General features: G+C 37.2%; 35 protein-coding genes, 1 tRNA gene and 1 other RNA gene. 18 read left to right on the top strand and 19 right to left on the bottom strand.

Features of this window, described 5'->3' with window-relative positions; all coding sequences use genetic code 11:
• Positions 1 to 62 precede the first annotated feature (62 nt).
• The 6 genes from ggt to ACWIW0_RS07925 form a co-directional block, all read right to left on the bottom strand.
• A complete protein-coding gene (gene ggt, locus ACWIW0_RS07950; protein ID WP_454452888.1) occupies positions 63 to 1,829 on the bottom strand; it encodes a gamma-glutamyltransferase in 1,767 nt (588 codons plus the stop codon).
• A gap of 437 nt (positions 1,830 to 2,266) precedes the next feature.
• Positions 2,267 to 3,709 carry an alanine/glycine:cation symporter family protein gene (locus ACWIW0_RS07945; RefSeq protein WP_454452887.1) on the bottom strand — a complete coding sequence of 481 codons (1,443 nt, stop codon included), beginning with the start codon at positions 3,707 to 3,709 and terminating at the stop codon, positions 2,267 to 2,269.
• A gap of 102 nt (positions 3,710 to 3,811) precedes the next feature.
• Positions 3,812 to 4,795: a nickel/cobalt transporter gene (locus ACWIW0_RS07940; RefSeq protein ID WP_454452886.1), complete on the bottom strand. Its 984-nt coding sequence runs from the start codon at positions 4,793 to 4,795 to the stop codon at positions 3,812 to 3,814.
• Positions 4,786 to 5,346, bottom strand: a complete 561-nt coding sequence (locus ACWIW0_RS07935) for a DUF1007 family protein (RefSeq protein ID WP_454452885.1) — start codon at positions 5,344 to 5,346, stop codon at positions 4,786 to 4,788. Before ACWIW0_RS07935 ends, ACWIW0_RS07940 begins: the two co-directional genes overlap by 10 nt.
• Positions 5,347 to 5,504: 158 nt before the next feature.
• An RNA gene (gene rnpB, locus ACWIW0_RS07930) (RNase P RNA component class A) lies at positions 5,505 to 5,884 on the bottom strand.
• Positions 5,885 to 6,012: 128 nt separating this feature from the next.
• Positions 6,013 to 8,187, bottom strand: coding sequence for a TonB-dependent hemoglobin/transferrin/lactoferrin family receptor (locus tag ACWIW0_RS07925; protein WP_454452884.1), 2,175 nt, complete (start codon positions 8,185 to 8,187; stop codon positions 6,013 to 6,015).
• 159 nt (positions 8,188 to 8,346) lie between these two features.
• Here ACWIW0_RS07925 and apaH point away from each other — a divergent pair, with 159 nt between their 5' ends.
• Positions 8,347 to 9,162 (top strand): bis(5'-nucleosyl)-tetraphosphatase (symmetrical) ApaH, encoded by an 816-nt coding sequence (gene apaH, locus ACWIW0_RS07920; RefSeq protein WP_454452883.1) that lies wholly within the window; start codon positions 8,347 to 8,349, stop codon positions 9,160 to 9,162.
• Positions 9,163 to 9,252: 90 nt separating this feature from the next.
• A tRNA-Val gene (locus tag ACWIW0_RS07915) sits at positions 9,253 to 9,329 on the top strand.
• Positions 9,330 to 9,449: 120 nt separating this feature from the next.
• Here the strand turns inward: ACWIW0_RS07915 and ACWIW0_RS07910 are convergent.
• Both ACWIW0_RS07910 and purR read right to left on the bottom strand, forming a co-directional pair.
• Positions 9,450 to 10,085 (bottom strand): DedA family protein, encoded by a 636-nt coding sequence (locus tag ACWIW0_RS07910; protein ID WP_454452882.1) that lies wholly within the window; start codon positions 10,083 to 10,085, stop codon positions 9,450 to 9,452.
• An 11-nt stretch (positions 10,086 to 10,096) separates the two neighbouring features.
• Positions 10,097 to 11,107, bottom strand: coding sequence for an HTH-type transcriptional repressor PurR (gene purR / locus ACWIW0_RS07905; RefSeq protein WP_454452881.1), 1,011 nt, complete (start codon positions 11,105 to 11,107; stop codon positions 10,097 to 10,099).
• Between the two features lie 283 nt (positions 11,108 to 11,390).
• Between purR and mnmC the strand changes: the two genes are divergently transcribed.
• Positions 11,391 to 13,394: a bifunctional tRNA (5-methylaminomethyl-2-thiouridine)(34)-methyltransferase MnmD/FAD-dependent 5-carboxymethylaminomethyl-2-thiouridine(34) oxidoreductase MnmC gene (gene mnmC / locus ACWIW0_RS07900; RefSeq protein ID WP_454452880.1), complete on the top strand. Its 2,004-nt coding sequence runs from the start codon at positions 11,391 to 11,393 to the stop codon at positions 13,392 to 13,394.
• 200 nt (positions 13,395 to 13,594) lie between these two features.
• Here mnmC and ACWIW0_RS07895 read toward each other — a convergent pair whose 3' ends face one another.
• From ACWIW0_RS07895 to pheS, 4 genes are all read right to left on the bottom strand, one after another.
• Complete coding sequence (locus ACWIW0_RS07895; RefSeq protein WP_454452879.1) at positions 13,595 to 14,110, bottom strand: NlpC/P60 family protein; 516 nt, start codon at positions 14,108 to 14,110, stop codon at positions 13,595 to 13,597.
• Between the two features lie 54 nt (positions 14,111 to 14,164).
• A complete protein-coding gene (locus ACWIW0_RS07890; RefSeq protein WP_454447253.1) occupies positions 14,165 to 14,461 on the bottom strand; it encodes an integration host factor subunit alpha in 297 nt (98 codons plus the stop codon).
• Positions 14,462 to 14,477: 16 nt separating this feature from the next.
• Positions 14,478 to 16,865 carry a phenylalanine--tRNA ligase subunit beta gene (gene pheT / locus ACWIW0_RS07885; protein ID WP_454452878.1) on the bottom strand — a complete coding sequence of 796 codons (2,388 nt, stop codon included), beginning with the start codon at positions 16,863 to 16,865 and terminating at the stop codon, positions 14,478 to 14,480.
• Between the two features lie 86 nt (positions 16,866 to 16,951).
• Positions 16,952 to 17,935 carry a phenylalanine--tRNA ligase subunit alpha gene (pheS, locus tag ACWIW0_RS07880; protein WP_454452877.1) on the bottom strand — a complete coding sequence of 328 codons (984 nt, stop codon included), beginning with the start codon at positions 17,933 to 17,935 and terminating at the stop codon, positions 16,952 to 16,954.
• 344 nt (positions 17,936 to 18,279) lie between these two features.
• On the opposite strand from pheS, the gene ACWIW0_RS07875 reads away from it, so the two are divergent.
• The 6 genes from ACWIW0_RS07875 (at position 18,280) to ACWIW0_RS07850 (ending at position 25,316) form a co-directional block, all read left to right on the top strand.
• Entirely contained in the window at positions 18,280 to 18,960 is a 681-nt protein-coding gene (locus ACWIW0_RS07875; RefSeq protein WP_454452876.1) for a TIGR00153 family protein, read from the top strand.
• Between the two features lie 17 nt (positions 18,961 to 18,977).
• Entirely contained in the window at positions 18,978 to 20,237 is a 1,260-nt protein-coding gene (locus ACWIW0_RS07870) for an inorganic phosphate transporter (protein ID WP_454452875.1), read from the top strand.
• A gap of 68 nt (positions 20,238 to 20,305) precedes the next feature.
• On the top strand, positions 20,306 to 20,914 hold the full coding sequence (locus ACWIW0_RS07865) for a TIGR04211 family SH3 domain-containing protein (RefSeq protein ID WP_454452874.1): 609 nt from the start codon (positions 20,306 to 20,308) through the stop codon (positions 20,912 to 20,914).
• Between the two features lie 126 nt (positions 20,915 to 21,040).
• The gene (locus ACWIW0_RS07860) at positions 21,041 to 21,904 is read left to right on the top strand and encodes an EamA/RhaT family transporter (RefSeq protein ID WP_454446541.1); all 864 of its coding nucleotides are present in this window, start codon (positions 21,041 to 21,043) and stop codon (positions 21,902 to 21,904) included.
• 30 nt (positions 21,905 to 21,934) lie between these two features.
• Positions 21,935 to 24,163: an ATP-binding protein gene (locus ACWIW0_RS07855; RefSeq protein WP_454452873.1), complete on the top strand. Its 2,229-nt coding sequence runs from the start codon at positions 21,935 to 21,937 to the stop codon at positions 24,161 to 24,163.
• Between the two features lie 25 nt (positions 24,164 to 24,188).
• Positions 24,189 to 25,316, top strand: coding sequence for an anhydro-N-acetylmuramic acid kinase (locus tag ACWIW0_RS07850; protein ID WP_454452872.1), 1,128 nt, complete (start codon positions 24,189 to 24,191; stop codon positions 25,314 to 25,316).
• Here the strand turns inward: ACWIW0_RS07850 and trmJ are convergent.
• Positions 25,313 to 26,062, bottom strand: a complete 750-nt coding sequence (gene trmJ / locus ACWIW0_RS07845; protein ID WP_454452871.1) for a tRNA (cytosine(32)/uridine(32)-2'-O)-methyltransferase TrmJ — start codon at positions 26,060 to 26,062, stop codon at positions 25,313 to 25,315. The genes ACWIW0_RS07850 and trmJ overlap by 4 nt on opposite strands.
• A gap of 125 nt (positions 26,063 to 26,187) precedes the next feature.
• Here trmJ and ACWIW0_RS07840 point away from each other — a divergent pair, with 125 nt between their 5' ends.
• Positions 26,188 to 27,222: an ABC transporter substrate-binding protein gene (locus tag ACWIW0_RS07840; RefSeq protein WP_454452870.1), complete on the top strand. Its 1,035-nt coding sequence runs from the start codon at positions 26,188 to 26,190 to the stop codon at positions 27,220 to 27,222.
• A gap of 74 nt (positions 27,223 to 27,296) precedes the next feature.
• On the opposite strand, the gene msrB is transcribed toward ACWIW0_RS07840, so the two are convergent.
• Positions 27,297 to 27,692, bottom strand: a complete 396-nt coding sequence (msrB, locus tag ACWIW0_RS07835) for a peptide-methionine (R)-S-oxide reductase MsrB (RefSeq protein ID WP_454452869.1) — start codon at positions 27,690 to 27,692, stop codon at positions 27,297 to 27,299.
• A gap of 194 nt (positions 27,693 to 27,886) precedes the next feature.
• Here msrB and gyrA point away from each other — a divergent pair, with 194 nt between their 5' ends.
• Entirely contained in the window at positions 27,887 to 30,556 is a 2,670-nt protein-coding gene (gyrA, locus tag ACWIW0_RS07830; protein ID WP_454452868.1) for a DNA topoisomerase (ATP-hydrolyzing) subunit A, read from the top strand.
• Between the two features lie 62 nt (positions 30,557 to 30,618).
• Here gyrA and ACWIW0_RS07825 read toward each other — a convergent pair whose 3' ends face one another.
• A complete protein-coding gene (locus tag ACWIW0_RS07825) occupies positions 30,619 to 31,077 on the bottom strand; it encodes a YjiG family protein (protein ID WP_454444285.1) in 459 nt (152 codons plus the stop codon).
• Complete coding sequence (locus tag ACWIW0_RS07820) at positions 31,074 to 31,712, bottom strand: nucleoside recognition domain-containing protein (RefSeq protein ID WP_157394679.1); 639 nt, start codon at positions 31,710 to 31,712, stop codon at positions 31,074 to 31,076. Before ACWIW0_RS07820 ends, ACWIW0_RS07825 begins: the two co-directional genes overlap by 4 nt.
• A gap of 152 nt (positions 31,713 to 31,864) precedes the next feature.
• Here ACWIW0_RS07820 and ACWIW0_RS07815 point away from each other — a divergent pair, with 152 nt between their 5' ends.
• Positions 31,865 to 32,617, top strand: a complete 753-nt coding sequence (locus ACWIW0_RS07815) for a TatD family hydrolase (protein WP_454452867.1) — start codon at positions 31,865 to 31,867, stop codon at positions 32,615 to 32,617.
• 4 nt (positions 32,618 to 32,621) lie between these two features.
• Here ACWIW0_RS07815 and brnA read toward each other — a convergent pair whose 3' ends face one another.
• Both brnA and ACWIW0_RS07805 read right to left on the bottom strand, forming a co-directional pair.
• Positions 32,622 to 32,867 (bottom strand): type II toxin-antitoxin system BrnA family antitoxin, encoded by a 246-nt coding sequence (brnA, locus tag ACWIW0_RS07810; RefSeq protein WP_454452866.1) that lies wholly within the window; start codon positions 32,865 to 32,867, stop codon positions 32,622 to 32,624.
• Positions 32,851 to 33,147 (bottom strand): BrnT family toxin, encoded by a 297-nt coding sequence (locus tag ACWIW0_RS07805; protein ID WP_454452865.1) that lies wholly within the window; start codon positions 33,145 to 33,147, stop codon positions 32,851 to 32,853. The genes brnA and ACWIW0_RS07805 overlap by 17 nt, the downstream gene beginning before the upstream one ends.
• Positions 33,148 to 33,393: 246 nt before the next feature.
• On the opposite strand from ACWIW0_RS07805, the gene clpB reads away from it, so the two are divergent.
• The 3 genes from clpB (at position 33,394) to ACWIW0_RS07790 (ending at position 38,283) form a co-directional block, all read left to right on the top strand.
• Complete coding sequence (gene clpB, locus ACWIW0_RS07800) at positions 33,394 to 35,967, top strand: ATP-dependent chaperone ClpB (protein ID WP_454452864.1); 2,574 nt, start codon at positions 33,394 to 33,396, stop codon at positions 35,965 to 35,967.
• Between the two features lie 354 nt (positions 35,968 to 36,321).
• Entirely contained in the window at positions 36,322 to 37,134 is an 813-nt protein-coding gene (gene dapB, locus ACWIW0_RS07795) for a 4-hydroxy-tetrahydrodipicolinate reductase (protein ID WP_454452863.1), read from the top strand.
• Between the two features lie 42 nt (positions 37,135 to 37,176).
• Positions 37,177 to 38,283 (top strand): methionine biosynthesis PLP-dependent protein, encoded by a 1,107-nt coding sequence (locus ACWIW0_RS07790; RefSeq protein WP_454452862.1) that lies wholly within the window; start codon positions 37,177 to 37,179, stop codon positions 38,281 to 38,283.
• A 62-nt stretch (positions 38,284 to 38,345) separates the two neighbouring features.
• On the opposite strand, the gene ACWIW0_RS07785 is transcribed toward ACWIW0_RS07790, so the two are convergent.
• Positions 38,346 to 39,896 (bottom strand): phosphoethanolamine transferase, encoded by a 1,551-nt coding sequence (locus ACWIW0_RS07785; protein ID WP_454452861.1) that lies wholly within the window; start codon positions 39,894 to 39,896, stop codon positions 38,346 to 38,348.
• A gap of 143 nt (positions 39,897 to 40,039) precedes the next feature.
• Here ACWIW0_RS07785 and pyrH point away from each other — a divergent pair, with 143 nt between their 5' ends.
• From pyrH to ACWIW0_RS07770, 3 genes are all read left to right on the top strand, one after another.
• A complete protein-coding gene (pyrH, locus tag ACWIW0_RS07780; protein WP_454444080.1) occupies positions 40,040 to 40,753 on the top strand; it encodes a UMP kinase in 714 nt (237 codons plus the stop codon).
• A 147-nt stretch (positions 40,754 to 40,900) separates the two neighbouring features.
• Positions 40,901 to 42,403 (top strand): lysine--tRNA ligase, encoded by a 1,503-nt coding sequence (gene lysS, locus ACWIW0_RS07775; RefSeq protein WP_454452860.1) that lies wholly within the window; start codon positions 40,901 to 40,903, stop codon positions 42,401 to 42,403.
• A gap of 417 nt (positions 42,404 to 42,820) precedes the next feature.
• A partial coding sequence (locus ACWIW0_RS07770; protein ID WP_454452859.1) for a hypothetical protein occupies positions 42,821 to 43,606 on the top strand: 786 nt, incomplete at its 3' end.

Here is a 43,606-nt window from a genome sequence, read left to right as displayed (position 1 = left end):
TATTAGTAAAAATCAGAACATAAATAGCGTATTAAATAATATCCAATTTTTATAACTAGATATTAGAAACCAATAGTTTTACCATCTGGATTACGAGGGTCTGAATAACCATAAAATCCGTCTTCTTTTGCTTGAATAATTTGGATTCGTCCCATAGGTGATTTTACGCTAATTTTATGACCTTTTTGTTCCAATAGTTTGAGAGTATCTGGGCTTAATCCTTCCTCAATACGTAATTCATCGGGTAACCATTGGTGGTGTACTCGGTGTGTAACAATAGCTTCAGCAGGATTCATACCATGATCTACTGTATTTAAAATACTTTGTAATACAGTAGTAATGATTCGAGCACCACCAGGGCTACCAGTCACTAGCCAAGGTTTATCTTTTTTCAGTACTAAGGTTGGTGTCATAGAAGATAGAGGGCGTTTTTTTCCTTCAATAGCGTTAGCATTCCCTCCAATTAAACCAAATGCATTTGCAACACCTGGTTTTGAAGAGAAGTCATCCATTTCATTATTCAGGAGAATGCCTGTACCTTCTGCAACAATGCCACTACCAAAATTAAGATTTAATGTATAAGTTACCGCAACTGCATTACCTTCTTTATCCATTACGGAATAATGGGTTGTTTGATCACTTTCATAAGACTGTGGTTTACCAGGTTTGATGTCAGCAGCTACGCGGGCTTTTTCTTCATCAATGTCTTGGATGAGTGATTTTGCATATTCTTTAGATGTTAGCCCTTTGGCTGGTACTTTAACAAAATCAGGATCACCTAAATATTCAGAGCGATCTGCATAAGCTAGTTTCATTGTTTCGGCGAGATAGTGAATAGTTTTCGCACTATTGGAACCAAATTCATTTAATGGATAGTTTTCTAACATATTGAGAATTTGTACTAAGTGAATTCCACCAGAACTTGGTGGTGGCATTGTTACAATTTTGTATCCACGATAGTCGCCTATAATAGGTTCTCGTTCAATAGCTTGATAGCCTTTCATATCTTCCAATGTGATTAGACCATTATGTTTTTCCATTTCGGCAACAATTTTTTTAGCAATATCTCCTTCATAAAATGCTTTGGAACCTTCCTTTGCAATTTGACGTAATGTATTTGCCAGATCCTTTTGAACTAATAGCTCTCCAGCTATTAAAGGTCTTCCATCTTTGAAAAAGATTTTTTTACTACTTTCCCATTTACCCAATGTTTCTGTTTCGCTTTTTAAGGTATTTGCTAGTGTATTACTCACAACAAAGCCGTCTTCTGCGAGCTTAATAGATGGTTCTAGAATTTTTTCTAGTGGTAAACTTCCCCATTTGTTCAAGGCATATTCCATCCCTGCAACAGTTCCTGGAACACCAACAGAAAAATGGGTATAAAGCGACTTACCATCTATAATATTGCCATTGTTATCAAGATACATATCTCGAGTTGCCTTGTTTGGTGCCATTTCACGAAAATCAACGGTAAAGTTGTTATTACTTTTAGCATCATGTAGAACCATAAAGCCACCACCACCGATATTTCCTGCATTAGGTAATACGACTGCCAAAGCGAATCCCACTGCAATGGCAGCATCAATAGCATTCCCACCTTGTTTTAAAATATCTACGCCTATTTGTGTTGCAAGTTCTTGTTCAGAAGCAACCATGCCATGTTTGCCATAGACAGGATGGAAAATATCTTTACTACTATCATAACGTTGTGCTGCAATTTGTGTCATAGATAATTGAGTATTAGCAGGTGACTCAATGGATAGAGGCAAGGCTAATGCAGCAATCAAACTGTTGAGTAAAAAGTGTTTTTTTATGATTATTTTAAACATAACTATGCTCCTTATTAGTCAATAGAATAACTTTTATTATGCATAAATAATATAAAATTGAAACATTTTTTTAACAAATTTAACTTTTTAAGTGAGTTTTAGAAAAATAAACTAATAGATATGTTATTGAATGGGAAAATAAATTGTGGCTGAAAAGAATTTAAGTTCAACATTAATAAAGTGGATACGAGATATTAAATGGGGGATTTTAATGTCTAAGTTCCAATAGGCTATGCAATGAAATTTGTCTTACTGTTTTGTTGTCTGTGTATTTTCTTATTCCTAGCAAAACTGCTTAAGTAAAGGATCTAAATAATTAAACTTCCATAATTTAGTGTCATTGGATTTTATTTGCAAATTAGAGATTATCTTTACTTTGATATGGGGATATTCCAATCCCCCATATTATTTGTAAATTTTATGATAGATCTAACCGCTTAGTTTTGTTTCCAAACTGTTGGATCTACACCACGTTTGATTAACTCAGGGTGGTCTTCAATGTTAAAGACAGGTTCTTTACCTGCTTTAATCTGTTTTTGGTAGTCTTTTAAGACGAGCCACACAATCGGTGCAAGCAATACGATTGCAATTAAGTTAATCATCGCCATTGATGCCATTACTGTATCTGCAAATGCCCATACAATACCGCCATCTCTCACTGCACCAAAGTACACAAAGAATAATACTAATAGGCGGAATGCCAATACAAAACCTGGTTTATTACGAATATAGCGGATATTGCTTTCTGCATAAGCGTAGTTACCAATAATCGAAGTGTAGCAGAAGAGTAATAAAATAAAGGCAAGGAAGTGTAAACCAAATTCACCAACGTGGAATTCTAATGCTTTTTGCGTTAAAGATACGCCACGCAATGTTTCGCTACCATAATCATTTGACATTAAAATAATGATCGCAGTACAAGTACATACAACGATAGTATCAACAAAAACCCCTAACATTTGAATTAAGCCTTGGCTTGCAGGGTGTTTTGCATCAGATGTTGCTGCCGAGTTTGGCGCAGATCCCATACCTGCTTCATTTGAGAATAGACCACGTTTAATTCCCATTAGCATTGCTTGAGAGAATAATGCACCAAACATACCGCCTGCCATCGCAGAAAAATCAAAGGCACTACTAATGATGTTAGATAATACCGCAGGGACTTTTTCAATATTCATTCCAAGAATGATAACCGCCATAATTAGATAGAATAACGCCATCATAGGCACAACTCGTGCAGACACTTGACCGATACGTTTTACGCCACCAAAGATAATCGCAGCGGTAACAATTACTAAGACAATCCCAACGTAATTTGCATCCCATTTCCACGCATTTTTTGTTGCTTCAACAATGGAGTTCGCTTGTACAGCATTGAATGCGAAGCCAAAAGTAAATATTAATGTGATGGCAAAAGCAACAGCCAACCAAGGTGCTTTTAAACCACGAGAAATATAGTAAGAAGGGCCACCACGAAACATTCCATTTGGATCACGAATTTTATATACCTGTGCGAGAGAAGATTCTGCAAAGGCACTACTCATACCAATTAAGGCAGTGATCCACATCCAAAATACTGCACCAGGACCACCTAATGCGATAGCAGTTGCAACACCACCGATGTTACCAACCCCTACACGGCTTGCTAAGCCAGTGGCAAACGCTTGAAAGGGAGTTAAAGAATCACCACTTGATGCACGCCCAAACCACATTTCACGCAAACTTTGTGGAAGTAAACGTAGTTGAACTAGACCCGTAGAAATTGTGAAAAACAAACCCGTACCTAAAAGTGTAAGAACGGTAATATCCCAAAGTGGACCATCAATATTCTCAACGATCCACTTTAATGTATTTTCAAAGATAGCAACAATGCTTTCCATAAATTAAAGACCTTCTATAAGTTAAGAAAAAGAAAGGCGGTATTTTAATCTTTTTATAGCATTTGAAAAGTTTTTTTATGCGAGTAATTAAAACGATTTATGCTACCTCTTAAATAAGATAGTACTTGTTTCAATAAAACTACTGTGAAAGAGCATTACACCTAACCCAATAAGTAGTAATCCCATTAGTAATTTTAAGGTAAGAACTAACTGTTTACTCTGCTGTACTGAAAGATACCAACGGCTTGTTTGTACTGCCTTATTTCGAGCAAATAACACTAAGCAAGCAAAACAGCTAAGGGTTAGGGCAGTGCCGACAGCCATCATCATTGCAGAGGCAACGCCCCAAAGATACAAGTCTAAAGTGTAGGCTAAGAAAAGCACTAGAATTGCACCAGAGCAGGGGCGTAATCCAATACTAAATACAACAAGCCACATTGATCTCCAATCTTGAATATTATCCATTTCTTTGGCTGAAGGGAGATGTTTATGTCCGCAACCACAGTTTTCAGAATGCTGATGTATTGAGGCTAGACGTGAATTAGAAGAAGGTAAAGGCTGAAGTTTACGAATAATAAGCGGTTTTTTTGGTTGTTTTTTTTGCAAAATAGGGCGTAGGCTTTGCCACAACCAATAGCTACCAAATAAGATCATCAACAGAAAGCTACCCCGTTCCACCCATTTTAACGTGACATTAAAATAGCTACGAGAAAGGGTAAATATAACCACTAAAATAGTCACCAACACGACTGCGACTAAACCTTGTACAAGAGCAGAGAGTAAGGTCACTCGCATAGTTTGTGGGAGCTTAGTTTTTTCTAATGAGAGATAACTGGTTAAAATAAATTTACCGTGTCCAGGGCCAACAGCGTGAAATATTCCGTATAAAAAACTAATTAGCATTAAACTCAAACCCGCTTGTTGTGGAGCTTGCTGAATAGTTTTTAAGGCATTGGATAATTCAAGATTAAAGATTTTTTGCCATTCAGCCACTTCCCAAAGTAGGTAAGGGTAAGCGAAGTAAGTTGCAAAAATCAGTGATAAACCGACCGCTATCCAGCCCCAATGTTGCATTTTTACTGACATACAATACTCACTTTTTGTGCAAATTGTGCCCCAAGAGATAAACTCCGATCTGATGGCATATCTGGTGTTTCGGTTTTATCCAATTTAGAGGCATAAAGTCTAAGTGATTGATTTACTGTCGGTTCTACCATTGATACTTGGCATAAATGCTGTTCTGTGGCGGTAACATCACTCGCTTTTTCATACCCCATATAGAGGTAATAGCTTGGCTCAAAGGTAAAGAGTTTAAATGATTTTCCTTTTACGGTTTGAGGTTGTGCCAGTGCTAATTCAAAATGGTAAACTAAGCGATTATCTTTAATTTCAGCACGAGGATTTACGGGTTTAGCTTTAAATTTGATCGGCTCATTGTTCTCAGTATAAAGTTCACTAAAATAGTGAGATTGAATCGCTGAAATATTGAGTTCTTCGGTAATTTTATTCAGTGCAGCTTTCGGATCTTCGGCAGATTTGACTTCGTAGATAAGTTCAGCAGAGGTAATTTCATCTAATATCCAGCTCATTTCAAAACCTGTTAATTTATCTCCTTTAATCAAAACCTTGTTTTTCATATCTAAAAAAGAGTGAGGGTGTGCAAGAGTAGAAATGCTGAACAAGCTAAAAAGTAGTCCGATAATAAATTTATTCATTAAATAACAGCCCATTTATAAAACTAGATAAGTTATATACAAAAAAGCGAGCAGAAAGTTCTGCTCGCTTCTCAAAAAATTAGATGAGTTGGTCGATAAGCCGAGTTCTGTCGTGGACAATCATTCCTCTAGGCGTATATTCGCATATACGCTCAAGCAACCTACCCGAATCCCAAGCGGGCAACTCGTTGGATTCCTATTTGGTCTTGCTACGAGTGGAGTTTACCTTGCCGTAAGCTGTTGCCAGTTACGCGGTGCGCTCTTACCGCACCCTTTCACCCTTACCAGCCGAAACTGGCGGTCTGCTCTCTGTTGCACTTGTCGTAGGCTCACGCCTCCCAGACGTTATCTGGCACTCTGCCCTGTGTAGCTCGGACTTTCCTCTCGTTTACTTGTCCCCTAGTTTACGCATTCACGAATTTGAGGGCTTCAATAAACCAGCGATTGTCTAACCAACTCAGGGGGGAGAGTATAGCGGATTTGCAAAACATTGCCAAGAAATCACCGCTTATAAATGAAAAAAGCGGATGAAATGTCCGCTTTAAATTTAAAAACACTTTAGTATTTTATACTCAACATTTTGTCTACTTAAAATTCATAACGTACACCAATGTTAAAATTACGACCTAGTGCTGAATAAGTATCCGCATTTTGTCTATTTAAAGTTGCTGTACGATCTGCTGATTCAGAAGAACTTTGAACTGCAAAATATGAAATATCAGACCAATTCCAGTATTTTTTATTGAAAACGTTATTCACATTCGCAGAGAAAGTTAAATTTTTAACTGGTTTCCAGTAAGCACCTAGATCAACAAGATTAACCGAACGGGTTGGATTATAAATACTACCATTAATATCTTTATCCGATTTCGCTCTAATATGAGTGAGTTGAATATCGGCACCAAATTGTTCAGCTTCATAACCCAAACCTGTTTTTAATTTTAAAGGCTGAATGGTATTGATTGGTGATTTTTTCTCTTGCTGTTCCGATTTACCTTTCGCATAAGCAACTCCACCTGAAATAAAGAAGTTATTCCAAGACCATTTAGCATCTGCGGTAATCCCATAAATACGAGCTTTATCTAAATTATGATATTGGATAAATGGGTTAAAGTTACCAGCCTTACTAGATACCCAATCAATAAAGTTACGATATTTATTGTAGTAGCCCACAATGTGATATTGAATATTGTCTGATTTACCTTTCACACCTAAACTAAAGTTATCTGCTGTTTCAGGACGTAAATTTCCATTACCGACCACCGCATATTGATGAACAACACGTCCACCAACTGCAACAGTATTACCAAAAGATGAGGTTAATTGTTGGGCAGATGGTGTTTTAACGCCTCGTGAATATTGGAAATATGGTTGGAATGTATCGTTCATTTTCCAAGCCAGAGTGAGTTTTGGCAAGAATACAGTATGTTTCTGTGCTTTTACCTCCGTATGTTCTGTTGCTGCTTGAATATAGCCTGATTTAGACGGGCTTACACGATAATGTAATACGCCTAAATGTGGAGTGATTGTGAAGTTATTTAATGCAATTTCATCTTCAATATATAGATGTGTTTTAGATTGTTTTGTGTCTGCAGCAGGATCAAAAGTTAATGCTCTTGAACAACTTGAACAAACTAAATCACTTTTTATATGAGAATAGTGATAAGCAAATCCATAACGAATTGCATTTGGAATAGTTGCATCAACTAAACTGGTGAAATTAGAACTTATTCCAAGGTTTTTATTGCTATATTTGCCATTTTCAATACGAGAAGAGCGAATAGAACTACGTTCACGATAATTTTGCGTAATAGCATTTTGATAATAAATATTATTATCTATGCTGTTAATAAAACCTTTATCGTTTTGATATTGATGTCCGAGAGATATTCTAGAACGGCGAGTTTTATCTTCAGTGAAACCTGAAATTTGCTCACCTGTCGATCTATCAATAGAAGAACCATTATTAGATAATAGGGAAGTATCTTTGATTTTTTGTTGATGTTCAAAAGTGAGTTTTAATTGATTTTCATCATTCAAACGGTAAGCGTTTTTAACTAGAACATAACTATTTTTGTAATCTGCAGGATTAGGCTTGGTACGATCACCACCTTCTCCACCTACTTCACCTCGATTACCTTTTTCATTTCCCCACCGAGCAGTGGTTAATACAAGTCCTTGATAATTTTCATTTTTAGCAGCACCTGCAACAGTGCCATAAATAGATTTGTCTGAACTATCGTAACCTGTCGCTACGAAGCCACCAACATTACCCGACTGAATAACATCAGTAGGCTCTAATGTTGCAAAACTGACACTGCCTGACAATGATTGGAAAGAACCACTATGTTGTACTGTTGCAGAACGTAGTGATGTTGGTTCAACACTATTCCCTGCTCCAAAATCTTGTCCGAGTGAAACAAATAATTTGTTCTCTTGAGTTTCAGGAAGTGGAACACCATCAATGTTCATTGCAACGCGATTACCTTGTAATCCTCTAATATTCACACCATCATTACCAGAGCGGCTATTTTGTAAATCATTGACTTGAGAATCAAGTTGGTTGGCAAATAAAGCTTTAAGATCATTTGGCTGTTTACGCTGAATATCTTTTTTGTTGATCAGGGTATTAGTGATTCCTGTATCTACAATACTCTCAGTAACTTTGATTTCAGGTAATACTGCTGTTTGCTCTGCAACAACATTATTTACAGCGAAAGCCGAAGCGATAAAAATAGCAATTTGTTTTTTTCTTAACATCATTTTGAACTCTTCCTTTTAAAACAAATAAACGATAACTATTCTTATTTAAATTCAGGTAAATTGCAATGTTATCTTTATAAATTTTTCAAATTTTTCTATCTATCTTGCCGCTTGTTGCCTACAATATCCCACACTATTCTCTATTTTCGATTTAACACTATGGCAACTTATCTTATTGGTGATCTACACGGTTGTTTTGATGAATTTCAAGCGTTACTAAAAAAAGTTGATTTTAATCCCACTCACGATGAATTATGGCTAACAGGCGATCTGGTTGCTCGTGGTGAAAATTCTCTTGCTTGTTTGCGATTTGTGAAAGATTTGGGTGAAAAAGCAACAGTAGTATTAGGCAACCACGATCTGCATTTACTGGCGACTTTACAAGGTATTAAAAAAGTAAAACCTAAAGATAAAGTCGATGCCATTTTTATGGCTGAAGATCGTGAAGAATTGCAAAATTGGTTGCGTAACCGACCGCTTGTCGCTCAACACTCAACTCATCAATTTATTCTTGCTCACGCAGGGATTAGTCCTGAATGGGATCTTAAAACTACTTTTGCTTGTGCTAATGAAGTCGAAAATATATTAAAGAGTAAAGATTATATTGAGCTTCTCACTCAAATGTATGACAGCCAACCAGATAGCTGGAACGATGATTTAACAGGGATAGCGCGCTGGCGTTATATTATCAATGCTTTTACTCGAATGCGTTTTTGTTATCCAGATAAGCGGTTAGATTTTGAATGTAAATTACCTGTTGAGCAAGCACCTAGCGAATTAAAACCTTGGTTCGAGCTAGATAATCCGCTTTATCAGCAATATCCTATCATTTTCGGACATTGGGCAAGTTTAATTGGTTATCCAACGCCACCAAACATTTATGCCCTAGATACAGGCTGTGTTTGGGGAAATCATCTCACTATCTTACGTTGGGAAGATAAAGCTATCTATACACAACCACGTCTAACTCGCTAAATATGGATTAAAAACAAGCAAATAAAAAGGTAAGCTATTGCCTAAATTTACTTTTTTCATTAGAATTAACCCTGTTTTTACTTACCGAATGCGACTATAGCTCAGTTGGTTAGAGCACCACCTTGACATGGTGGGGGTCACTGGTTCGAGTCCAGCTAGTCGCACCATCTTTTTTAAACACATACTCTCCTAATATAATTAAAATTTCTAGAATATCTTTATAAAATCAAATTAATAGGTGTAATGGATAAAATGGTTGCCGATTTACCAATTACACCCAAATATAGCTAGGAGTGATTATCTGTATGTTGAGTTTGATTATCTACTGATTTGGCTTTACGACTTTTTTTCCACTTCCAAAATACAAAAATTCCACCAACGATTAAAATAACCCAAATTGCCATTTGCCCTTTCTGAATTTGGCGATGTAACCAATCTAAATTTTTTGCTCCGAAGTCGCCCAAATAGACCCAAATTGGCACAGAAATAATTGCAGCAAAGAAATCGACCAAGACAAAACGAGTAAAAGTAACTTTACGAGTAATGCCCGATACTAAATAAACCACTGCTCGAAGCCCTGGTAAAAAACGGGCTACAAATAAGAGTTTCCAGCCTTCCTTTTCAAAGCGATCCTGTACTGTTGCAAAACGTTCAGGGGTTGCAATGTTACGAATAAGCGGGAATTTTAAGATCTTTTCACCGTAAATTCGCCCAAGCCAATACATTGTGCTATCGCCAACTAATACACCAATCATACTAACAACAAGCATCCAGTGTACGTTTGTATAGCCTAAGCCAGAGATGACACCGCCTGATACGAGTGTAATATCTTCAGGAATAGGTACACCAAATCCACAAATTAACAGTACAAAAAATACCGCAAAGTAGCCGTAGCTACTAAAAAATTCAATTAGTAATTCCATTACAATTCCTCTTATTGATTTAAGTTTCGGACAGAACTACGCACAACGAGTTCAGGATAAAATTCTAAGACCTTAGGTTCGTGGCTTTGTTCATTATGTTGAATACGTTCAAGCAGTAAATCTAATGCCATCTGTCCTAAACGTGTTTTAGATTGATGAATGGTGGTAAGTGGCGGAGCATAGAATCGTGAGTTATGAATATTATCGTAACCAATAATAGAAATATCTTGCGGTACAGATAGCCCTTTTTCTGTAATGGCAGAAATTGCCCCTAAAGCAACGACATCACAAGCACAAACAACAGCCGTAGGTAGTTTTTCTTGTTTAAGTAAATTATTCATACTTTCATAGCCTGCTTCGGGTTCAAAATCATTTTCACAAATCCACTCGTCTCGAATAAGCAAACCTGCATCTGTCATCGCTTTAACAAAACCATCAAAGCGAGCCTTAGCCGTTGTTTTAAATAGATCGCCAGTGATAATCGCAATATCTCGATGTCCATTTTCAATTAAATGGCGAGTTGCCATATAACCACCATCAAAACTATGGTCTTGAATGCGATCACTTTGCTCATCGTTTGGTCCCCAATCCATTACCACCATTGGTACATTTGTACCATTAAAGAGTGCAAATGAATTTTCAGTATATTCCGAACACATTACTAAAATACCATCAACCCGTTTTTTAACTAACATATCTAAATGGTTTTGGATTTTTTCAGGCTGGTTTTGTGTATTACAGAGGAATAATGAATAGCCTTTCTGATAACAATATTCTTCCACAGCTAATACAATTTCAGCGAAATACGGGGCTTCACTGGTTGTGATGATCATTCCGATTGATTTAGTGGTGTTCACCTTTAAACTACGGGCAACGGCACTTGGGGAATAATTTAATTCAGCAACAGCTTGCCAAACAATTTTTGTGGTATCTTCCGATACAAAACGTGTTTTATTGATCACGTGAGAGACTGTCGTTGTGGACACGCCTGCTAATTTGGCAACATCTTTAATCGTAGCCATTCAAAATTCCTCACAATAAAAAATTGAGCTATTATAGCCAATTTTGCAAAATGCTAAAACAAAATCACCGCTTGCATTGCATTTTTAGTAAATCCTTTTAAAATAGCACGATTATTTATTATTTTGAAAGGAGATGGTATGGGTACTTTTGGTTATTCGATGTTAGCAGTTGCACTTGCTTTAGGTATGATCGTAGCATTTGCAATTAATATTTTCTAAGTTAGGAATTTTTCAATGAGAGCGTCATTTGACGCTCTTTCTTTTTATCTCTTTTTATTCACTTATGGCTAAACTTACTTTTGCATCTTTGGCGTTTAATGCAACGCAAACTCCCGTTTCAGAACAGTTTGACGATATTTATTTTTCTACTCAAGACGGATTGGCAGAGAGCTATTATGTTTTTCAAGAAGGCAATCAACTTTGGCAAAAATGGCAAGATCATACAAGATCTGCATTTGTCATTGCGGAAACAGGCTTTGGTACAGGATTAAATTTTTTAGCTGTTGCAGAAAAATTTCAACAATTTCAGCAGACATATCCTAATTCGCCATTAAAACGGCTCTATTTTATTTCCTTTGAAAAATTTCCATTAACGGCAAATCAATTAAGCGATATTCATCAACTATATCCACAGTTTGCAAAATTCTCTCAGCAACTGACCGCTTATTGGCAACCTCGTCAAGTTGGTTGTCAGCGTTATCATTTTGAACAGATCTATTTAGATATTTGGTTTGGTGAAATGGCGGAGAATTTGGAACAACTAGGCGATAGTTATAATAGTTTAGTCGATTGTTGGTTTTTAGATGGTTTTTCGCCAGATAAAAATCCAGAAATGTGGAATAGTGGGTTATATCAAGCAATGTTTCGTTTAACTCAAAATGGAGGGAGTTTTGCGACATTTACTGCCTCAAGTGCAGTAAGGAAAGGGCTACAAGCGGTAGGTTTTGATGTGAAGAAACGCAAGGGCTTTGGTAAAAAACGAGAAATGTTATGGGGTGAAAAACCGCAGGAAAGTCTAGACACCACTTTACAATATCCTTATTTTTACGCCAATCATTCTGTTGAGTGTGATGATATTGCTATTATTGGTGGGGGCGTGGCAAGTTTATTTCTTGCCTATTCACTATTAGAAAAAGGTAAAAAAGTTACCCTATATTGCCAAGATGAACAAGTTGCTCAAAATGCGTCAGGTAATCAACAAGGGGCAATTTATCCCCAATTAAGTGATGATGATGAGCGGAATATTCGCTTTTATGTGCATAGCTTTGATTATGCTTTGCAACGCTTAAAACAACTTACACAAGCGGTGGAATTCGAACACCAATTTACAGGTGTGGCTCTCTATGCGTATAACGAAAAAACAGCACAAAAATTAGCTAAAATGGCTGAGCAAGATTGGGATCATTCCCTTTATCAGCTTTATGATGCAAAACAGCTGAGTGAAAAAATTGGTTTGCCTGTTCAAAATGGCGGAGCTTTTATTGAACAAGGGGGCTGGCTCTCGCCTATTCAACTAGTACAAAATGGCATTGCTTATTTACAAACTAAAGGGTTAAATCTCGTTTTAAATCATCAGGTTAGAGATTTAACTTGGCAGAAAAACAGTTGGCAATGGCAACAAGGCGGGCAAGTATTTCGCCATTCGGTTGTGGTATTGGCGAATGGGCATCAGCTTAAAGCGTTTAAACAAACAGACGGAATTCCCCTTTATCCTGTGCGTGGACAAGTTAGTCAAGTGCCAACCAATACGGCATTAAGCACCTTAAAATGTGTGGTGTGTTATGACGGTTACATCACACCAGTATCTGCATCTCAAACCCATTGTATTGGTGCGAGTCATTTGCGAGATAATGCTGATATAGCATTTAGTTTGGCTGAACATCAGCAAAATATTGCAAAACTTCAGCAAAATCTAACCGCTTGTGATTGGACATTGAATATCGACAGTACCGAAAACAAAGGAAAAGTTGGGATTCGGGCTGCTTTTCGTGATCGAGTGCCAATGGTTGGTTCTGTACCAGATTTTTCGACACAAAAAAGACAATTTCAGAATCTGTATAATCAACTTCGCCGTAAAGAGCCTATTGAACAGGCAGAAAATTACCCAAACCTTTATTTAATTGGAGGGCTTGGCTCTCGTGGGCTAACTACCGCACCACTATTAGGGGAATTACTGGCAAGTCAAATTTGCCAAGAGCCATTACCGATAAGCCAAGATATTTTACACACACTTAGCCCGAATCGGAGTTGGATACGCCAGTTAGTAAAAGGGAGAAAAGTAGAATAATTTAAGAAAGAGATGACTATCTTGAAAAAAAGCCCCTATATTAGGGGCTACTCGGAAAGCAAATTTATGAAATCGGTTGTTGAACACAACACTTGTTTTTGGTTTGTATAGACTACGTCAAGTTATTCAATTTTTCAAATTCTATTTTTTAAAACAAGTGATTTTTTACTAACTTTGTGATCTACTTCATATTTTTAATATTATAAACGACGAGCTTGCCAGAAAGTGCGAGACCAGTAAGGGGAATTCATATCAGAGTAAATAACACCACCCTTAGTTGAAGCGTGTAAGAATTGACCATTCTTTACATAAACACCAACATGTTTTCCATTTGGTCCTCTCCCTGTTTTGAAAAAGACTAAATCGCCAGTGCGTAATTCAGATTTTGAAATACGATCCCCTTCTTTCGCTTGCTCAGATGTAGTTCTTGGCAAATCAATCCCAAACAGATCGCGAAAAGTAACTTGCATAAACCCTGAACAGTCAATACCATCGCGAGATATCCCTCCTAAACGATATCGAGTACCTTTCCATTGGTGTTGTTGTTCACTTAAACTACTAATCGCAATAATTGGATCAGATAAGCTACCGGGAGTATTTCGGTATATTTTAGAAGCCGTTGGTTTTATTCTATCTGAGTTACTACAACCTGTAATAATGAATAGAGAGAAACACACAGCACTGATAAGTGTTGTCTTCTTAACAGAGAAAACCATTTTATTTCCTTCTAAAAAGGCATTTGTGATTAAATACCTTTGAATTACTAAATATTAGCTTTTAACTTTGGCACTTTCTACTCGCTGACGCAGTTTCTGACCAGCTTTAAATACTACCACTCGTCTTGCGGAAACTGCGACATCTTCACCCGTTTTAGGGTTTCTTCCTGGACGTGCTTTTTTATCACGAACAGAGAAATTACCAAAACCAGAGAGTTTTACTTCTTCACCTTTTTCAAGGGAAAGACGGATTTCTTCAAAAAATTGCTCAACAAACTCTTTGGCAGTGCGTTTATCTAACCCACAGTTTTCGACAAGGTTTTCTGCAATTTCAATTTTGGTCAGTGCCATAGTATGCTCCTTACTTCTAATCTCTTAGATAAGCATTAAATTTTTGTGCTAATGCTGCTAATACGTTTTGAATAACATTACTAATTTCTTCTTCTTCAAGGGTTTTTTCTTTATCTTGAATGGTTAAGCTAATCGCTAGGCTCTTTTTACCTTCAGCTAAATTACTGCCTTGGTAAACATCAAATAAATTAACTGCAACTAATTTATCACCGCCAGCTTTACGACATTCCGCTAATACTTCACCTGCAGCAATGGTGCTATCCACAACAACAGCAATATCACGTTTATTGGCAGGGAAGCGAGAAACTTCTTTTGCACTTGGTACAGAGCGTTCAGCAATCGCAGATGCTAGAAGTTCAAAAACAACAGGTTTACCAGATAATCCTAATTTTTGGATTACTTTAGGGTGTACCGTACCGATAAAACCGATTTCTTCACCATCAAGCATAATTGCCGCAGATTGCCCAGGATGGAGTGCTGGATATTGTTTTGCGACAAAACTCAATTTATCTTTGATTGATGTTAAAGAGAGAATTCGTTCTAAATCACCTTTTAAGTCAAAGAAATCTACATTTTCTGCTTTATGTTCCCAATGTGTTGGGCGTTTATCACCAACAATCGCTGCACCAAAAACTAACTCTTGGCGGATACCATTCTCTGCATTTGCATCAGGGATAAAACGTAAACCGCTTTCAAAAATACGTACGCGACTTTGTTGGCGGTTTTGGTTATAGGCAATAGTCTCAAGTAAGCCTGTTAGGAGTGATACTCGCATTGCCGACATTTCGCTTGAGATCGGGTTTGGTAAAATAAGTGCTTCTTGTTCAGGGTGAAGTAATTCTTGCGTTTTAGGATCAACAAAGCTATAAGTGATAACTTCTTGGTAATCGCTATCAACTAATGCTGTTCTAATACGAATGGCTTCTAACATTTTTTCTGGCACGCCTTTCATTTGAAGGTGTGCAAGCGGTGCGTTGTTCGGAATGCTGTTATAGCCATAAATACGAGCGACTTCTTCAATCAGATCTTCTTCAATCTCAATATCAAAACGCCAACTTGGAGATTTCACTGTCCAAGTATCGTTTGCATATTCAGTTTCAAAGCCTAAACGGTTGAAAATATCAGTAACTGTTTCTGTGGCAATATGATGACCTAATAAGCTGTCTAGCTTACTACGGCGTAAAGTAACCGTATTGGATTTTGGTAAATGCTCTTGGCTAGTTGCTTCAACAATTTCACCTGCTTCTCCACCGCAAATTTCAAGTAATAATGCAGTTGCTCTTTCCATTGCTTTGCGTGGGAGTTCGTAATCGACACCACGTTCAAAGCGGTGAGATGAATCGGTATGTAAGCCATATTGTCTTGCTCTGCCTGTAATTGCAAGTGGGGCGAAGAAAGCAGCTTCTAAAATGACATCTTTTGTCTCACTGCTTACTCCGCTCGCTAATCCACCAAAAATACCAGCCATTGCAAGCGGTCCGTTTTGGTCTGCAATTAGCAAAGTGTTATCTTGTAATTTTGCTGTTGAGCCATCTAATAAAACAAGTTCTTCCCCTTGTTTAGCTAGGCGAACTTGTACTGGCTGAGCAATCTTTTCCATATCAAAAGCGTGCATTGGTTGTCCAAGTTCAAGCAAACTTAAATTGGTAATATCTACAATCGGATCGATTGAACGTAATCCACAACGGCGTAGTTTTTCTTGTAGCCATAGAGGTGATTGAGCATTAACATTCACACCTTTTACAACACGCAATAAATAACGTGGGCAGGCTTCTGGTGCTTGTAATTCAATTGTAACTTTATCTGAGATAGTTGCTTTAACGGCATCTACAGTTAGGGTACGAACTGGTTCTTGGTTAATTACACCCACTTCACGAGCAATACCCGCAATACTAAGACAGTCAGCTCTGTTTGGGGTTAAACTAATTTCAATCGCTTTATCATTAAGTTGTAAGTAGTTGCGGAAATCTTCGCCAATAGGTGCATCAGCAGGTAATTCAATAATACCGTCTTGTTCAACTTTAATACCTAATTCAGCGAAAGAGCAGAGCATACCTTCAGAAGGCTGACCGCGTAATTTTGTTTTTTTAATTTTAAAATCACCTGGTAATACCGCACCTTCGGTCGCACAAGCAACTTTTAAACCTTGACGGCAATTCGGCGCACCGCAAACAATGTCTAATAAACGCTCTCCGCCCACATTGACTTTGGTTACACGCAATTTATCAGCATCTGGGTGTTGTGCACATTCAACAACTTCACCAACAACAACCCCTGAAAACTCACCAGCAATGGCTTCTACATCATCAACTTCTAAGCCTAACATTGTGATTTGGTCGCATAGCGTTTCTGTACTAATAGCTGGATTTACCCATTCACGCAACCAAGATTCATTAAATTTCATTTATCTCTACCTCGAATTCGTGATAGGTTTTATTTGATGGTAAAACCTATCTTAATTTGCAAAATTTTTTAATTATCTAACCGCTTTTACTTGAATTGTTTTAAGAAACGGAGATCATTTTCAAAGAATGAACGTAAATCAGTTACGTTATAGCGTAACATTGTTAAACGCTCAACACCCATTCCCACCGCAAAGCCAGAGTATTCATTCGGATCAATTCCCACGTTGCGTAGCACATTCGGGTGAACCATTCCACAGCCTAATACTTCTAGCCATTTGCCATTTTTACCCATTACATCCACCTCTGCTGATGGCTCAGTAAATGGGAAGTAAGAAGGGCGGAAACGTACTTGAAGATCTTCTTCAAAAAAGGCTCGTAAGAAATCGTGTAGCAACCCTTTTAATTCAGTAAAGTTTGCTTTCTTATCCACGTAAAGTAATTCAATTTGATGGAACATTGGTGTGTGGGTTTGATCGTAGTCATTACGATAAACACGTCCTGGTGCCATAATGCGAATAGGTGGTTGCATTTTTTCCATTGTGCGAATTTGTACGCCTGAAGTTTGTGTACGCAATAAACGTTGAGCGTCAAACCAGAAAGTATCGTGATCAGCACGAGCAGGGTGGTGAGTAGGAATATTTAATGCGTCAAAATTATAGTAATCAGTTTCAATTTCAGGACCTTTTTCTACGCTGAACCCTAACTCGGCAAAAAACTTAACTACACGCTCAATGGTAATTGAAACTGGGTGTAAACCGCCTAATTCGGTTTTTCGTCCTGGTAAGCTCACGTCAATACGTTCATTGGCTAATTTAGCATTGAGTTCATCGGCTTCTAACTGTTCTTTTTTGCTGTTTAGAGCATCTTGAGCTTTTTGTTTTGCTTCATTGATTTTAGCACCAACAGCTGGGCGTTCTTCAGCAGGAACATCTCGTAACCCTTGCATTAACAGAGTAAAATGCCCTTTTTTACCAAAATATTCTACTCGTAGTGCTTCAAGGCTTGCTACGTCATCGGCTTGTGTAATGGTATCGATTGCTTGTGCAACAATATTATCTAGGTTTTGCATACCTATCCTCTAAATTTGTTTAAAAATAATACAGTAATCTGTTTTTTGACAATAATTTCTGAATAGTAATACTTCTCACCAGAATTGTAAATTTAAAAATCGAATGTATTAGGACTAAATCCTTGATTTTCCAATATCTAAATGATGATAGAAGATAGAATATTTAGTTTAAAAACAGGCATAAATATAGTCCATTTTTAGGTAAAAAAAATATAAAAACTAACCGATTATTAGTGAAAAATACGTTTTAATTCGTGATCTTCCTATCAACATCAAGTAGAATTAGCACTAATTTGATTCATTTCAATCTTATTTTTTGTATTAACTAAATTGGAGATGTCATTATGGCAATGAATAATATTTTAGGATTATTCGCCCATTCGCCACTTAAACCGTTACAAAAACATTCAAAAAAAGTAACTGAGTGTTGTGGTTTATTAATTCCTTTCTTTGAAGCAACTTTCCAAAATCGTTGGGAAGATGCTGAAGAAATCCGCCGTCAAATTATTGATTTAGAACGCAGAGCAGATTCGCTTAAACGTGAAATTCGTTTAAAACTGCCTCGTGGTTTATTTATGCCCGTTGAGCGTACAGACTTGTTAGAGTTAGTAACACAATTAGATAAATTAGCAAATTATGCTAAAGATATTTCAGGTCGTGTTATTGGTCGCCAGTTATTGATCCCTGTTGAAATGCAGCCTTCTTTCTTACATTTTCTTTCTCGTAGTCTTGATGCAACGATTCAATCAGATAAAGTTATCAACGAAATGGATCAGCTACTTGAAACAGGATTTCGTGGTCGTGAGTTGAATTTTGTGAATAATATGATTTTGGAATTAGATACCATAGAAGATGATACAGATCAGCTACAAATTGTATTACGCAAAGCATTACTAAGTATTGAGAGTGCACATAATCCGATTGATGTTATGTTCTTATACAAAATTATTGAATGGATCGGGGTATTAGCCGACCAAGCTCAACGTGTTGGCTCTCGCATTGAACTAATGCTAGCCCGTTCATAATTATAGAGGAATAAACAATGGAACTGATTAATCAATACGGTTTTATGATCGTGCTTGTTACGGCTGTCTTTGGTTTTATTATGGCTTTTGGTATTGGTGCGAACGATGTAGCAAATGCGATGGGAACATCTGTTGGTTCGGGTACAATTACTGCAAAGCAAGCCGTTTATATCGCATTAGTATTTGAATTTGCGGGGGCTTATCTTGCAGGTGGCGAAGTGGCAGAAACCATTAAAAGTGGAATTATTGCATCAGATGCTTTCGTTGGGCAGCCTGATGTCTTAGTCCTTGGTATGATGGCATCATTATTTGCTGCTGGCGTATGGTTACTAGTGGCATCTCAAAAAGGTTGGCCTGTATCAACAACGCACTCAATTATTGGGGCAATTGTTGGTTTTGCTTGCGTTACTGTTGGTACTGAAGCTGTGCAATGGTCTCAGTTTGGTGGAATTGTTGGTAGTTGGTTTATTACCCCTGTGATTGCAGGTTTAGTTGCTTTTTTCATCTTTATTTCAACTCAGAAATTAATCTTTGATACAGAAAAACCACTAGCTAATGCACAAAAATATGCACCTTATTATGCAGGTTTAACAGTATTTATTATTTGTGTTGTTACTTTAGATAAAGGTTTAAAACACGTTGGACTAGAATTAAAATATATTCAAACGGTTATTCTTGGTTTAGTACTTGCAGTTATTTCGACTATTGCTTGTTTCTTCTACTTACGCAGTCAATCATTTATTTCTCGCTTACAAAGTGGCGGATTTAGTGGTGTAGAGAAAGTTTTTAGTATTTTGATGCTGATTACTGCTTGTGCAATGGCGTTTGCTCACGGTTCAAACGATGTAGCTAATGCGATTGGGCCTTTAGCTGCTGTTGTTTCTATCGTTGATCACGGTGGTGTTATTGAAGGTAAAACTGTAATGGCACCTTGGATTTTACCTCTAGGTGCAGTAGGTATTGCTGTAGGTTTGGCTGTAATGGGACATAAAGTAATGAGTACTATTGGTACGGGTATTACGGACCTAACACCAAGCCGAGGTTTTGCTGCACAATTTTCCTGTGCGATTACCGTAGTATTAGCATCTGGAACTGGTTTACCTATCTCAACTACTCAAACATTAGTTGGTGCGGTATTAGGGGTTGGCTTTGCACGTGGTATTGCTGCATTAAATTTAGGTGTAATCAGAAATATTGTTGCATCCTGGGTCATTACCTTACCAGCAGGTGCAATACTTTCAATTATTATTTATTATATTTTACGTGCTATTTTTTAATTGTAGCTAATTTCTAGAAAAGTGCGATGTTCGCACTTTTCTTTTCTCTATTTCAAGGAAGCGCACTTATGAAAAAATATCTAACCACTTTGTTTGGATGTTTGCTAGTTACTTTATCAACAGCAAGCGTAGCTCAAACACAATATGTTACAGAAAATTTAAATACCTATCTGAGAAAAGGCCCTGGTGATCAATTTAAAATTTCAGGGACTATTCAAGCAGGGGATAAAGTAATTTTATTGGATCGCAAGGAGCGTTATGCGTTAATTCGAGATAGTAAAAATAGAGAAGCGTGGATTTTAAATAGTGAATTAACATCGACCCCGAGTTCAAAAGAATTAACGCCACAGTTACAGCAAAAAGTCGAGGAATTGACATTAAAATTAAACAAAATTGATAGCGACTGGCAACAACGTACCGCAGAAATGCAACGTAGAACAGAGCAAGCTAATCAACAAAGTAATATCTTACTTGACCAAAATGCTCAATTAAAACGTGAGTTAGATATTTTAAAAAGTAAAAATCGTGATTTAGAAGCAATGCAAGATGCTCAATCACGAGAAATTATGATCCAATACTTTATTTATGGTGGATCTGTATTAGGTGTTGGCTTATTCTTAGGATTGGTTATTCCTTTATTATTACCTCGTCGTAAACGTAATAATGGTTGGGTTTAATCTTAGATAAGTAAGCGGTAGGATTTTCAATATCAATTGCAAATCCTACCCTTTTTTATAGATAAAATTTGCTGTACTTAAACTTAGTTGAATATTGAATAACAAACTAATTAAAAAGGAAACAAAATGTTAGAACTTGCTTTAGCTGTCTTATGTAGCGTTTTTGTTGGCGTGTTAATTAAAGTTGCACGCAGTAGAGGAGTGGCTATCGCCCAAAGTATTGCAATGAATTATGTGGTCGCTACTGCACTTTGCTATTTTTTACTTAAACCTGACTTCAAAGGGCAGACCATTGTCGAAATTGTACAGACTAACCCATCTGCTTATCTCTTTTTTGCGTTAGGCATTTTATTGCCAACAGTTTTTTTAATCCAAGCTAAAGCCCTAGAGTTTGCAGGAATTATCCGTACAGATGCAGCACAGCGACTTTCTCTCTTTTTACCTATTTTGGCTGCGTTTACCTTATTTGGTGAAGCGGTAACGAGTAACAAACTCATTGCCTTATTGCTTGCATTTTCTGCGTTAGGTTGTTTATTATGGAAAAGCCACGAAGGAATGAATAAAGGGGGCAAAACAGCGATAGTCAGTCTTGCGTTGGTGTGGATTGGTTTTGGTGTTATTGATATTTTGTTTAAACAGATGGCAAAATCGGGATCGGCTTTCCCATTGACCTTGCTAATATCTTTTATTGGTGCAGGTTGCGTAATGTTTATCTATTTATTACTTAAACGCACACAATGGAATGTTCCAAGTGTATTGACTGGCTTATTATTAGGTGTATTAAACTTTGGTAACATTTTATTTTATATTAAAGCTCACCAAGCAATGAAAGATGATCCAACCCTTGTTTTTACTGGAATGAACTTGGGCGTGATTTGTTTAGGGACATTGATTGGTGCTTTCTTATTTAAAGAAAAAATCAATAAAATTAACTATTTAGGTGTATTAGTCGCAGTTATTGCCATTCTTTGTTTGTTTTATTGGCGTTAAAAGTCTTGATTAAGCGATAAGGATCACACAATGAAAAATCTGAAACAGTATGGGCAAAACTATGTAAACTGGGTTTTACGTTTAGGAAAAGGTTGGGCTGCCTTACTTGGATTAGTCGTATTGGCTGTTTTTGCAATAGTGGTTCAGATGTTATTAAGTTTGATCTTCACTGGCGATATTCAAGCAAATGATATTTTTCGTTCTATTGCTTTTGGTTTAATTTCTGCCCCTTTTGTACTCTATTTTTACAATTTAATTGTAGAAAAACTAGAACGCTCTCGAATGCGTTTAGAGCAGTCATTAAAAGATCTTTCATTATTACGAGAACAAGATGCTCGTTTAAATGTGGAATTAGAACAGAAAGCAGAATTTTTACGTTCTTTCTTTGATGCCTCACCAGATTTAGTTTTTTATCGTGATGAACAAGGACATTTTTTAGGTAGTAATAAAGCAATGGAATTGCTAACGGGTAAAACCGAAAAAGAGCTGATCAATTTAATGCCAGCCGATGTTTATTCGGAAGAAACGGCTAAGTTGATAATGTCCACAGATAAAGAAACCCTCGATACCAATATGGGGGTAACTTATGAACAGTGGATCAGATACCCGAATAATAAATTAGCTTGTTTTGAAATTCGCAAAGTGCCTTATTATGACCGAGTACAAGATCGCCACTGTATTATGGGATTTGGTCGAGATATTACTGAACGCAAACGTTATCAAGATGTTATCGAAAAAAATAGCCGAGATAAAACAACGTTGATGGCAACGATTAGCCACGAGCTACGCACACCACTTAATGGCATTATTGGGTTAAGTCGTATTTTATTAGAAGGGGATTTGTCGGCTCAACAGCGAGAATATTTAAAAACAATCAATGTCAGTGCAGTTTCATTGGGGCATATCTTTAGCGATATTATTGATTTAGAAAAAATTAATAGTCGCCGAATTGAGTTATTCCGCAGTGAAATAGAATTTTCACAGATCATTAGTAATATTAGCCACTTTGCTAATTTAATGGCAGAACAGAAAAAGATTAAGTTTCATATTGAATATGATCACGATTTACCCCCTTTTATTTATGTAGATAATGCTCGCCTTAGTCAAATTTTGTGGAATTTAGTCAGCAATGCAGTGAAATTTACCCCTTCAGGTGGGGATATTTATCTAAAAGTTGCCCGCTACGATCAAGATCATTTTTGTTTTATTTTACGGGATACAGGGATCGGTATTAAAAAGAGTGAACAACGCAAAATTTTTGCAATGTTCTACCAAGTTGAAAGTGAAGATGGCAAAAAAGCGATTGGTAGCGGTATCGGATTGGCAATTTCAAAACGTATCGCGAGGTTAATGGGGGGAGATTTAACGGTTGAGAGTAAACCAAATGAAGGTGCGACTTTTACCTTAACCATTCAAGCAAATGAAGTTTCAGCAAAACAGGAAATGTCTATAAACAAACACGCTTTACAGGTGTTATTAGTTGAAGATATTGAAGTCAATATTGTTGTGGCAAAAGCAATGCTGAATAAATTTGGTTGTGATGTAGATGTGGCAATGACAGGGGCAGAAGCCTTTGAGTTATTTGATAAAAATAGCTACGACCTACTTCTATTAGATATTCAATTACCCGATATGACTGGTTTTGAAATTGCCCAAAAACTGCGAGAACGTTATGAAAATGGTGATGTAGATTATTTACCACTATTGGTGGCTTTAACTGCAAATATTATGCAGACTAAAACAGAATATCAGCAACAAGGAATGGACGATATTCTGCGTAAACCGCTTTCATTAGAAGCTTTAGCAGACTGTTTGAACCGTCATTTCGATGAAGGATTTTTGGAAAATTCGAGTGAAAACCGCCCGCTTGTAGCAAGTCAGAGTGCAGATAATCAAGCATTTGATTGTCGCATTTTGGGCGAATTAGTCGAAGTAATGGGTAAAAAAGCGGTATTAGCTAATTTTGAACTCTTTGCAAAATTGATGCCCGATTATCTTAATTATCTCAACCAGTATTTACAGCAATGGCAACAAACCAATGATGAACAGCAACGCAAAGCCACTGCAGATGAAGCCCATAAAATCAAGGGGGCATTGGCATCGGTTGGTTTGATTAAACTGCAAAAAGTAGCACAGCTTGCTCAAACTGATAATGGTGAAGCGTGGCAACAAAATATTGCAGAATGGGTGGCACAACTTCAACAAAATTGGCAAGCTGATTTAGCAGAAGCGGTGGAATGGGTCGAAAATATTGCATAACGAATACATAAACGAAGGAACAATAATGACAACAGCATATTATATTGGCGTAATGTCGGGTACTAGCCTAGATGGTGTTGATTTAGCACTAATGGATTTTGCTCAAACACCACCAACATTGATCGCATCAGACTTTACATCAATGCCCAAACCACTTCGTTTGACTATTGGAGAAATAGTAAAGAAAGGTAAAGTTACCTTACAGCAATTAGGTGAAGTTGATCATCAACTGGGTTTGCTTTATGCAGAGTGTATCAACCAGTTTTTAGCTAAACTAGGATTAAAAGCATCTCAAATTGAAGCAATTGGTTGCCACGGGCAGACTATCTGGCATTCACCACAATCTCAGTTTCCTTTCACTACTCAAATTGGCGATATGCATTTAGTTGCAGTAAAAACAGGTATTACAACAGTAGGGGATTTTCGCCGTAAAGATATGGTATATGGTGGGCAAGGTGCACCTTTAGTCCCAGCTTTTCATCAGGCATTTTTTGCAGATAAGCGGCGGATTACTGCGGTATTAAATATTGGTGGAATTAGTAATGTATCGCTATTAGCTCCCGATCAAGAAATTATTGGCTATGATATTGGAGCAGGTAATACGTTATTAGATCTTTGGATCGAAACCCAACAAGGTAAGCAGTTTGATCAAAATGGTGAATGGGCAAGAACAGGGCAGATTGACCCACAATTATTAAAAATTCTATTAGATGAGCCTTTTTTCCAACAGCCACCGCCAAAAAGTACAGGGCGAGAGCTATTTAATCTTCAGTGGTTACAAAAAAAATTGGTAAAATATCACACAATATCGCCAAATATTTCTGCGGAAAATGTACAACGAACTTTGCTGGAGTTTACCGCTCAGTCGATTGCAGATGCCTTACAAAAAATCAATAACCCACAACATCTACCTTGCGTATTGTTGGTTTGTGGTGGTGGAGCAAGAAACCCATTACTAATGGAACGAATTATTACCTTACTCTCCGACTGGAAAGTAAGTACTACAACAGAATATGGTTTGGATATTGACTATGTAGAAGCAGCAGCTTTTGCGTGGTTAGCTTATCAACGCATACATAATTTGCCATCTAATCTACCGAGTGTAACAGGTGCAACACAAGCGGTGAGTTTAGGGGTAATTTTTACCATCTAATTCTTATATAGTTTTTTTTCCACAGAAGTAAGCATTCCTCGTAGTAAATTTAATTCCGCAGTTTCTAATTCACAACGCTGATAAAGGCGGCGGAGTTTTAGCATTACGGCATCATTACGAATAAACCCTAGCTCACGATATAATCGTTCAGTATGGTTGAAAAAATGCTCTAATGATTCAGCCGAAGGGTAGTTGATGTTAGCGTTTTCTACAAGCGGTGAGTTTTGCGGTTTTTTTTGCAAGTTTTCAGAAAAATTTAACCACGCCATTCTCACTTCATAACTCACTAACTGCACAGCCATTGCCAAATTTAATGAACCATATTCGGTATTTGTTGGTACGTTTAAATGATAGTGGCATTTTAATAATTCTTCGTTCGTCAAGCCAACTCGTTCACGCCCAAAGACAATCGCAACTTTACCTTGTATTGCTCGTTGAATAGCGAGTTCGCCACAGGCTCTTGGTTCAATTAAACTGCTTTGCAAATGGCGTAAACGGGCACTTGTCCCAATAACCAACTGGCAATCGGCAATCGCCTGATCAAAACTATGAAAAACTTGAGCTTGCTCAAGGAGATCTTTTGCTCCAGCAGAAAGTGCGATAGCTTGTTCATCAATCCCTTGTTTTGGGGAAACTAAACGTAAATGTGATAGTCCCATTGTTTTCATCGCTCGAGCAGTTGAGCCAATATTGCCACTATGGGAAGTTTCAACAAGTACAATTTGAATTTGATTGAGTAAGTTCATTATTACATCACTAATTACATCAATAGGTTAAGTTAGCTTATTTTAGCATAGATTATATCTAAGTGATTATTTGCAATCGTTTGCGTAGATGTTAAACTCTAATCTCATTTGAAGGAGAATGTGAAATGCAAAGAAAATTAAAGTCATTAGTCGCAAGTTTGTGCCTTGCAAGCCCGCTATTTGCTACGAGCAACGCAAATGCAGAAGGTAAATTAACCGTTTACTGTACTGTTCAAAATAACGTCTGTGAAAATATGACCAAGAAATTCTCGCAGAAATATAATGTAGAAACCCAATTTATTCACGGCGGAACAGGTACTATTTTTGCACGCATTAAAGCGGAAAAAGATAATCCACAAGCAGATATTTGGTATGGTGGTACAATTGAACCTCATTTCCAAGCTGGGCAACTTGGTTTATTAGAAGCGTACCGTTCGCCAAATCAAGCTGAAATTTTACCTGAATTTAAGAAACTAATAGATAGCGAGAAGGGAAACTTTACCTCTATTGTTTATATGATGGTACTTGGCTTTGGGGTAAATACTGAAAAACTACAAAAATTAGGAATTGAAGCACCTAAGAAATGGGCTGATTTACTTAACCCTAAATTAAAAGGGGAAGTCCAACTACCAGATCCACGTACCTCAGGCACAACTTACACCATTATCGCAACGTTAATTCAGTTATGGGGTGAAGAAAAAGCCTTTGAATACTTAAAGCAACTTGACGCTAACATTTCTCAATATGTAAAAAGTAGCCTAGTAACAACAAATTTATCGCGTGGTGAAAGTACTGCTACTGTTGGTTTTGTTCATAGCTATGCGACTGAAAAAGAAAAAGGCGCACCTGTTGAAGCTGTATTACCTGAAGATGGGGTAGGGTATGCATTAGGGGGAAGTAGTATTATCAAAGGAGCAAGAAATTTAGATAACGCAAAATTATTTATGGATTGGGTATTATCTAAAGAAGCACAAGAAATTCCTTGGCGTGAACACGGTGTTTATCAAATTCCAACAAATGTGAAGGCAGAAGTTGCCCCGCAATCGGTTAAATTGTCAGGTGTTAAATTAGTCGAATTAGACTTTGAACGTTTTGGTTCAAGTGAAGAAGGAAAGCGTTTAATTAATAGATGGATGGAAGAAATTAAATTGGCGAAGTAATAGTAAGTACTATCGTATTTCATACTTAGGTTAGGCAGATACAGCTTATTCCCACTGTATCTGCTGTTTCTTATTTACCCATCAATTTCTTCGCCTGTTTCGTCCCATTTAAAATTTAATGCAACAGAGTTTAAACAGAAACGTAATCCTGTCGGTGGTGGACCATCTGGGAAAACGTGTCCCATATGAGCATCACAATGTCCGCAACGGATCTCAGTACGATGGCGACCTAAGCTATAATCATCTAAATAACGTAGTGATGTTTCTGATATTGTTTCATAAAAACTTGGCCAACCACAGCCTGCATCAAATTTAGTATCAGAGCGGAAAAGAGCATTATGGCAACGCACACAACGATAAGTCCCCACCCTATCTTCATTTAAGAATTTACCTGTAAATGGTCTTTCTGTACCGCTGTTTAAACAGATTTCAATTTGTTCGTCTGTCAATTCATCAATATCTTTAATCATTGTTCACTCCTTTATTTTTATTGTCGATGTTGTTCAAGAATAAGCGGTAACATTCTAGCGTTTTTTTACAAAAAGGTTGAATGATTTTTCGTATTAGGAAAATCCCCCGTTTATGTTGCTTTTGTGTTATACTCTCGTCCAATTTTTGCCCCTGAGAAAATGGGGATTTTTTGTAACGTGATTAGGATATTTCAATGAGCGAATTAGCCAAAGATATTACCCCCATCAGTATTGAAGAAGAGCTGAAAACATCTTACCTTGACTACGCAATGTCGGTCATTGTTGGACGTGCTTTACCCGATGTGCGTGATGGCTTAAAACCTGTACACCGCCGAGTGTTGTTCTCAATGGATCAGAGTGGCAACACCGCTAGCAAGCCTTATGTAAAATCTGCCCGTGTGGTTGGTGATGTTATCGGTAAATATCACCCTCACGGTGATTCAGCAGTATATGACACTATTGTACGTATGGCTCAACCGTTCTCATTACGCTATATGTTAGTTGATGGGCAAGGGAACTTTGGTTCTATTGATGGTGATGCACCAGCGGCGATGCGTTATACCGAAGTCCGTATGCAAAAAATTACCCAAGAGTTGCTCACTGATCTGGATAAAGAAACCGTTGATTTCTCGCCAAACTATGATGGCAAAGAGATGATTCCAGATGTATTGCCAACCAAAATTCCAGCTTTATTAGTGAACGGTTCATCGGGTATTGCGGTAGGGATGGCAACAAATATTCCTCCCCATAACTTAAATGAAGTATTAAACGGTTGCTTGGCTTATATTGAAAACGATCAAATTAGTATTGAAGAGCTAATGCAACATATTCCCGGCCCTGATTTCCCGACAGCAGCGATTATTAACGGACGCAAAGGGATCGAAGATGCCTATCGTACAGGACGTGGTAAAGTTTATGTGCGTGCAAAAGCGACTGTGGAAACCACCGCTAAAGGACGTGAGCAAATCATCGTTACCGAAATTCCTTACCAAGTGAACAAAGCAAAATTGATCGAAAAGATTGCAGAGTTGGTCAAAGATAAAAAAGTAGAAGGGATCAGCGAGTTGCGTGATGAATCGGATAAAGATGGTTTACGCATTGTGATTGAGATTAAGCGTGATGCAGTTGGCGAAGTAGTCTTAAACAACCTTTACGCTCTAACCCAGATGCAAGTTACCTTTGGTATCAATATGGTTGCACTGGATCACGGTCAGCCAAAAGTGCTTAATCTAAAACAAATTATCGAAGCCTTTGTACTACACCGTAGGGAAGTGGTTACTCGCCGTACTATTTTTGAATTACGCAAAGCGCGTGAACGAGCACATATTTTAGAAGGTTTGGCGATTGCACTCGCAAATATCGATCCTGTCATTGAGTTAATCCGAAATTCTAAAACCGCAGATGAAGCACGTGAAGCACTACTTTCTCGCTCTTGGGCATTAGGCAATGTTGCCCCGATGCTTGAAGCTGCTGGCGTTGATGTTGCTCGTCCTGATGATGCTCCAGAAAATTGCGGTGTACGTAATGGCGAATATTTCCTTTCTGAAACACAAGCAAGAGCAATTCTTGAATTACGTTTACACCGTTTAACAGGGTTAGAACACGAAAAAATTCTAGATGAATATAAAGAAATTTTAGTGATCATTGGTGAGTTATTACATATTTTAAATAGCCCAGTACGTTTAATGGAAGTTATTCGTGAAGAGCTAGAAAAAGTGAAAGCAGAATTTGGTGATGAACGCCGTACCGAAATTACCGCCGCATCAGGTGATATCAATTTAGAAGATCTTATTGCTCAGGAAGATGTTGTTGTAACGCTTTCTCACGCAGGGTATGTGAAATATCAACCACTTTCCGACTACGAAGCCCAACGTCGTGGCGGTAAGGGTAAGTCTGCAACGAAAATGAAAGAAGATGATTTCATTGAGCGTTTATTAGTGGCGAATACTCACGATACCATTCTTTGTTTCTCTAGCCGTGGACGTTTATATCAACTGAAGGTTTACCAACTTCCACAAGCGAGTCGTGGCGCAAGGGGAACACCAATTGTTAATATCTTGCCACTGGTAAAAGAAGAAAATGAACGTATTACGGCTATTTTACCTGTTCCAAATGGTGAATTTAGTGCAGACAAATTTATCTTTATGGCAACGGCAAGTGGAACGGTGAAGAAAGTATCGTTAGATGCCTTTAGCAATGTGAGATCAAGCGGTCTGATTGCGTTAAAACTTCGCGAAGGCGATGAATTGATCGGAGTTGATATTACCAATGGTGAAAGCGAAATAATGCTCTTCTCTGCACAAGGGCGTGTTGTTCGATTTGCTGAAACCCAAGTGCGTGGAATGGGACGTGTCGCAACAGGTGTGCGTGGCATTAAATTAGCTACCACAGAAATTTCTACTGATGAGATAGAAGAGGTGGAAATTGAAACTGTTGAAAATGAAGATGCAGAAGAAACATCAAGTGTTAATTTAACCACTGATAAAGTCGTATCGTTGGTGATTCCGCATACCCAAGGCGAAATTCTAACCGTAACGCAAAACGGTTATGGTAAACGTACTGCTTTAAGTGAATATCCGATTAAATCTCGTGCAACAAAAGGGGTTGTTTCAATTAAAGTGAACGAACGTAACGGTAAAGTGGTTGCTGCAGTTCAAGTTGAAGAAAATGACCAAATTATGTTAATCACTGATGCAGGCACGTTAGTTCGTACTCGTGTTAATGAAGTGAGCTTAGTGGGTAGAAATACTCAAGGGGTTCGTATTATTCGTACTGCTCAAGATGAACAAGTGGTGAGCTTAGAGAGAATTTGTGAGATTGACAGCGAAGAGAATGCTGACGTTTCTGCAGAAGTTGATATGTAGATATTGATATTTATTTGAATGCAAACGGCTTAACTCCGCGAAAAGAGCTAAGCCGTTTTAAATTAAATAACAAAACGCATTACTAACATTGCTAGGTAGGCATTGATAATACAGATACCAAACAAGATTAAATAATGCTTACCAGGTACGCCTAATACACCTAGTATTCTCCCCATATACTGAATGGTTGAACCAACTAATGCCATTCCAGGAATTAAAATTGCAATATGTTGTGCATTTAAAACACCTTCCTGAACTAATGCAACTAGCACACCAGCAGCACCGCCCCAACTAAGGAATGCAGCGAGAAATACTGCAATAGATTCCCCTGGTAAACCGAGTGGGACCATAATAAAGCCCAAATATTCGCCAAATATTTTTAATAGACCCGAAGTATTTAGCATATAAATGATTACGAATGCCATTAACACATTTGGAACAGTACTATTGATTGCGATATTCCAACCTTTTTTTGCACCATCAATAAAAATATCAGTGATTAATTTATTTTGGCTACTCATACTTCCACCTCGTCATCTTTCACAAATTTTTTGACATATAAACGCATTAAGTTTGCCCCAACAATTTTAAAGACAAAAATAATTCCTAAGCACATTGCAATAGAAACAGGTGCTGTTGTGCCTGCTTTATCGCTCACTAATAATAATGGTGCGAATGATGATAAGAAGTTAGTTAATAACGCTCCTGCACTAAATTGGAACGCTGCAAAAATCAGCAACTCTTTATAAGTGATTTTCCCTTCATTGCGTAAGAATTTTGTAGTTGAACTACCTGCATCAGTACTTTGTGTACTTGCAATTAATGAGATAGAACAAGAACCTGGAATACCCATTACTGGTTTTAGGATAGGGCTAAGCCATTTTGAAGCGGCTGCTAATGCTCCGTAATGTTCAAAAATAGCGACAAACCCTAATGCAAGCATTACACTTGGGATAAGTGAAAGAGCGAAGATAAATCCCCCTTTTGCACTCGTTCCACCTGCGGTTTTAAACCACTCTGGAAATTGCCCTGTTAATTTGCCGAAGTCAAATATTCCACCGAAAATATCCTTCGCAAACCCACCAAAGAAAATAATGGCACATAGTAGTGATATTGTGCCGACAATCAGTTTTTTGACAGTGATATTGTCTTCCATACAGCCTCCTTTATGTAGTATGTTGAGCTGATTATACTGAGATGATTTTTAGAAAAATGTGATATAAATCAAAAATTTGAAAAGAAGTCTTAGAACAAATAAGAATTAAATTTATACTAATGATTATTTATTTTTAGAATGTAATTTGAACAATGTTTGACGGACATATTCACTTAGATCAATTTTCAGATGAGCAGATTACTCAGATTTGTACTAACTCAAATCTACAAGGACTTATCGCCGTTGCAACTAATTTGGATAGTAGTCGGCGTTTATTGTCTTTAAAGCAACGTTTTTCTCATATCTACTGTTGTGCAGGCTTTCACCCTGAACAAGATCTACCGACTGAAAATGAACAAAATCGCTTATTTGATTGGATTGCAAAAAATCATCAATATCTGACCGCTTGTGGGGAAGTGGGACTGCCTTACTATCGTAAGCAAGAGCAACCCAGTTTAGATTATCAGCCCTATATTGATCTACTTGAGCAGTTTATTCAGTTAAGTAAGCGGTATGATTTACCGCTAAATTTGCATATTGTATATGACGATACGGATATTGCTTTATCCTTACTGAGTAAATATCAAGTGAAGAAAGCTCATTTTCATTGGTTTAAAGCCAGTGATGAAATGTTAAATGAACTTTTGCATACACCTTATTATGTTAGTGTAACCCCCGATATTTTACATAATCCCAAAACACAAAAGGTGGTAAAGCAATTTCCCCTTTCTCGCCTAATGATTGAAACCGATGCCCCTTGGCTGCATCAAGGTTTTGAGCCAATTGAGATTGAAAAACAGCTTAGGGCAATTATTGAGCAAATTGCAAGACTAACTCAGGGGACAGTTAAGGATATAAATCGCCAAATAATACGAAACGTACAGCAGTTTTACTTTTGTAAATAGCAAGTTATGCTTTAGGGGAGTAGTTTGGTAATTTCTCGGCTATCCACATTTTTATCAATGCTTGTCTTGGCACACCGAGGTGCTTGGCTTGTTTATCTAGGCTTTCTACCATCCAAAGTGGAAAATCAACATTAACCCGTTTTATTTGACTTGGGCGTTGAGCAGTGGATAAATTACATAGATGGAGAATATCTTCTTTACCATCATCAAAAATTTGCTCAAATGTTTCTGTGCTAGTTGTGTGATTCATAATAATTTCTCTCTTGTTTTCTTGCTCTTCGTACAGAAATAATGCGAATACATCCATTCCTCATTGTGTAAATAGCAGCCCAGTGTTTCTGGGCTATTTTACCTATGATTAAGTAACGTATTTCTGGTTCAAGTTTAACTGTTAATAGTATTCTAGTTTCATCTTTCCAAAGTTGTTTCGCCTGTTCAAAATCTATGCCGTGTTTGGCTAGATTGCTTAGACTTTTATTGGGGTCATATTCAAACAGAATTGATTCAAAATGTATAAAATTGGTATTCATAATATATTTTTTATATATTGAGTGCAATGGTATTCAGAAAGATAAATAAACGTAGTAGATTAATCAAATTGATAGGGATAAAAAGTCGATCTAGTTCGAAAAATAATCTATTGAGAAGTTTTATGTGATCCTCTTCACATTTTTACTTGAAATTATCTTGACAATCCCAATTTATTGTTCCGTCAAGCGAGAGTTCAATCTCTCAATGTCAGAATGTTAAACAACAAAAGAATTTTAAGGAAAAATATGAATATTGATAAATTTACCAGTAAATTTCAATCTGCGATTGCAGATGCACAGTCTATCGCGGTTGGAAAAGATAATGCTTACATTGAACCTGCACATTTACTGTTAGCATTATTAAAACAAAATGATGGTTCGGTTGCTCCGTTATTTAGTGCTTTAAATGTTGCACCAGCTAAATTAACTCAAGAATTGGAAACGATTATTCAGCGTTTTCCACAAGTGGAAGGTACGAATATCCAGCCTTCGCAGCAGCTTTTCCGCTTATTAAATCAGTGCGATAAATTAGCTCAGCAATTTGGAGATAGTTTTGTATCATCAGAATTATTTGTCTTAGCTGCTTTAGATGATAACGGTGAAGTAGGCAAATTACTCAAACAGTATGGATTAACCAAAGAAAAAATTAGTGCGGCAATTAAACAAATTCGTGGGGGAGAAAACGTGAATAGTCAAAATGCAGAAGAAACCCGTCAAGCATTACAAAAATATACAATTGATTTAACAGAAAGAGCAAGAAGCGGTAAGTTAGATCCCGTTATCGGACGTGATGAAGAAATTCGCCGAGCTGTTCAAGTCTTACAACGCCGTACCAAAAATAACCCAGTGCTGATTGGTGAGCCTGGAGTCGGTAAAACAGCGATTGTAGAAGGTTTGGCACAACGTATTGTGAATAATGAAGTGCCTGAAGGATTAAGAAATAAACGAGTTCTCTCATTAGATATGGGAGCATTGATTGCAGGGGCAAAATATCGTGGTGAGTTTGAAGAGCGTTTAAAAGCAGTATTAAATGAATTAGCCAAAGAAGAAGGACAAGTTATTCTCTTTATTGATGAAATTCATACAATGGTTGGTGCAGGAAAAACCGATGGTGCAATGGACGCAGGCAATTTACTCAAGCCTTCTCTTGCTCGTGGGGAATTACACTGTGTTGGTGCGACAACACTTGATGAATATCGTCAATATATTGAGAAAGATGCCGCTCTTGAACGCCGTTTCCAAAAAGTGTTGGTTGATGAGCCAACAGTGGAAGATACCATCGCTATATTGCGTGGATTAAAAGAACGCTATGAACTCCATCATCACGTTCAAATTACTGACCCCGCAATCGTAGCTGCAGCGACACTCTCGCATCGTTATATTTCAGATCGCCAATTACCTGATAAAGCGATTGATTTAATTGATGAGGCAGCATCTAGCTTGCGTATGGAAATTGATTCTAAACCTGAACCATTAGATCGTTTAGAACGCCGTATTATCCAACTAAAATTGGAGCAACAAGCACTTCAAAAAGAAGATGATGAAGCAAGTCGCCAAAGACTTGCAAAATTAACCGAAGATCTTACCGCTCGTGAGCGTGAATATGCGGAATTGGAAGAAGTTTGGAAAGCAGAAAAGTCCGCCTTGTTAGGCACCCAGAATATTAAAGAGAAATTAGAAGACGCTCGTTTTAAAATGGAACAAGCTCGTCGTGAAAATAACTTTGAAAAAATGGCAGAGCTTCAATATGGTGTTATTCCTGATTTAGAGAAACAGCTTGCAGAAGCACAAAAACGAGAAGATGAAAATGCGGAAAATCAGTTATTAAGAACCAAAGTAACCGATGAAGAAATTGCTGAAGTGCTTTCAAAAGCAACGGGCATTCCAGTCTCTAAAATGATGGAAGGTGAAAAAGAGAAATTGCTTAAAATGGAAGAAGTTTTACATAAACGTGTAATTGGACAAGCAGAAGCGGTAGATGCGGTAGCGAATGCGATTCGTCGTAGCCGAGCTGGATTGTCTGATCCAAATCGCCCAATCGGATCGTTCCTATTCTTAGGACCAACGGGCGTAGGTAAAACCGAACTTTGTAAAACTCTTGCTAACTTCTTGTTTGATAGTGAAGATGCAATGGTGCGTATTGATATGTCAGAGTTTATGGAAAAACACAGCGTATCTCGTTTAGTTGGAGCTCCGCCAGGATATGTAGGTTATGAAGAAGGTGGATATTTAACTGAAGCAGTTCGTCGCCGTCCATATTCGGTTATTTTGCTTGATGAAGTAGAAAAAGCACACCCTGATGTATTTAATATTTTACTTCAGGTGCTTGATGATGGTCGTTTAACTGATGGACAGGGTAGAACCGTTGATTTTCGCAATACTGTTGTCATTATGACATCAAATTTAGGGTCACATCTAATTCAAGAAAATGCGGAGAATATGAGCTACGATGAGATGAAAAATATCGTAATGAATGTCGTTGGGCAACATTTCCGACCAGAGTTTATTAACCGTATTGATGAAACTGTTGTATTCCACCCACTAGATAAAGCGAATATTCGTGCAATTGCCCGAATTCAATTACAACGCTTAATTAAACGTATGGCAGAACGTGGCTATAATGTTACGGTTACAGATGCTGCAGTTGATCATATTGGTAATGCAGGCTTTGACCCACTCTTTGGAGCAAGACCGCTTAAACGAGCTATTCAACAAGAAGTAGAAAACTCGCTTGCACAGCAAATTTTATCAGGTAAATTGCTACCGAATAAAGATGTTGTGGTTGATTACCAAAATGGGCAAATTATTGCGGTGCAGTAATTGAATATAAGCTAAATTAACTATTTAACAAATAATGTTCAGCAAGTAATGTATTTGTTAGGCTATTTTGTGAGAACTAAATATATAAATATTCTCACTTGCTTATGGCTAAGACTAATATTCTTACTTGCTGATTTTCAATTCAGGTAAATCAAATGGAGATCTACTGTTTGATATTATCGTCTATTAAGTATTTCCATAGTATTCTTTATTAGGTAAATTCAAAATTATCATATAGATTTTGATAATGAATAGTAGAAAAGATAATTTATGATTAGATGTTTTTAGCTTACAATAACCGTCATTTTCTTATAAAATCACGCCATTTTCGATAAATAAATTTAAGGACAGAATATGACATTAAAAATTGGGGTTGTGGGAGCAGGCGGTCGAATGGGCAGACAGCTTATTCAGGCAGTTCATAATGCGCAAGGGGTAGAATTAGGTGCTGCATTTGAGCGTAAAGGTTCTTCATTAGTGGGGGCTGATGCAGGAGAGCTGGCAGGAATTGGGCAACTGGGTGTTGCTGTTAGTGATGATTTAGCTAGCCAAGCAGATAAGTTTGATCTCTTAATTGACTTTACACGTCCAGAAGGTACTTTAGAACACATTGCTTTTTGTGTCGCACATCAAAAACAGATGATTATTGGCACAACCGGTTTTGACGATGCTGGAAAGCAAGCAATTAAAAACGCATCAGAAAAAATCGCCATTGTATTTGCTTCTAATTATAGTGTTGGGGTAAATTTGGTTTTTAAATTGTTGGAAAAAGCCGCGAAAGTAATGGGCGATTATTGTGATATCGAAGTCATTGAAGCTCATCATCGTCATAAAGTTGATGCTCCGTCAGGCACTGCACTCTCAATGGGAGAGCATATTGCTAAAACATTAGGTCGTGATTTAAAAACTCACGGTGTTTTTGCTCGTGAAGGCATTACAGGCGAACGTAAACGTGATGAAATTGGTTTTGCCACTATTCGTGCAGGCGATGTTGTGGGTGAGCACAGTGTTTGGTTTGCTGATGAAGGCGAAAGAGTAGAGATTGCTCATAAAGCATCTAGCCGAATGACTTTTGCTAACGGAGCAGTGCGTGCAGCGAAGTGGTTACAACAAAAACAGAATGGTTTATTTGATATGACAGATGTTTTAGATTTAAATAATCTTTAATAAGCGGTCAGATTAATTTAATTTTTTGCAAAAGGACAACAAATGAAGCACAACAATATTGAAACAACATTAGTGCAATTAGGTAATCGTACCGATGAACGTACGGGTGCGGTTGCAACCCCAATTTTTCTTTCAACAGCTTATGGTCACGCTGGTATTGGTGAATCAACAGGCTTTGATTATACCCGTACAAAAAACCCAACTCGTTCAGTGTTAGAGCAAGGCATTGCTGATTTAGAAAATGGTGATGCAGGTTTTGCTTGTGCATCAGGAATGGCGGCAATTCAACTTATAATGTCACTTTTTACTGCACCTGATGAGTGGATTATTTCTAGTGATGTGTATGGCGGAACCTACCGCTTGCTTGATTTTAGTTATAAAAATCATAACACAGTGAAACCCGTTTATGTAAACACTGCAGACTTATCTGCGATTGAAGCTGCAATCACACCAAATACCAAAGCGATTTTTGTTGAAACACCATCAAATCCATTGATGGAAGAGTGTGATGTTGCAGCTATTGCTCAAATTGCGAAAAAACATAATTTAATGCTCATTGTGGATAACACCTTCTTAACGCCTGTGTTATTCAAACCGTTAGATTTAGGTGCAGATATTGTTATTCATAGTGCAACTAAATACCTTTCTGGACATAATGATGTGCTTGCAGGTTTAATTGTGGCAAAAGGTCAAGAACTTTGTGACAGATTATTCTATATGCAAAATGGGGCTGGTGCTGTGCTTTCGCCATTTGATAGCTATTTAATTATTCGTGGCTTAAAAACCCTTGCATTGCGTGTTGAACGTCATCAACAAAACGCAACAGAATTAGCAAAATTCCTAGCAGAACAACCACAGGTACAAGATGTGCTTTATTCTGGAAAAGGTGGAATGTTATCTTTCCGTCTAAAAGATGAAAATTGGGTGAATACTTTCTTAAAAGGTATTAAATTGATTACCTTTGCAGAAAGTTTAGGTGGAACAGAAAGTTTTATTACTTATCCAGCTACTCAAACGCATATGGATATTCCAGAGGCAGAGCGTATTGCTCGTGGCGTTTGTAATAAATTATTGCGTTTCTCTGTGGGCTTAGAACACGTTGAAGATATTAAAGCTGATTTATTACAGGCTTTTGCAAATTTAAAATAAGTTTGAATAACAGAATGTAAAAAAGGTTGGCAACAATGATTTGCCAACCTTTTTTATCATACCTATTTAGTTGGAATTACCACAGCAGGATCGATATCCCCTTCAAATTTCTCAATCATTTGCTTTAACCCATAATCACTTTTATCACTCTCTGGGCTAAATAAATCAATGTCAGGATTTACCTTAGGATTAGCAATACCAATCCAGTTGGCTATGCCATCAGTAAAATTTAATCCAGATTTGAAGGCTTTATAACTTTTACGTTCTGTATCATCACTTGAGATTTTAAAGAGTGGAATATCAAAATGAAGTTTGCTTTTACCACTGCTATTATGAATATCAATACTTTTTTCTGTAATGTGATGAGCAAGCCCGTGATCAGCAAAATAGACCATAGAGAATGAACGCTGACTTTTTTCAGCGTTATCATTCAAAGTTTGATATAGCTTTTCTAATAAATGATCGGTCTTTTTAATCGTTGAAATATAGCAGTTTACATTGGCATATCGTTTATCAATCATTTCATCGCTGAATATTTTTGGATAATCCGTTAAGCGATCACAACTGATTGGGTGAGAACCATATAGATGTACCACAATAAAGCGTTTGCCTTGATATTCTTGGTTAAGAATAGCGTTAAATTTAGGTAGTAGAGCGAAATCACTGATATTCTGATTAAAGGAATCCCCAGATTTTAAGAAGATCTTTTCATCACTTTTATTCGCTAATGACGATATTGGCGTATCAAAAGTACCAAGATAACCTTGGTTAGAGAGCCAATAGGTTTTTATATTCGCAGATTTAATCAAATCAACTAAGCTCAATGAATAATTCCCTTCCCATTTTTCACTATTAGGTTTGGTCAGCATCAGTTTGAGTGAGGCGATAGTATTCGTACCACCTGCTGTTAGCCCATCAATTAAAGTTCCTTTCTCTTTACTCATAAAAGGGGTATTTTCAATCGGGTATCCATAAGCGTGATGGTAATCTTTTCGAGCACTTTCACCAATCACTAAAATATAGTCATCGTAACGAGAATTAGCATTCAGGCTTGATTCTCCCCATTCACTTTTTACACTCAGCGAATTTAAGCGTTTGAGTTCACTATAAACTGTATGAATAGAATCAAAACTCTCACGAATAAAAAGTGCAGGCGGAGACGTTAAAAAAAGTAAGAATAAGCTTGTTACAACAAAAGTTTTATTGCGATAAAAGCTAATTTGATATTTTCGGCTGATAAATCTCCCTAAAAATAAACTGGCAAAAATAGTTATACAAATAAGCAGGTTTTTGAGTGGGATTTGGGCAAAAAACTCTTTGCTTTCTTGTAAATCTGTGGCGAATACAGACGCAACATATTGATATGATGGCGAACCAAACGTTAATCCTATCGGGGTGTAAAAGCCGTATAAGATTACTAATGGAAGTAATACCAAATAGAACCGTTTTGTTGATGAGTTTAAAAGTAGTATGAAAAAGCTAAGCAATAACGTTGCGAAGAAATCAAATGTAGTAAAAAAGCCTGAACCCAGTAGCATTAAATAGCTTGTGAAGTAAGCTAATAGAAAAACAGTAATAATACTGAATAGTTGGGAAAATTTTAGGTTTATCATTGTATTATTTTATATCATAAATCGGAGAGCTGATTTTACCGAAAATGTTAGTGAAGTTCTATTTGCTTTGTCTATTTTATCTAATGTAACAATGTACTATAATAGCCCGATTTTTTCCTACAACTGTTATAAAGAGGTCAATAATGAGCAATCCAATCTATAAACGAATTTTGTTGAAACTGAGTGGCGAAGCATTACAAGGTGATGAAGGATTTGGAATTGATCCATCTATTTTAGATAGAATGGCAATTGAGATTAAAGAATTATTAGAAATGGGCGTTGAAGTCGGTGTTGTTCTTGGTGGTGGTAATTTATTCCGTGGTGCAAAATTAGCGAAAGCAGGTATGAACCGAGTTGTAGGCGACCATATGGGAATGTTAGCAACAGTAATGAATGGTTTGGCAATGCGTGATGCTTTACATCGTGCAGATGTGAATGCGAAGTTAATGTCTGCGTTCCAATTAAATGGTATCTGCGATACATATAACTGGTCTGAAGCAATCAAAATGTTACGTGAAAAACGTGTAGTCATTTTTTCAGCAGGTACAGGTAGCCCATTTTTTACAACGGATTCAGCCGCTTGTTTGCGTGGTATTGAAATTGAAGCTGATGTGGTATTAAAAGCGACTAAAGTTGATGGTGTTTATGATAAAGATCCTGCTAAAAATCCAGATGCCGTACTTTATAAAACATTAAGCTATGAGCAAGTTATTGATAAAGAATTACAAGTAATGGATTTAGCTGCTTTCACGCTTGCTCGTGACCACGGAATGCCAATTCGTGTCTTTAATATGGGTAAAGCGGGTGCTTTACGCCAAGTTGTTACAGGTACTGAAGAAGGTACAACTATTTCTTAAATCTGTGAAAGAGTAGTCTAATTTTGGAGCTACTCTTTTATATTTTCAGTTTTTGTAAATGAAGAATTTTGCTATAAAAAGTATGTAAATTCGCTTATAATCTCGCCTTTTAAATGCATAAAATTCTTTTTAAATTAAGGTAATAAAATGTCTGAACAAGAAAACCAAGAACTTGATTTGAATGGCGAAATGTTAGCTCGCCGTGAGAAATTAAATCAATTACGCCAAAGAGGAAATCCTTTTCCTAATACATTCCGTCGTGAAGATTTAGCTCAGGATCTTCACCAAAAATATGATGGTGTAGATGGTGAAGAGTTAAAAGCCAAAGAAATTCAAGCCGTAGTTGCAGGGCGTATTATGTTACGTCGTGCAATGGGTAAGGCAACTTTTATTACTATTCAAGATGTAAGCGATAAAATTCAACTTTATGTTGCTCGTGATAATTTAGCTGAAGGAGAGTATGAAAATACTATTTCAATGCTTGATTTAGGCGATATTGTGGGCGTTAAAGGTACATTATTTAAAACAAAAACTGGTGAATTGACTGTTCGTGCGACAGAGTTTGAATTATTAACCAAAGCACTTCGCCCATTACCAGATAAACATAAAGGCTTAACAGATCAAGAAACTCGTTATCGCCAGCGTTATTTAGATCTTATTGCAAATGAAGAATCTCGCCGCACTTTTGTGATTCGTTCAAAAGTGGTATCAGGTATTCGCCAATTCTTCCTTGAAAAAGGTTTTATTGAAGTTGAAACACCAATGTTACAAGTTATCCCAGGTGGTGCAGCAGCTAAACCATTTATCACACACCATAACGCATTAGATGTAGATATGTATTTGCGTATTGCACCAGAACTCTATTTAAAACGTTTAGTTGTAGGTGGATTTGAGCGTGTATTTGAATTAAACCGTAACTTCCGTAATGAAGGGGTTTCTGTTCGTCATAACCCTGAATTTACAATGATCGAATACTATCAAGCCTATGCAGACTATCACGACTTAATGGATAACACTGAAGAGTTGTTACGCCGTTTAGCATTAGATATTTTAGGGACAACAGATGTTCCTTACGGTGAATATGTCTTTGACTTCGGTAAACCATTTGAGCGTATTACAATGCACGATGCCATTGTGAAGTATGGCAATGGTATTAGCCTTGAAGATTTACATGATTTTGATAAAGCCGTTGCGATTGCGAAAGGATTACATATCGAAATTCAAAAATCGTGGGGATTAGGTTCAGTTGTTAATGCAATTTTTGAAGAAGTTGCAGAACATCAACTGATTCAACCGACTTTCTTAATGGCTCACCCTGCGGAAATTTCTCCATTAGCACGCCGTAATGATGAGAACCCTGATGTTACTGATCGCTTTGAGCTTTTCATTGGTGGACGTGAAATTGGTAATGGTTTCTCAGAATTAAATGATGCTGAAGACCAAGCTGAACGTTTCCAAGCTCAAGTAGAAGCGAAAGAAGCGGGAGATGATGAAGCAATGTTCTATGATGATGATTTTGTGGTTGCATTAGAACATGGCTTACCACCAACAGCAGGTGAAGGTTTAGGTATTGACCGTTTAGCAATGATTTTTGCAAATGCTCCATCTATTCGTGATGTAATTTTATTCCCTGCAATGCGTCAGAAATAAGTGCAAATAGATGAAATAATTAAGCGACAGTAAATTACTGTCGCTTAAGACCACTGTTCAAATTTACGGTATTATGTAGCAGTTGCACAAAATTGAAAAAACTCTCTCCCGCAAGCGGGCGAGGGGAATTGTGCAACTGCTACATAATACCGCAAATTTATATTGCTCTTTGTGTAACAGTTACATAATCGCTATTATAGCAATAGTCATTTTAGAATTAAAAAATATAGAAATAAGCATCCTAATTCTTTATAATATATCCCCCTTGATAATATTATTTCACAAATAAGGAAAACACTATGTTTTATAATTCTGCAAGCAAGCAAGCAAGCAAGCAAGCAAGCAAGCAAGCAAGCAAGCAAGCAAGCAAAATTTAACTATTCTTTAATTGCGTTGGCAATTTTTTCTTTTTCTCAATTGAGTTCTGCTCAAGAAGCCACTTCTAACAATTATCAACCTGCTACGGCTAAACCTATTATTAATAAACAAGATAGCGGTGTACGTGCAATTAATGCCACAGGTTCCATTTTTGCGACATATAATAATAACTATCATATTGATTCCACTTGGCAATGGAAAAAATGGCAAAGTGAGGATGACAAATATGATCTTCCTTACTTTGTTAAACCAGTTCAATTAGATAAAAAAATACTCTCCTTTGTTTACGCCCTTAATGATCAAGGAAATGTAGCTGGAGGAAGTGCACATAAGACAACTAAGTACCTAGTGCCTACTATTTGGAAATGGCAAAATGGCAAATGGAGTGAACCGATAGAACTCCCTTATGACGAAAGCTCAGAGGAAGACTTCAAAGGGGCAATACTAGGGTTAAATGGCTCGGGAACACAAGCCGTTGGTAATATCAATGTTCTTCCAAATCGTAGAGTGCAAGACTACGAGAGCGACTACAATACTAACGCTAGCGTTTGGACAGAAGAAAATGGTAATTGGTCATTAATGAGATTATCGTCAGAAACATCTTCGGCTAATGCTGTTAATAATAAAGGTGATATTGTTGCAGGCTATGATACTGTTTCTGCTGGTGGTAATAATATCGCTACCATTTGGCGTTTTGATGGAACAACTTGGTCTAGTATGATGATCGATGATAAACGTCACTATTCTGAGGTCTTCGCATTAAATAATACCGGTGATGTGGCGGGGGGAGCATTTGATCTTATTGGCACATCGATCGTGGATGAT

The organism is Ursidibacter sp. B-7004-1 (assembly GCF_053654055.1).
The sequence above is the reverse complement of the archived record's forward strand: the minus strand, read 5'-3'. Positions and strand labels throughout refer to the sequence as shown.

Bases quoted from the DNA above. Each gene is read 5' to 3' on its own strand.
- ACWIW0_RS07935 (WP_454452885.1), bottom strand. From the start codon at position 5,346: ATGAAAAACAAGGTTTTGATTAAAGGAGATAAATTAACAGGTTTTGAA.
- ACWIW0_RS07860 (WP_454446541.1), top strand. From the start codon at position 21,041: ATGTTAGAACTTGCTTTAGCTGTCTTATGTAGCGTTTTTGTTGGCGTG.
- ACWIW0_RS07890 (WP_454447253.1), bottom strand. From the start codon at position 14,461: ATGGCACTGACCAAAATTGAAATTGCAGAAAACCTTGTCGAAAACTGT.
- ACWIW0_RS07785 (WP_454452861.1), bottom strand. From the start codon at position 39,896: ATGATAAACCTAAAATTTTCCCAACTATTCAGTATTATTACTGTTTTT.
- gyrA (WP_454452868.1), top strand. From the start codon at position 27,887: ATGAGCGAATTAGCCAAAGATATTACCCCCATCAGTATTGAAGAAGAG.
- mnmC (WP_454452880.1), top strand. From the start codon at position 11,391: ATGGCTAAACTTACTTTTGCATCTTTGGCGTTTAATGCAACGCAAACT.
- purR (WP_454452881.1), bottom strand. From the start codon at position 11,107: ATGGCTACGATTAAAGATGTTGCCAAATTAGCAGGCGTGTCCACAACG.
- ACWIW0_RS07875 (WP_454452876.1), top strand. From the start codon at position 18,280: ATGGCAATGAATAATATTTTAGGATTATTCGCCCATTCGCCACTTAAA.
- ACWIW0_RS07850 (WP_454452872.1), top strand. From the start codon at position 24,189: ATGACAACAGCATATTATATTGGCGTAATGTCGGGTACTAGCCTAGAT.
- ACWIW0_RS07865 (WP_454452874.1), top strand. From the start codon at position 20,306: ATGAAAAAATATCTAACCACTTTGTTTGGATGTTTGCTAGTTACTTTA.
- msrB (WP_454452869.1), bottom strand. From the start codon at position 27,692: ATGATTAAAGATATTGATGAATTGACAGACGAACAAATTGAAATCTGT.
- lysS (WP_454452860.1), top strand. From the start codon at position 40,901: ATGTCTGAACAAGAAAACCAAGAACTTGATTTGAATGGCGAAATGTTA.
- ACWIW0_RS07820 (WP_157394679.1), bottom strand. From the start codon at position 31,712: ATGGAAGACAATATCACTGTCAAAAAACTGATTGTCGGCACAATATCA.
- brnA (WP_454452866.1), bottom strand. From the start codon at position 32,867: ATGAATCACACAACTAGCACAGAAACATTTGAGCAAATTTTTGATGAT.
- pheS (WP_454452877.1), bottom strand. From the start codon at position 17,935: ATGCAAAACCTAGATAATATTGTTGCACAAGCAATCGATACCATTACA.
- ACWIW0_RS07945 (WP_454452887.1), bottom strand. From the start codon at position 3,709: ATGGAAAGCATTGTTGCTATCTTTGAAAATACATTAAAGTGGATCGTT.
- ACWIW0_RS07940 (WP_454452886.1), bottom strand. From the start codon at position 4,795: ATGTCAGTAAAAATGCAACATTGGGGCTGGATAGCGGTCGGTTTATCA.
- dapB (WP_454452863.1), top strand. From the start codon at position 36,322: ATGACATTAAAAATTGGGGTTGTGGGAGCAGGCGGTCGAATGGGCAGA.
- ACWIW0_RS07910 (WP_454452882.1), bottom strand. From the start codon at position 10,085: ATGGAATTACTAATTGAATTTTTTAGTAGCTACGGCTACTTTGCGGTA.
- ACWIW0_RS07840 (WP_454452870.1), top strand. From the start codon at position 26,188: ATGCAAAGAAAATTAAAGTCATTAGTCGCAAGTTTGTGCCTTGCAAGC.
- ggt (WP_454452888.1), bottom strand. From the start codon at position 1,829: ATGTTTAAAATAATCATAAAAAAACACTTTTTACTCAACAGTTTGATT.
- ACWIW0_RS07805 (WP_454452865.1), bottom strand. From the start codon at position 33,147: ATGAATACCAATTTTATACATTTTGAATCAATTCTGTTTGAATATGAC.
- pheT (WP_454452878.1), bottom strand. From the start codon at position 16,865: ATGAAATTTAATGAATCTTGGTTGCGTGAATGGGTAAATCCAGCTATT.
- ACWIW0_RS07855 (WP_454452873.1), top strand. From the start codon at position 21,935: ATGAAAAATCTGAAACAGTATGGGCAAAACTATGTAAACTGGGTTTTA.
- ACWIW0_RS07815 (WP_454452867.1), top strand. From the start codon at position 31,865: ATGTTTGACGGACATATTCACTTAGATCAATTTTCAGATGAGCAGATT.
- ACWIW0_RS07895 (WP_454452879.1), bottom strand. From the start codon at position 14,110: ATGGTTTTCTCTGTTAAGAAGACAACACTTATCAGTGCTGTGTGTTTC.
- pyrH (WP_454444080.1), top strand. From the start codon at position 40,040: ATGAGCAATCCAATCTATAAACGAATTTTGTTGAAACTGAGTGGCGAA.
- ACWIW0_RS07790 (WP_454452862.1), top strand. From the start codon at position 37,177: ATGAAGCACAACAATATTGAAACAACATTAGTGCAATTAGGTAATCGT.
- clpB (WP_454452864.1), top strand. From the start codon at position 33,394: ATGAATATTGATAAATTTACCAGTAAATTTCAATCTGCGATTGCAGAT.
- ACWIW0_RS07825 (WP_454444285.1), bottom strand. From the start codon at position 31,077: ATGAGTAGCCAAAATAAATTAATCACTGATATTTTTATTGATGGTGCA.
- ACWIW0_RS07925 (WP_454452884.1), bottom strand. From the start codon at position 8,187: ATGATGTTAAGAAAAAAACAAATTGCTATTTTTATCGCTTCGGCTTTC.
- apaH (WP_454452883.1), top strand. From the start codon at position 8,347: ATGGCAACTTATCTTATTGGTGATCTACACGGTTGTTTTGATGAATTT.
- trmJ (WP_454452871.1), bottom strand. From the start codon at position 26,062: ATGAACTTACTCAATCAAATTCAAATTGTACTTGTTGAAACTTCCCAT.
- ACWIW0_RS07870 (WP_454452875.1), top strand. From the start codon at position 18,978: ATGGAACTGATTAATCAATACGGTTTTATGATCGTGCTTGTTACGGCT.